The sequence below is a fragment of the Sphingopyxis sp. PET50 genome (assembly GCF_025244705.1).
Lineage (GTDB): Bacteria > Pseudomonadota > Alphaproteobacteria > Sphingomonadales > Sphingomonadaceae > Sphingopyxis.
This window is the reverse complement of the sequence record NZ_CP104207.1, coordinates 790,660-847,487: the sequence shown is the minus strand read 5'-3', so window position 1 is coordinate 847,487 and position 56,828 is coordinate 790,660. Positions and strand designations below refer to the sequence as shown.

General features: G+C 66.6%; 51 protein-coding genes and 5 pseudogenes (2 of these 56 only partly in view). 30 read left to right on the top strand and 26 right to left on the bottom strand.

Annotated elements, in window-relative coordinates; all coding sequences use genetic code 11:
* From N0A20_RS04400 to N0A20_RS04385, 4 genes and pseudogenes are all read left to right on the top strand, one after another.
* Positions 1–1,633, top strand: the 3' portion of a protein-coding gene (locus N0A20_RS04400) for a lytic transglycosylase domain-containing protein (RefSeq protein ID WP_260582777.1). Its footprint begins 119 nt before the window's first position; only the last 1,633 of its 1,752 coding nucleotides appear in the window; its start codon lies beyond the left edge, outside the window; it ends in the stop codon at positions 1,631–1,633.
* Positions 1,623–2,148: pseudogene (gene moaB / locus N0A20_RS04395) on the top strand (molybdenum cofactor biosynthesis protein B). The gene N0A20_RS04400 and the pseudogene moaB overlap by 11 nt, the downstream one beginning before the upstream one ends.
* An 81-nt stretch (positions 2,149–2,229) precedes the next feature.
* On the top strand, positions 2,230–3,315 hold the full coding sequence (locus N0A20_RS04390) for a PA0069 family radical SAM protein (RefSeq protein ID WP_409574725.1): 1,086 nt from the start codon (positions 2,230–2,232) through the stop codon (positions 3,313–3,315).
* A gap of 57 nt (positions 3,316–3,372) precedes the next feature.
* Complete coding sequence (locus N0A20_RS04385; protein WP_260582776.1) at positions 3,373–3,663, top strand: GIY-YIG nuclease family protein; 291 nt, start codon at positions 3,373–3,375, stop codon at positions 3,661–3,663.
* A 62-nt stretch (positions 3,664–3,725) separates the two neighbouring features.
* Here the strand turns inward: N0A20_RS04385 and N0A20_RS04380 are convergent, their stop codons facing one another.
* From N0A20_RS04380 to tpiA, 9 genes are all read right to left on the bottom strand, one after another.
* Positions 3,726–5,330: a long-chain fatty acid--CoA ligase gene (locus N0A20_RS04380; RefSeq protein ID WP_260582775.1), complete on the bottom strand. Its 1,605-nt coding sequence runs from the start codon at positions 5,328–5,330 to the stop codon at positions 3,726–3,728.
* Positions 5,331–5,512: 182 nt separating this feature from the next.
* Positions 5,513–9,004 (bottom strand): DNA polymerase III subunit alpha, encoded by a 3,492-nt coding sequence (gene dnaE, locus N0A20_RS04375; protein WP_260582774.1) that lies wholly within the window; start codon positions 9,002–9,004, stop codon positions 5,513–5,515.
* Between the two features lie 175 nt (positions 9,005–9,179).
* Complete coding sequence (locus N0A20_RS04370; protein ID WP_260582773.1) at positions 9,180–9,656, bottom strand: glutathione peroxidase; 477 nt, start codon at positions 9,654–9,656, stop codon at positions 9,180–9,182.
* A 132-nt stretch (positions 9,657–9,788) separates the two neighbouring features.
* The gene (locus N0A20_RS04365; RefSeq protein WP_260582772.1) at positions 9,789–10,463 is read right to left on the bottom strand and encodes an ABC transporter ATP-binding protein; all 675 of its coding nucleotides are present in this window, start codon (positions 10,461–10,463) and stop codon (positions 9,789–9,791) included.
* Positions 10,456–11,706, bottom strand: coding sequence for a lipoprotein-releasing ABC transporter permease subunit (locus N0A20_RS04360; RefSeq protein WP_260582771.1), 1,251 nt, complete (start codon positions 11,704–11,706; stop codon positions 10,456–10,458). The genes N0A20_RS04365 and N0A20_RS04360 overlap by 8 nt, the downstream gene beginning before the upstream one ends.
* 382 nt (positions 11,707–12,088) lie before the next feature.
* Positions 12,089–12,772 carry a Crp/Fnr family transcriptional regulator gene (locus N0A20_RS04355; protein WP_260582770.1) on the bottom strand — a complete coding sequence of 228 codons (684 nt, stop codon included), beginning with the start codon at positions 12,770–12,772 and terminating at the stop codon, positions 12,089–12,091.
* Positions 12,773–12,789: 17 nt separating this feature from the next.
* On the bottom strand, positions 12,790–14,421 hold the full coding sequence (locus N0A20_RS04350) for a CTP synthase (RefSeq protein ID WP_260582769.1): 1,632 nt from the start codon (positions 14,419–14,421) through the stop codon (positions 12,790–12,792).
* 110 nt (positions 14,422–14,531) lie between these two features.
* The gene (gene secG / locus N0A20_RS04345) at positions 14,532–14,978 is read right to left on the bottom strand and encodes a preprotein translocase subunit SecG (protein ID WP_260582768.1); all 447 of its coding nucleotides are present in this window, start codon (positions 14,976–14,978) and stop codon (positions 14,532–14,534) included.
* 176 nt (positions 14,979–15,154) lie between these two features.
* Entirely contained in the window at positions 15,155–15,904 is a 750-nt protein-coding gene (tpiA, locus tag N0A20_RS04340; protein ID WP_260582767.1) for a triose-phosphate isomerase, read from the bottom strand.
* Positions 15,905–16,065: 161 nt separating this feature from the next.
* Between tpiA and N0A20_RS04335 the strand changes: the two genes are divergently transcribed.
* The 15 genes and pseudogenes from N0A20_RS04335 (at position 16,066) to ychF (ending at position 30,682) form a co-directional block, all read left to right on the top strand.
* Positions 16,066–17,595, top strand: coding sequence for a SurA N-terminal domain-containing protein (locus N0A20_RS04335; RefSeq protein ID WP_260582766.1), 1,530 nt, complete (start codon positions 16,066–16,068; stop codon positions 17,593–17,595).
* Between the two features lie 147 nt (positions 17,596–17,742).
* Positions 17,743–18,012, top strand: a complete 270-nt coding sequence (locus tag N0A20_RS04330) for a hypothetical protein (protein WP_260582765.1) — start codon at positions 17,743–17,745, stop codon at positions 18,010–18,012.
* Positions 18,009–19,526 carry an anthranilate synthase component I family protein gene (locus tag N0A20_RS04325; RefSeq protein WP_260582764.1) on the top strand — a complete coding sequence of 506 codons (1,518 nt, stop codon included), beginning with the start codon at positions 18,009–18,011 and terminating at the stop codon, positions 19,524–19,526. The genes N0A20_RS04330 and N0A20_RS04325 overlap by 4 nt, the downstream gene beginning before the upstream one ends.
* Positions 19,527–20,010: 484 nt before the next feature.
* Positions 20,011–21,078 (top strand): alpha/beta fold hydrolase, encoded by a 1,068-nt coding sequence (locus N0A20_RS04320; RefSeq protein ID WP_260582763.1) that lies wholly within the window; start codon positions 20,011–20,013, stop codon positions 21,076–21,078.
* Positions 21,024–21,356: pseudogene (locus N0A20_RS20530) on the top strand (alcohol dehydrogenase catalytic domain-containing protein); the annotation flags it as partial. The gene N0A20_RS04320 and the pseudogene N0A20_RS20530, both read left to right, overlap by 55 nt.
* Entirely contained in the window at positions 21,316–22,083 is a 768-nt protein-coding gene (locus tag N0A20_RS04315) for an NADP-dependent oxidoreductase (RefSeq protein WP_260582762.1), read from the top strand. The pseudogene N0A20_RS20530 and the gene N0A20_RS04315, both read left to right, overlap by 41 nt.
* A gap of 113 nt (positions 22,084–22,196) precedes the next feature.
* On the top strand, positions 22,197–22,787 hold the full coding sequence (locus N0A20_RS04310; RefSeq protein ID WP_260582761.1) for an anthranilate synthase component II: 591 nt from the start codon (positions 22,197–22,199) through the stop codon (positions 22,785–22,787).
* Entirely contained in the window at positions 22,784–23,782 is a 999-nt protein-coding gene (gene trpD, locus N0A20_RS04305) for an anthranilate phosphoribosyltransferase (protein WP_260582760.1), read from the top strand. Before N0A20_RS04310 ends, trpD begins: the two co-directional genes overlap by 4 nt.
* Positions 23,779–24,565: pseudogene (gene trpC / locus N0A20_RS04300) on the top strand (indole-3-glycerol phosphate synthase TrpC). Before trpD ends, trpC begins: the two are co-directional and overlap by 4 nt.
* Positions 24,566–24,744: 179 nt before the next feature.
* Positions 24,745–25,371 (top strand): 50S ribosomal protein L25/general stress protein Ctc, encoded by a 627-nt coding sequence (locus N0A20_RS04295; RefSeq protein WP_260582759.1) that lies wholly within the window; start codon positions 24,745–24,747, stop codon positions 25,369–25,371.
* Positions 25,372–25,519: 148 nt separating this feature from the next.
* On the top strand, positions 25,520–26,089 hold the full coding sequence (gene pth / locus N0A20_RS04290; protein WP_260582758.1) for an aminoacyl-tRNA hydrolase: 570 nt from the start codon (positions 25,520–25,522) through the stop codon (positions 26,087–26,089).
* A gap of 248 nt (positions 26,090–26,337) precedes the next feature.
* Positions 26,338–27,333, top strand: coding sequence for an SDR family oxidoreductase (locus N0A20_RS04285; RefSeq protein WP_260582757.1), 996 nt, complete (start codon positions 26,338–26,340; stop codon positions 27,331–27,333).
* Positions 27,334–27,493: 160 nt separating this feature from the next.
* Complete coding sequence (locus N0A20_RS04280) at positions 27,494–28,816, top strand: alkaline phosphatase PhoX (protein WP_260582756.1); 1,323 nt, start codon at positions 27,494–27,496, stop codon at positions 28,814–28,816.
* On the top strand, positions 28,776–29,372 hold the full coding sequence (locus N0A20_RS20525; protein ID WP_260582755.1) for an alkaline phosphatase PhoX: 597 nt from the start codon (positions 28,776–28,778) through the stop codon (positions 29,370–29,372). Before N0A20_RS04280 ends, N0A20_RS20525 begins: the two co-directional genes overlap by 41 nt.
* Positions 29,373–29,584: 212 nt before the next feature.
* Positions 29,585–30,682, top strand: a complete 1,098-nt coding sequence (ychF, locus tag N0A20_RS04270) for a redox-regulated ATPase YchF (RefSeq protein WP_260582754.1) — start codon at positions 29,585–29,587, stop codon at positions 30,680–30,682.
* Between the two features lie 451 nt (positions 30,683–31,133).
* Here ychF and N0A20_RS04265 read toward each other — a convergent pair whose 3' ends face one another.
* A complete protein-coding gene (locus N0A20_RS04265; RefSeq protein ID WP_260582753.1) occupies positions 31,134–31,535 on the bottom strand; it encodes a MerR family transcriptional regulator in 402 nt (133 codons plus the stop codon).
* Between the two features lie 96 nt (positions 31,536–31,631).
* On the opposite strand from N0A20_RS04265, the gene N0A20_RS04260 reads away from it, so the two are divergent.
* A complete protein-coding gene (locus N0A20_RS04260) occupies positions 31,632–32,342 on the top strand; it encodes a glutaredoxin family protein (RefSeq protein ID WP_260582752.1) in 711 nt (236 codons plus the stop codon).
* A gap of 37 nt (positions 32,343–32,379) precedes the next feature.
* Here N0A20_RS04260 and N0A20_RS04255 read toward each other — a convergent pair whose 3' ends face one another.
* On the bottom strand, positions 32,380–33,396 hold the full coding sequence (locus N0A20_RS04255) for a DUF2167 domain-containing protein (protein ID WP_260582751.1): 1,017 nt from the start codon (positions 33,394–33,396) through the stop codon (positions 32,380–32,382).
* 169 nt (positions 33,397–33,565) lie between these two features.
* Here N0A20_RS04255 and N0A20_RS04250 point away from each other — a divergent pair, with 169 nt between their 5' ends.
* The 3 genes and pseudogenes from N0A20_RS04250 to N0A20_RS04240 all read left to right on the top strand — a co-directional run bounded on the left by N0A20_RS04250 (position 33,566) and on the right by N0A20_RS04240 (position 36,334).
* Positions 33,566–35,131, top strand: coding sequence for an alkaline phosphatase D family protein (locus N0A20_RS04250; protein WP_260582750.1), 1,566 nt, complete (start codon positions 33,566–33,568; stop codon positions 35,129–35,131).
* Positions 35,128–35,397: pseudogene (locus N0A20_RS04245) on the top strand (alkaline phosphatase family protein); the annotation flags it as partial. The gene N0A20_RS04250 and the pseudogene N0A20_RS04245, both read left to right, overlap by 4 nt.
* 37 nt (positions 35,398–35,434) lie before the next feature.
* A complete protein-coding gene (locus N0A20_RS04240) occupies positions 35,435–36,334 on the top strand; it encodes a nucleotide pyrophosphatase/phosphodiesterase family protein (RefSeq protein ID WP_260582749.1) in 900 nt (299 codons plus the stop codon).
* Here N0A20_RS04240 and N0A20_RS04235 read toward each other — a convergent pair whose 3' ends face one another.
* A complete protein-coding gene (locus N0A20_RS04235; protein WP_260582748.1) occupies positions 36,335–36,688 on the bottom strand; it encodes a homogentisate 1,2-dioxygenase in 354 nt (117 codons plus the stop codon).
* A 186-nt stretch (positions 36,689–36,874) separates the two neighbouring features.
* Positions 36,875–37,228 carry a winged helix-turn-helix transcriptional regulator gene (locus N0A20_RS04230; protein WP_260582747.1) on the bottom strand — a complete coding sequence of 118 codons (354 nt, stop codon included), beginning with the start codon at positions 37,226–37,228 and terminating at the stop codon, positions 36,875–36,877.
* 86 nt (positions 37,229–37,314) lie between these two features.
* Here N0A20_RS04230 and N0A20_RS04225 point away from each other — a divergent pair, with 86 nt between their 5' ends.
* Positions 37,315–37,641 (top strand): nuclear transport factor 2 family protein, encoded by a 327-nt coding sequence (locus tag N0A20_RS04225; protein WP_260582746.1) that lies wholly within the window; start codon positions 37,315–37,317, stop codon positions 37,639–37,641.
* 3 nt (positions 37,642–37,644) lie between these two features.
* On the opposite strand, the pseudogene mutL reads toward N0A20_RS04225, so the two are convergent.
* Positions 37,645–39,465 (bottom strand): annotated as a pseudogene (mutL, locus tag N0A20_RS04220) (DNA mismatch repair endonuclease MutL).
* 188 nt (positions 39,466–39,653) lie between these two features.
* Here mutL and N0A20_RS04215 point away from each other — a divergent pair.
* A complete protein-coding gene (locus tag N0A20_RS04215; protein ID WP_260582745.1) occupies positions 39,654–40,700 on the top strand; it encodes a rod shape-determining protein in 1,047 nt (348 codons plus the stop codon).
* Positions 40,701–40,782: 82 nt separating this feature from the next.
* Here the strand turns inward: N0A20_RS04215 and N0A20_RS04210 are convergent, their stop codons facing one another.
* Positions 40,783–40,941, bottom strand: a complete 159-nt coding sequence (locus N0A20_RS04210) for a hypothetical protein (protein ID WP_260582744.1) — start codon at positions 40,939–40,941, stop codon at positions 40,783–40,785.
* A gap of 20 nt (positions 40,942–40,961) precedes the next feature.
* On the opposite strand from N0A20_RS04210, the gene mreC reads away from it, so the two are divergent.
* The 4 genes from mreC to rodA are packed head-to-tail and all read left to right on the top strand — an operon-like array spanning position 40,962 to position 45,156.
* A complete protein-coding gene (gene mreC / locus N0A20_RS04205) occupies positions 40,962–41,606 on the top strand; it encodes a rod shape-determining protein MreC (RefSeq protein WP_260582743.1) in 645 nt (214 codons plus the stop codon).
* Positions 41,603–42,127, top strand: coding sequence for a rod shape-determining protein MreD (locus N0A20_RS04200; protein WP_260582742.1), 525 nt, complete (start codon positions 41,603–41,605; stop codon positions 42,125–42,127). The genes mreC and N0A20_RS04200 overlap by 4 nt, the downstream gene beginning before the upstream one ends.
* A gap of 15 nt (positions 42,128–42,142) precedes the next feature.
* Entirely contained in the window at positions 42,143–44,053 is a 1,911-nt protein-coding gene (mrdA, locus tag N0A20_RS04195; protein WP_260582741.1) for a penicillin-binding protein 2, read from the top strand.
* Entirely contained in the window at positions 44,050–45,156 is a 1,107-nt protein-coding gene (gene rodA, locus N0A20_RS04190; protein ID WP_260582740.1) for a rod shape-determining protein RodA, read from the top strand. The genes mrdA and rodA overlap by 4 nt, the downstream gene beginning before the upstream one ends.
* A 158-nt stretch (positions 45,157–45,314) precedes the next feature.
* Here rodA and N0A20_RS04185 read toward each other — a convergent pair whose 3' ends face one another.
* From N0A20_RS04185 to N0A20_RS04150, 8 genes are all read right to left on the bottom strand, one after another.
* Positions 45,315–46,748, bottom strand: a complete 1,434-nt coding sequence (locus N0A20_RS04185; protein WP_260582739.1) for an aldehyde dehydrogenase family protein — start codon at positions 46,746–46,748, stop codon at positions 45,315–45,317.
* A gap of 128 nt (positions 46,749–46,876) precedes the next feature.
* Positions 46,877–47,989, bottom strand: a complete 1,113-nt coding sequence (locus N0A20_RS04180; protein WP_260582738.1) for an NAD(P)-dependent alcohol dehydrogenase — start codon at positions 47,987–47,989, stop codon at positions 46,877–46,879.
* 11 nt (positions 47,990–48,000) lie between these two features.
* Positions 48,001–48,885 carry a helix-turn-helix domain-containing protein gene (locus tag N0A20_RS04175; protein WP_260582737.1) on the bottom strand — a complete coding sequence of 295 codons (885 nt, stop codon included), beginning with the start codon at positions 48,883–48,885 and terminating at the stop codon, positions 48,001–48,003.
* Positions 48,882–50,108 (bottom strand): cytochrome P450, encoded by a 1,227-nt coding sequence (locus N0A20_RS04170; protein WP_260582736.1) that lies wholly within the window; start codon positions 50,106–50,108, stop codon positions 48,882–48,884. Before N0A20_RS04170 ends, N0A20_RS04175 begins: the two co-directional genes overlap by 4 nt.
* Positions 50,109–50,110: 2 nt before the next feature.
* On the bottom strand, positions 50,111–50,326 hold the full coding sequence (locus N0A20_RS04165) for a hypothetical protein (protein WP_409574724.1): 216 nt from the start codon (positions 50,324–50,326) through the stop codon (positions 50,111–50,113).
* 49 nt (positions 50,327–50,375) lie between these two features.
* Positions 50,376–51,530 (bottom strand): TonB-dependent receptor, encoded by a 1,155-nt coding sequence (locus N0A20_RS04160; RefSeq protein ID WP_260582734.1) that lies wholly within the window; start codon positions 51,528–51,530, stop codon positions 50,376–50,378.
* On the bottom strand, positions 51,430–52,332 hold the full coding sequence (locus N0A20_RS04155; protein ID WP_260582733.1) for a TonB-dependent receptor: 903 nt from the start codon (positions 52,330–52,332) through the stop codon (positions 51,430–51,432). Before N0A20_RS04155 ends, N0A20_RS04160 begins: the two co-directional genes overlap by 101 nt.
* 50 nt (positions 52,333–52,382) lie before the next feature.
* On the bottom strand, positions 52,383–53,246 hold the full coding sequence (locus tag N0A20_RS04150) for a PEP-CTERM sorting domain-containing protein (RefSeq protein ID WP_312846598.1): 864 nt from the start codon (positions 53,244–53,246) through the stop codon (positions 52,383–52,385).
* On the opposite strand from N0A20_RS04150, the gene N0A20_RS04145 reads away from it, so the two are divergent.
* A complete protein-coding gene (locus N0A20_RS04145) occupies positions 53,239–53,412 on the top strand; it encodes a hypothetical protein (protein ID WP_260582732.1) in 174 nt (57 codons plus the stop codon). The two genes, N0A20_RS04150 and N0A20_RS04145, sit on opposite strands and share 8 nt — an antisense overlap.
* Here the strand turns inward: N0A20_RS04145 and N0A20_RS04140 are convergent.
* The 3 genes from N0A20_RS04140 to N0A20_RS04130 form a co-directional block, all read right to left on the bottom strand.
* Entirely contained in the window at positions 53,396–55,480 is a 2,085-nt protein-coding gene (locus N0A20_RS04140) for a TonB-dependent receptor domain-containing protein (protein WP_260582731.1), read from the bottom strand. The two genes, N0A20_RS04145 and N0A20_RS04140, sit on opposite strands and share 17 nt — an antisense overlap.
* Before the next feature lie 105 nt (positions 55,481–55,585).
* On the bottom strand, positions 55,586–56,446 hold the full coding sequence (locus N0A20_RS04135) for a TonB-dependent receptor plug domain-containing protein (RefSeq protein WP_260582730.1): 861 nt from the start codon (positions 56,444–56,446) through the stop codon (positions 55,586–55,588).
* A gap of 60 nt (positions 56,447–56,506) precedes the next feature.
* Positions 56,507–56,828, bottom strand: the final stretch of a protein-coding gene (locus N0A20_RS04130; RefSeq protein ID WP_260583818.1) for a dicarboxylate/amino acid:cation symporter. 1,010 nt of this gene lie beyond the right edge of the window; 322 of the gene's 1,332 nt are visible here — the last part of the coding sequence; its start codon lies beyond the right edge, outside the window; the stop codon is at positions 56,507–56,509.

Here is a 56,828-nt window from a genome sequence, read left to right as displayed (position 1 = left end):
GTCGGGCAAGCAGAAACAGCTTTATACGCAAGTCGTGTCCGCCATCCGCGGCCAGCGCTGGACCGAAGCCAAGGCGCTGCTCGACAGCGCGGACAACGGCCCGCTCACCGATTTCCTGCGCGCCGAACTGCTCGTCGCGCCGAACAGCCCCAGGGCCGAAGTCGCCGACATCATGCCGATCCTGTCGCGCTCGCCGCAATTGCCGCAGGCCGAACAGCTCGGCCGCCTCGCCGCCAAGCGCGGCGCGACCGATCTGCCGACGCTTCCCTATCAGACGCGCCTGTCATGGGCCGGCAGCGCGCCGCGCCGCCTTGGCGCTGACAGCGTCAGCGATCCCTTTGCGAGCGGCCTCGCCCGCAGCATCCCCGACCGCATCAAGAATGACGATCCGGCGGGCGCGGAAGCGCTGCTCAACGCGGTCATCGACAAGCTCAGCCCCGACGCGCGCGCCGAATGGCAGCAAAAGGTCGCCTGGTCCTATTATATCGAAAACGACGATGCGAATGCGCTCCGTCTCGCGCTCGCCTGCGTCGCCAACGGCGGCGCCTGGGCGACGCAAGGCGCCTGGACGCAGGGCCTCGCCGCATGGCGCCTCCGCGACTATCGCACCGCCCTCGCCGCCTTCGACCGCGTCGCCAGGGAAGCCCCCGACAGCGAATTGCGCGCGGCCGCCTATTACTGGTCCGCACGCGCCGCGATGGCTGCCGGCGAGCCCGCCGCGGTCCAGCCGCGCCTGCGCGCCGCCGCCGCGAACGAGGAAACCTTCTATGGCCTGCTCGCCGCCGAAACGCTCGGCCAGCCGACCGTTCACCAGCAACAGAATGTCCGCGCCGACCGCAGCGCCTGGCGCGCGCTCGAGGAGCAGCCGAACGTCCGCGCCGCGATCGCGATCGCCGAAATCGGCGAGGACAAATATGCCGACGAACTGCTCCGCCATCAGGCGCGCATCGGCAAGGCCGACCAGCATGAGCAGCTGATCGGGATCGCCAACGCGCTCAGCCTGCCCGAAACCCAGCTTTATCTCGCGCACAACACGCCGCAGGGTCGCAAGCTCGCCGCATCGACGCGCTATCCGCAGCCGAAATGGGAACCCAATGGCGGCTGGCGGGTCGATCCCGCGCTGGTCTTTGCCCATACGCTGCAGGAATCGCGCTTCCAGCGGACCGCTGTCAGCGGCGCGGGCGCGATGGGGCTGATGCAGGTACGCCCCGGTACCGCGCGCGACCTTGCCCGCTGGAACGGCGATCCGACCGGCCCCGGCGACCTCAAGACCCCCGCGGTCAATATGGATTTCGGGCAGCGCTACCTCGAATATCTTAGCCGCGACGGCTCGACCGGCGGCCAGCTGCCCAAGGTCATCGCCGCCTATAATGCCGGCCCCGCGCCGATCGCGCGCTGGCAGACCGAGGTGCGCGACGGCGGCGATCCTTTGCTCTACATCGAATCGATCCCCTATTGGGAAACGCGCGGTTATGTTGGCATCGTGCTGCGCAATTACTGGATGTACGAAGCGCAGCAGGGCAAGCCCTCGGTCAGTCGCTCCGCGCTGGCGCAGGGGCAATGGCCGCGCTTTCCCGATACCAAGGACCGCACCCGGCTGACCTATGCCGGCGGGCTGACGAATGCCGATTGACGAAAGTCTCAACTTCAAACCGGTCCGCATCGCGGTCCTGACCATTTCGGACAGCCGCAGCGCGACCGACGACAGATCGGGCGACACGCTCGTCGACCTGCTCACCGGCGCTGGCCATATCCTCGCCGACCGCGCAATCATCCGCGACGAAAAGTCGCTGATCGTTTCGCGCCTCCACAACTGGATCGACGATCCCGAAGTCGATGTCGTCATCACCACCGGCGGCACCGGCGTCACCGGCCGCGACGTCACGCCCGAGGCGCTGCACGCGCTCGACGGCAAGGACATTCCCGGCTTCGGCGAACTGTTCCGCTGGCTGAGCTATCAGAGCATCGGCACCTCGACGATCCAGTCGCGCGCCTGCGCCGTGGTGGCGCGCGGGACGTATATCTTCGCACTTCCGGGTTCCACCGGGGCGGTCAAGGATGCGTGGAACGGCATTCTTTCGACCCAGCTCGACAGCCGGCGACAAGCCCTGCAACTTCGTCGACCTGATTCCGCGACTGACGGAATAGCGAAATCCGTCGCCCCCGCGCAGGCGGGGGTTACGGCAATTTGTTCTTCCTTTGTTCTATCCAGCGCTATATCCTCGCCCGGTGGAATCAAAATCCCTCCCCCCGATCCCCGGTCGCGGCGCACCAACCAACCTTCGCCCAACCCGTACCGGCTCGCTGGCACGCGAAGCCGACGGTGACTGGCTCGACGAAGCCGAAACCATCGACGGCGCGGCACCCCGCCTGCGCACCACCGTCACCATCGAGCATCCCAAAACGATCATCGCCCGCAACACGTCCCCCGACATCGGCTTCGACCGTTCGATCAATCCCTATCGCGGCTGCGAGCATGGCTGCGTCTATTGCTTCGCGCGCCCGACGCACGCCTTCCACGACCTGTCGCCCGGCCTCGACTTCGAAAGCCGCCTCTTCGCCAAGCCCGACGCAGCAAAGCTGCTGCGCGCCGAACTCGCCAAACGCAATTACAAGGTCGCGCCGCTCGCGATCGGCACCAACACCGACGGGTATCAGCCGATCGAACGCGAATGGGGCATCACCCGCTCGGTCGTCGAAGTGCTGGCCGAGACCCGGCATCCCCTCATCATCACCACCAAGTCGGATCGCCTGCTTCGCGACATCGACCTGTTGGCCCGAATGGCGAAGGACGATCTGATCGGGGTCGCCGTCTCGGTCACCAGCCTCGACCCCGCCCTCGCCCGCACGCTCGAGCCCCGCGCCCCGCACCCGCGCCGCCGCCTCGCCGCGATCCGCAGACTCATCGACGCGGGCGTGCCGACGCAGGTCAATATCTCGCCGATCATACCCGCGATCACTGACCATGAGATCGAAGCGATCATGAAAGCCGCGTCGGAGGCGGGTGCGATCCGCGCCTCCTATATCCTCGTCCGCCTGCCGCACGAGGTCGCGCCCCTGTTCCGTGCCTGGCTCGCCGCGCATTATCCCGACCGCGCCGCCAAGGTGATGCACATGATCCAGGACATACGTGGCGGACGCGACAACGATCCCCATTTCGGTACCCGCATGCGGGGTCAGGGCATCTGGCCCGACCTCATCCGCGCCCGCGTCAAGCGCGCCGCCCGCGAATATGGGATGGACCGGCGGTTTCCGCCGCTGCGCTGCGACCTGTTCCGCCCACCCGAACGCGACGGGCAAATGGAGTTGTTCTGAAAGCATAGCGTCGCCCCCGCGAAGGCGGGGGCCGCTGGCGTCATGGAGCGCGGACCGATGAGAAATGCCTATGTCTACATCATGACGAACAAGCCGATGGGCATTCTCTACATTGGTGTGACAGCCGATCTACCGGCTCGAATCTTCGCCCACCGATCTGGCCAAGGTTCGGATTTCTGCAAGAAATGGCAGCTGAGGCGATTGGTCTATGCCGAACCTTTCGATCGGATCGACGAAGCTATCGTCCGGGAAAAAGCGATGAAGAAATGGAAGCGGGTCTGGAAACTTCGGCTCATTTCCGAAGCCAATCCCGAATGGGTCGATCTTTTTGACCGCCTCAACGGCTGAGCGATGCCGCCAGCGGCCCCCGCCTTCGCGGGGGCGACGATCCGGCTTTCTCTCCGTCCGCCTCACGCCTCCGCCAATGACCTCAACCGATAATCCTTATAATCGTCGCGCAGCTGACGCTTGAGCAGCTTGCCGGTCGCGGTGTGCGGCAGCTCGTCGACGAAGATCACCTCGTCGGGTAGCCACCATTTCGCGACCTTGTCGCCCAGATAGGAAATCACCGCGCTCTCGCTGACCTCCGCCCCCGGCTTCTTCACCACCAGCAGCACCGGCCGCTCGTCCCACTTGGGGTGATAGACGCCCACTGCCGCGGCCTCCTGCACCCCCGGCGCGCCGAGCGCGGCATTTTCGAGCTCGATCGACGAAATCCATTCGCCGCCCGACTTGATGACGTCCTTGGCGCGGTCGGTGATCTGCATCGTGCCGTCGGGGTGCAGTACCGCGACGTCGCCCGTGTCGAACCAGCCGTCCTCGTCGGCGGCATCCTCGTCGGCGCGGTAATAGCGTTTGATGATCCACGGCCCGCGGATCTGCAGCCGCCCGCTCGTCTCGCCGTCGCGCGGCAGAACGCGATCCTCGTCGTCGACGACGCGCAGTTCGACCCCGAAGGGCGGACAGCCCTGCTTGGCGATATTGTCGACCCTTTCCTCGAAGCTCATGTCGTCCCAGTTCCAGGGCCTTTTGCCCATGGTGCCGATCGGGCTCGTCTCGGTCATGCCCCAGGCGTGCGCGACCTCGATATCGTCCCTCATGAACCGCTCGATCATTGCGCGCGGGCACGCCGAGCCGCCGATGATGACGCGCGCGAGCTTGCCATAGCCGATGCCGGTCTTGTCCATATGCGCGAACATCGCGATCCACACCGTCGGCACGCCGGCGCTGTGCGTCACTCCTTCCTCGTGCATCAGGTCGCACAAGACCTGCGCGTCGTTGGTCGCCGAAAACACCAGCTTCGCCCCCACCGTCGCCGCCGCGAAGGGCACGCCCCAGCTGTTGGCATGGAACATCGGCACGATCGGCAGCACGACGCTGCGGTTCGACAGGTCGAACACGTCGGGCTGAATCTCGGTGATCGCGTGGATGACGTTCGAGCGATGCTCATAGAGCACGCCCTTGGGATTGCCCGTCGTGCCGCTGGTATAGCAAAGCCCGACCGGGTCGCGCTCGTCGAGCTCGACCCACTGGAAACTGTCGTCCTCAGCCTCGATCAGGTCGCGATAGCTTTTATAGTCGCCCTGCGCCGGCGCGTCGAACAGGATGAAATGCTCGACGGTCTTGAGCTCGGGGCGCAGCCGCTCGACGATCGGCAGGAACATCGCGTCGAACAGCAGCACGCGGTCCGCCGCATGGTTGACGATATAGACAAGCTGTTCGTCGAACAGCCGCGGGTTCACCGTATGCAGAACCCCGCCCAGCCCGGCGCTGCCGTACCAACTCACGAGATGGTGGCCGTGGTTCATCGCCAGCGTCGCGATGCGGTCACCCTTGGTGACACCGAGCCTCGCCATCGCCGCGGCGAACCGCCGCGCGTCCCTGCCGACCTCGCCCCAGGTCGATCGCGTCATGCTGCCGTCGGCCCAGCGCGACACGATCTCGCGCGACGCATGCTCGCGCGCGGCATGATCGATCAGGCTGGTGACGAGTAACGGCTGGCCCTGCATTCCCATATCGCATCCTCTTTGTCGTTTCGCCTTGGATAAGGCGGGGAATGCGTTGGGCGCAACTACAATATCCCTCCCCTTCGGGGGAGGGCAGCGAGACTTGCGAACTTGTTCGTTAGCCGCAGCGGGTGGGGTTGTCCTACGCCTAAAGACCCCGCCCCAACCCCCTCCCCTGAAGGGGAGGGGCTTTAGGAACGCACCCGGAAATCGCGCGGCGCGACGAGCGACAGCCTGGGTTCGATCACCCCCGCGACCATTTCCAGCCGCGCGACCAGGTCGGGGTCGAGCGCGAAGCGGCGGCCGAGGTTGACGCGAATGTCCAGCCCGGTGTCGGGATCGGGCGTGGTGACGACGATCGTGCCGCGCGCGTCCTCGCGCCGCTCGGCAAGGCGCGCGAGGTCGGCGATCGCGCTCGCCGCCTCGATCCGGCATTCGAGCTGCAATGCCGCGGTGGCCGCGATGTCGGCGAGCGGCTGCGCCCCGCGCACGGTGACGCGCGGCGTCTCCTCGCCCTCGAGCAGGTCGAGTTCGACCGACAGCATCGCGCAGCCGCCGTCGGCCGCCAAAGCTTCCAGCACCTTGCCCGCGCCCTCGTCGAAACAGCTCGACTGGAACTGGCCACTACGGTCGGACAGCGTTAGGTTGAGGAAGCGGTTGCCGCGCTGCGACACGCGCGGGCGGGCGCTTTCGACCATCGCCGCCATCGTCATCGGGATGCGCGTCCCCGGCGTCATCGCGACATTGGCGCAGATATCGCCATAGCTGCGCGCGCCGCGCGCCGCGACGATCGCCTCATATTGCTCGACCGGGTGGGCGGAGAAATAGAAGCCGAACGCCTCCTTCTCGCGCGTCATCCGCTCGGCAAGCGTCCAGGGTTCGGCGGCGGGCAGTTGCAGCACCGGCGCGATCGCGATGTCACCGCCGAACAGCCCGCCCTGCCCCGTCGAACGTTCGTGCGCCGAGCTGTTGGCGCAGGCGAGCAGCGCCTCGGCGCCCGCATAGGCGCGCGGCCGTTCGGGCTCGATCGGGTCGAACGCCCCGCCCGCCGCCAGCGCCTCGATCTGCCGCCGGTTGAGCAGTTTGGGGTCGATCCGTCCGGCGAAATCGTCGAGGCTGGCGAAATCGCCGTGCGCCCGGCGCTCGGCGACCAGTGCCTCCATTGCCTTTTCGCCGACTCCCTTGAGCGCGCCGAGCGCATAGCGCACCGCCAGCCCCTCGTCGGTCTGCCCGACCGAGAAATCGGCCTCGCTGTCGTTGATCGACGGCGGCGCGATGCCGACGCCCAGCCGCCGCATATCGTCGATGAACACCGACAATTTGTCGGTCTGATGGCTGTCGAACGACATCGACGCCGCAAAGAATTCGTGCGGATGATGCGCCTTCAGCCAGGCGGTCTGGTACGACAGCAGCGCGTAAGCCGCGGCATGGCTCTTGTTGAAGCCGTAGCCCGCGAATTTGTCGATCAAGTCGAACAGCTCGTTCGCCGCCCTGGGGTCGATGCCGTTGTGCTCGCCGCAGCCCTTGACGAATGTGTCGCGCTGCGCGTCCATCTCAGCCTGCACCTTCTTGCCCATCGCGCGGCGCAGCAGGTCGGCGCCGCCGAGGCTGTAGCCGGCGAGGATCTGCGCCGCCTGCATCACCTGTTCCTGATAGACGAAGATGCCGTAGGTTTCGGCAAGGATGCCCTCGAGCAGCGGGTGCGGATAGGCGATCTTCTCGCGCCCGTTCTTGCGCGCGCCGAACAGCGGGATATTGTCCATCGGGCCGGGACGGTACAGCGCGACGAGCGCGATGATATCGCCGAAGTTGGTCGGCTTCACCGCCGACAGGGTGCGCCGCATTCCTTCGGATTCGAGCTGGAACACCCCGACCGTGTCGCCGCGCTGGAGCAGTTCATAGACCGCCGGATCGTCCCAGCCGAGCGCGTCGAGATCGACGTCGATGCCCCTGAGCGCGAGCAGCCGCCGCGCCTCCTTGAGCACCGACAGCGTCTTGAGGCCCAGAAAGTCGAATTTCACCAGCCCCGCGCTTTCGACATATTTCATGTCGAACTGCGTCACCGGCATGTCCGAGCGCGGGTCGCGATAGAGCGGGACGAGCTGGTCGAGCGGCCGGTCGCCGATAACCACCCCCGCCGCGTGGGTCGAACTGTGCCGCGGCAGGCCTTCCAATTGGCGCGCCATGTCGAACAGGCGGCGCACGCCGCCATCTTGCTTGTACTCGGTCATCAGTTCACTGACGCCGTTGAGCGCACGTTCGAGCGTCCAGGGATCGGTCGGATGATTGGGCACCAGCTTCGCGAGCCGGTCGACCTGGCCATAGCTCATCTGGAGCACGCGGCCGGTGTCCTTGAGCACCGCCCGCGCCTTCAGCTTACCGAAGGTGATGATCTGCGCGACGGTGTCGCGGCCGTATTTCTCCTGCACATAGCGGATCACCTCGCCGCGCCGCGTTTCGCAGAAGTCGATGTCGAAGTCGGGCATCGACACGCGCTCGGGGTTGAGGAAGCGTTCGAACAGCAGCCCGAGCTTCAGCGGATCGAGGTCGGTGATCGTCAGCGCCCAGGCGACGACGCTGCCCGCGCCCGACCCGCGCCCCGGCCCCACCGGAATATCGTGCGCCTTCGCCCATTTGATGAAGTCGGCAACGATCAGGAAATATCCCGGAAAGCCCATCTGGGTGATGACGTCGACCTCGAAGTCGAGGCGCTTCACATAGGCCTCGCGATCCGCGTCGCCGAGATCGGGATAGTGTGTGAGCCGGGCGGCGAGCCCGGCATGCGCGTCGGCCTTGAGCTGCGCCGCCTCGCCCTCGCGGTCGCCCGCGAGGCTCGGCAGGATCGGCTTGCGCTTCGGCGCCATATAGGCGCAGCGCTGCGCAACGACGAGCGTGTTGCGAATCGCCTCGGGCAGGTCGGAGAAGGCATCCTCCATCGCCTCGGCCGGTTTCAGCCAGGCTTCGGGGCTTGAAACGCGCCGGTCCTCGCTCTCGACATAGGCCGATTGCGCGATGCACAGCATCGCGTCGTGCGCGGCGTGGAACTGCGGCTCGACGAAGGACGCGGGGTTGGTCGCGACGAGCGGCAGCGCGCGCGCATAGGCCATGTCGATCAGCGCCTTTTCGGCGGCCTTCTCCGCCGCGTCGCCGCGCCGCGAGAGTTCGATATAGAGCCGCCCGTCGAACAGGGCTTCGAGCTGTTCGACATAATCCTCCGCCGCGGTCTGCTGCTCGCCCGCGAGCAGCCGCGCCAGCGCGCCCTCGCCGCCGCCGGTCAGGCAGATCAGTCCGTCGGTCTTGCCCGTAAGCGATGACAGGGTGACATGCGGGTCCTGCTCGACGGGGCGCCCGAGGTGCGCCGCCGAAACGAGCGCGCAGAGATTATTATACCCCGTCTCGTCCTGCGCAAAGAGCGCCAGCCAGTCGATCTGCGGCGCGCCGTTCGCAAGCCGCGGTCCCGGCCGCGCAATGCTCAGGAAGACGCCGACGATCGGCTGGACACCCGCCGCCTTGCACGCCTCGCCGAACGCCATCGCGCCATAGAGGCCGTTGCGGTCGGCTATCGCGATCGCCGGGAAACCGCGGTCACGCGCGGCTTTCGCAATGGCTTTCGGATCGATCGCCCCTTCGAGCATGGTGTAGCTGGAAAAGACGCGCAGGGGGACGAAGGGGCTGTAGGCCATTTGGTGACGCTAGGCATATGTGACGATTCGGGGAAGCGTCAGTATGCAAATTATGCACATCCGCTGCATACCAACTCCGTTTGTGCTGAGCTTGTCGAAGCACCGCACTTTTCTTCACCGTGGCAAGTGAAGGACGGCCCTTCGACAAGCTCAGGGCGAACGGATTTTAGAGCAGCTACCCCAGCAATTCCTCTATCTCTTTCCTCAGCTGCTCGGGCGTCGTCGCCGGCGCGTGGCGCGACGCCACCTTGCCGTCGCGCCCGACGAGGAATTTGGTGAAATTCCATTTGATCCGGCCTCCCAGCAGCCCGGTCTTTTCCTTCTTCAGATATCGGAAGATCGGATCGGCTCCGTCGCCGTTGACCTCGATCTTCGCCATCAGCGGGAAGGACACGTCATAGGTCAGCGAACAGAAATTGGCGATCTCCGCCGCGTCTCCCGGCTCCTGCCCGAGGAACTGGTTGCACGGAAAGGCCAGTATCTCGAACCCGCGGTCCCGATAGTCGCGGTACAGCGCCTCCAGCCCCTCATATTGCGGGGTGAAGCCGCATTTCGATGCGGTGTTGACGATCAGCAGCACCTTGCCCTTGTAGTCGGCCAGCGACTGCTCGCCGCCACCGGGCAGCTTTGCCGAAAGATCGTAAAGACCCATAGTCCGTTCCTCCATAGCAAATCCGTTCGTGTCGAGCGAAGTCGAGACACCCGTCGGCTTGGCACTCGTCGAGGGGCATCTCGACTTCGCTCGATGCGAACGGGTAATGGACTTATGATCAAGACAGCGAACCTACGCCTCGACCCGCCCTTCGTGCAAGCGCAGCACGCGGTCCATCCGCGCCGCGAGCCGTTCGTTGTGCGTCGCGACCAGCGCCGCCGATCCATTGTCGCGCACCAGCGCCACGAACTGGTCGAATACCTTGTCCGCCGTCGCCTCGTCGAGATTGCCCGTGGGCTCGTCGGCGAGCACCAGCAGCGGCCGGTTCGCCAGCGCGCGTGCCACCGCGACGCGCTGCTGCTCGCCGCCCGACAGCTTGCTCGGCTTGTGATGCAACCGCTCGGAAAGGCCCAGCCGCCCCAGCAATTCCTCGGCGCGCGCCTCGGCCTCGGCCTGCCCGGTACCGCGGATCAGCTGCGGCAGCACGACATTCTCGATCGCGTTGAAATCGGGCAGCAGGTGATGGAACTGATAGACGAATCCAATCTTCTCGCGCCGCGCGCGCGTGCGCTCGCCCTGCCCCAGGCGCGTGACGTCCTCGCCGTCGATCACGATCTTGCCGCCGAAGCCGCCTTCGAGCAGGCCAACCGCCTGCAGCAGGGTCGACTTGCCCGACCCCGACGGGCCGAGCAGCGCGACGATCTCGCCCGAACGCAGTCCCGCGTCGATCCCGCGCAGCACGTCGATCCGCGCCCCGCCCTGTTCGAAATGGCGCGTCAGCTGAACGAGCTGCAGGACGTCATTCATAGCGCAGCACCTGCACCGGATCGGTATTCGCCGCCTTGAAGGCCGGATAGAGCGTCGCCAGGAAGCTGAAGAGGATCGTCATCACCACCACGACGCCGATCTCGACCGGGTTGGGTTTCGAGGGCAGTTCAGTCAGGAAACGCACCGAAGGATCCCACAGATTCTGGCCCGACAGATACCCGATGCCGTTCAATATGCCCTTGCGGAAATAGAGCGCCACGAAACCCAGGATCAGGCCGACGAGCGTTCCCCCGACCCCGATCGCGACCCCGATCGCGACGAAGATGCGCAGCACCGAATCGCGCGGCGCGCCCATGGTGCGCATGATCGCGATGTCTCGCGTTTTGGCGCGCACCAGCATGATCAGCGACGACACGATGTTGAACGCCGCGACCAGGATGATCAGCGACAGGATGACGAACAGCGCCACCCGCTCGACCGACAGCGCCTCGAACAGGCTGTTGTTCATCGACCGCCAGTCGGCGATCACCGCCCGCGACGACAGTTTCTGCGCCAGCGGTCGCAATATCTCGCCGACGCGGTCGGCATCCTCGGTCTGCACCTTGATGATGCCGATCTGGTCGCCGGTCAGCAGCAGCAACTGGGCATCGGCCATCGGCATGATGATATAGGTCTTGTCGAAATCATAGACGCCGATCGAAAAGATCGCGCCGACGCGGTAGCTGATCTCGCGCGGCACCGTGCCGAAGGGCGTCGACCGCCCCGCGGGGTTGATGATCGTGATCTGCGATCCGACGGTCGCTCCCAGATTGTTCGCCAGTTCGGACCCCAGCGCGACCGTGCCCGATCCGTCGGTCAGGCTGTCGAGATGGCCCTGCTTCACCTCGCCCTTCAGCACGTCGTTGTTGCGGATGTCGGAAACCAGCATGCCGCGCACCGCCACCCCCTCGACCCGGCCGTTGAAGGTGGTGAGCAGGGGCTGTTCGATGATCGGCGTCGCCGAGGTGACCCCCGGCGTCGCACGTACTTCCTTCAGCACGTCGCGCCAGCCGTCGATGCGCCCGCCGAAGCCCTGCACCACCGCATGGCCATTGAGGCCGACGATCTTGTCGAACAGCTCGGCGCGCACCCCGTTCACGACGCTCATCACGATGACGAGCGACGCGACGCCGATCATCACCGCGATGAAGCTGAACGCCGCGGCGACGAAGATGAATCCCTCGCCGCGCTGCGGCAGCAGGTAACGCTTGAAGATGGTACGTTCGTAGGGACGCAGGATCATGAGCGGAACGGTCCCTCGAACGCGCGGGAAATGGCGGACATGGCGCCGCTTTAGGGGGCGTGCCGGGCGCTGGCAATGGGCGCTTTGGCGCGGCATGAATTGCGAGCGATTCGCAAAATATGTTGCCCATCGGCCACAGCGGGCGGCAAAAGCATCGCGATTCAACCACCAGAGGGTGACAAGCGGCGCCGGGCGGCCTAGCCCAGCGACTTCTGGATCACGCGGCTAAAGGCCCGGTTTCAGGGAGTGTGAACCTTTCGCCTGGTTCACGCAAAGGGGGATGGCGGTAGTTCGTCACAGGCGCCCGGGTCTCGGCAGAGGCCCGGGCGTTGTGATTCACACCTACCCGAATCCTCCCCTTCAGCGGAGGAGTTAGAAGAGATCACCCCTCGCTCTCGCTGATATCCTCGAGCATCCCGGCATCGAGTACCCGCACCCGCCCCTGTTCGAGCGAGATGACTCCCGATTCCTCCCAGCTCTTGAGCTGGCGGTTGATATGCTCGCGGCTCATGCCTGCGAAATTCCCGAGTTCGGTCTGCGACAGCTCGACGCGCTGCGCCGTCTCGATATCCTTGCGAATCAGCCGCTTCAGATAGCGCGCGAGCCGCGGGCCGGAGGCATAGGCGCGGTCGCTCTCGATGGTCTGGTCGGCTGTGCGCAGCCGCCGCGCGAGCTGCTGCATCAGCGACCAGGCGAAGTCGGGATGGCTCGCGGCGAAATCCCGCAGCGCGTTGCGCCCCAATTGCAATGCGCTGCCGGCGCTCGTCGCCGTGACCGATGCGGTGCGCTCGCCGCCGTCGAGCAGGGCGATCTCGCCCAGCACCGCGCCGGGTTCGGCATAGGCGAGCACGATCTCGCGTCCGTTCGGGGTCAGCATCGACACCCGCGCCGTGCCTTCGGTCAGGATCAACAGGCTGTCGCCCGCGTCGCCCTGGCTCAGCAACTCCTTGCCGCGGACGAAATTGATCTGGACCGCGCGCCCGGCGACATCGGCCCAGTCCTGCAGCGACAGGCCGGAAAATATGCTGTCGGGGCCCTGCAGTTCGGCGAGTTTCGCGTGATCCATAAGCCCCGTTTCCCTTGTTACACCAGCCGGCTGTGCCTCACCGCCGCTTCGATGAACCCGGCGAACAGCGGGTGCGGGTCGAAGGGCTTCGACTTGAGTTCGGGATGGAATTGCACCCCGATGAACCACGGATGGTCAGGCCGTTCGACGATTTCGGGCAACATGCCATCGGGCGACATGCCTGAAAAGACCAAACCGCCGCTTTCGAGGCGGTCGCGATAGGCGCCGTTGACCTCGTACCGGTGGCGGTGCCGCTCGCTGATCTCGTTCGCGCCATAGACCGCCGCGACATGGCTGTTCGGCGACAGTTTCGCCTCATAGGCGCCCAGCCGCATCGTCCCGCCGAGGTCGGTGTCTGTGCCGCGTTTCTGCAGCCCCTCGGCGCTCATCCATTCGGTGATCATGCCGACCACCGGCTCGTTCGTCTTGCCGAATTCGGTGCTCGACGCGTCGGCGATGCCGCTGGTGTTCCGCGCGCCCTCGATGCACGCCATCTGCATGCCGAGGCAGATGCCGAGGAACGGAACCCCCCGCTCTCGCGCGAATTTGACGCTCGAAATCTTGCCTTCGGACCCGCGCTCGCCGAAACCGCCGGGGACGAGAATGCCGTGCATCGGCTCGAGCTTGGCGGCGAGGTCGCCGTCCTGTTCGAACATCTCGGCGTCGAGCCAGCGGATGTTGACCTTGACCCGGTTCGCCATGCCGCCATGGACCAGCGCCTCGTTGAGCGACTTATAGGCGTCGGGCAGCGACACATATTTGCCGACGACACCGATCGTCACCTCGCCCTCGGGGTGCTGCTTGCGGTCCATGATGTCGTACCAGGCCGACAGGTCGGGCTCGGCCGCATCGTGGATGCCGAAGGCGCGCAGCACTTCGCTGTCCAGTCCCTCGCCATGATATTGGACCGGCACCGAATAGATCGAATCGGCGTCGAGCGCCGGGATCACCGCTTCCTTCCGCACGTTGCAGAATTGCGCGATCTTGGCGCGCTCGCCTTCGGGCAGCGGCTTTTCGCAGCGGCAGAGTAGGATATCGGGCTGGACGCCGAGCGAGGCGAGTTCGCGCACGCTATGCTGCGTCGGCTTGGTCTTCAACTCGCCCGCCGCCGCGATGTAAGGCACCAGAGTGACATGCACGGACAACGTCTTGTCGCGCCCCTCCTCGTTCCGAAGCTGGCGGATCGCCTCGATGAAGGGCAGCGATTCGATGTCGCCGACCGTGCCGCCGATTTCGCACAGCACGAAATCGAGGTCGTCGGTTTCGGCGCGCGCAAAGGCCTTGATCGCATCGGTAACATGCGGAACGACCTGCACCGTCGCGCCGAGATAATCGCCGCGGCGCTCCTTGGTGATGATCTGCTGATAGATGCGGCCGGAGGTGACATTGTCGCTCTGCCGCGCCGCTACACCGGTGAAGCGCTCGTAATGACCGAGGTCGAGGTCGGTCTCCGCCCCGTCGTCGGTCACATAGACCTCGCCGTGCTGATAGGGCGACATCGTGCCCGGATCGACGTTGAGATAGGGATCGAATTTCCGGATGCGGACGCGATAGCCACGCGCTTGCAGCAAGGCGGCGAGGCTAGCCGCCATCAGACCTTTGCCAAGCGAGGAGACCACGCCGCCGGTGATAAAAATGAACCGCGCCATGGGAGGAGAGACTTACTCAACGGGAGGGGGACGGCGCAAGCCGTCGAATCGCGCGCCGCGGAAATAATTCCGCCGCCGCTTGCGAAGGGTCGGGCGCCTGGCGGCGCCGCTTATTTCTTGGCGGGAGCCGGCTGCTCGGCCGGTGGCGCCGCAGCCGCGGCGGCGGCGGCCAGCGGATCGTCGCTCGGCAGCGTCTGCGCCGGGGCGCCCGTCGCGGGAGCGCCGGTCGCCGGGGCCGGGCCGGTCATGCTGCCGGGCACCGCGCCGCCGCTGGCGGGCTGCGCCGACTTCGACAGCGAGGTGTCGATCGTCGAACCGCCGGCGCCGTTCACCGACGCCATCGCGGCGAGCACGATCGAAAGGCCGACGAAGGCGGTCGCTAGGATCGTCGTCGCGCGCGTCATGAAATCCGCCGCGCCGCGCGCCGACAACAGGCCCGCGGGGCTGCCGCCGACGCCCAGCCCGCCGCCTTCCGACTTCTGCATCAGGATGACGCCGATCATCGCCGCGGCAACGATGGCCTGAACGACCAGCAGAAAGGTGAAGAGGTTCGACATCAATATTTCCCGGAAAAAGGCTGGGCCGCGCCACGGCCAATCTGGCGGTGCACATAGAGAGGGCGGGCGGTTTCTTCAACCCGCAAGCTGACCCGTCGCCCCCGCGAAGGCGGGGGCCGCCTTCGGCCTTGCGCCACCCCTCTTGCGGTCCCCGCCTTCGCGGGGACGACATCATTTCAGGGAAGCCCCGCCCCCGCCGCGACGATCGGCAGGAATTTCGCCGCCGTCAGGCTCGCGCCGCCCACCAGCGCCCCGTCGACATCGCCCGCGCCCAGCAGTTCGGCGGCATTGTCGCCATTGACCGACCCGCCATAGAGCAGCCGCAGCACCTGCGCGCCGGCGCCGATGCGCTCGGACAGCGCGGCGCGGATCGACCCGTGCATCGCGGCGACATCCTCGACGGTCGGGATCAGTCCGGTGCCGATCGCCCAGATCGGTTCATAGGCGATGGCCAGCCGGGTCGGATCGAAGGCATCCGGCAGCGACCCGCGTACCTGCACCAGCACATGGTCGATCGCGCCGCCCGATTCGCGAATCGCGCGCGGCTCGCCGACGCACAGGATCACCGACAGGCCGGCGGCCAGCGCCGCCTCGGCCTTCGCCTTCACATCGGCATCGCTCTCGCCGAAACCCTCGCGCCGCTCGCTGTGCCCGACGATCGTCAGCGTGGCGCCGGCATCGGCCAGCATCGGCGCCGACACCGACCCCGTATAGGCGCCCGACGGTGCGGCATGGCAATCCTGCCCGCCGACCGCCGACCCCGGCGCCGCGGCGACCAGCGCGCCGATCAGCGTGAAGGGCGGGCAGAGCGCGACATCGACCGCCGGATAATCCTTTGCTGCGCCGAATATCGCCCCGGCCTCGGCCACCGCATCGGACAGCCCGTTCATCTTCCAGTTGCCGACCACATATTTGCGCCGCGCCATGGCTTGCTCCCTTTCGCCTGCACACTCGTCGCCAAGGCCCCTAGCGGGGTGCGCCGCCGCTGCGCAAGTCGGCTTTCCCGCCTTGATGCCGCCGCCCGACCCGCCTAAAGCCGCTCCGACCAGCGCGGCCCCCGCGCCCGTACCGAAAGAATGCCCGTTCGATGATTACCGCGATCCGCAGCCTTTTCTCCTCCACGCTGGGCAAGGTCATCGCCCTCGCCTTCATCGGCCTGATCGGCCTGCTGTTCGCGCTCGGCGATGTCGGCAATCTGAGCCTGGGCGGCGGTGTGGGCGGCGTCAATGCGGCGCGCGTCGGCGACAAGGAAATCGGCATCGCCGAACTGCGCACGGCGGTCCGTCGCGCCTACGATCAGGCGCGCGAGCAACAGCCCGGCCTGACGATGGACGCCTTCATCCAGGGGGGCGGGCTGCAGCAGACGCTCGACCAGATGATCGACGGCCTCGCCTTCAGCCAATATGCGGCCGATCTGGGCTTCGGCGTCAACAAGCGCCTCGTCGACGGCCGTATCGCCGACATTCCGGTGTTCAAGGGCGTGTCGGGCAATTTCGACCAGGCCGTCTTCACGGCCTTCCTGCGCAACAACAATATCACCGAGGCGCAGCTCCGCGCCGACATCGAACAGAGCATCTACGCCGAACAGCTCGCCGCCCCGGTCGGGTCGATGCGGCGGATCGCAGCGTCGATGGCGCAACCCTATGCCGCGCTGCTGCTCGAGGAGCGCCGTGGGCAGGCGACCTATATCCCGTCGAGCAGCTTTGCCCCCTCGGCCGATCCCGGCGACTCCGTGCTGCAGAAACATCTGGCGCAGAACCGGTCGCGCTTCAGCATTCCCGAACGGCGCGTGCTGCAATATGCCGTGTTCGACCGCAGCAGCGCGCCGGTCGCGGCGGTCACGGACAAGGAAATCGCCGACATCTACAAGGCCAATGCCGCGCGCTTCGCCGCGAGCGAAACGCGCCGCTTCATGCAGGTGATCGCGCCCGACCAGGCGACCGCCAACGGCATCGCCGCCAAGGTCCGCGGCGGCACCCCGGTCGCCGCCGCCGCGCAGGCCGCCGGCCTCACCGCCGCCTCGTCGGGCGACGTCACCCAGACCGCCTATTCGGGCATGACGAGCACCGCTGCCGCGAAGGCGGCCTTTGCCGCCAAGCGCGGCGACGTGCTGGGCCCGACGCAGACCGGCCTCGGCTGGACCATCGCGCAGGTCGAAGCGATCACGACCATTCCCGCCAAGACACTCGCCATGGCAACCCCCGAAATCCGCGAACAGATCGCCAAGAACAAGGCGAACGAAGCGGTCATCAGCTATTACAACGCGGTTCAGGACGCGGTGAACAGCGGCGCGTCGATCGAGGAGATCGCCGAGGAGCGCAAGCTCGCGCTTACCGAAACCCCGGCGATCCTGCCCAGCGGCCGCGCGCCCTCGCAGCCAGCCTTTGCCATGGCCGCCGACCTCGCGCCGCTGGTCGCCCAGGCCTTCCAGGGCGGCGGCGAAGGCGAAACCCACCTCGCGACGTTGGTCGAGAATGAGAAATTCGCCGTCTATGCGGTGAAATCGGTCGTCGCCGCGGCCCCCCGCCCTTCGCGCAGATCCGCGCCGACCTGCTCGCCGACTGGAAACTCGCGCAGGGACAAAAGATCGCCCGCGACAAGGCGCGCGCGATCGTGAAGGCCGTCGAGGGCAAGCAGAGCTTCGCCGACGCCGTCCGCGCCGCCGGTCCCAATATCGGCAGCGTCCAGACCATCGGCGGCAAGCGCGGCGAACTCGGCGCCGCGCGGCCAGCGCGTACCCCCCGAACTCGCCCTGCTCTTCTCGATGGCGCCGGGCAGCGTCAAGACGCTCGAAATCCCCGGCAACCGCGGCTGGATGGTGATCGCGCTCGGCCAGGTCGACCGGCCCGACCCGAAGAAGATCGAGCCCGAGCGCGTCGCCGCGATCGCCGGCCCGCTCGGTCCCGCCTTCGGCAACGAACTGGTCGCGCAGATGATGCAGGACGCCCGCAAGCGCGTCGGCGTCGAAGTGAACCAGAAACTGATCGACCAGCTGCGTCAGGAACTGACCGGCAGCGCCCCGGTCGGCGAGTGAGCCTCGAAGGACGTGCTGCCGCCCTCGCCGCCCTCGCCCAGGGGCGCGGCGCGGTGGTCTGGCAGCGCCTGATCGCCGATGTCGAAACCCCTGTCTCGGCGGCGCTCAAGCTGATCGAGCCGGGACGCGGCGACTGGGTGCTCGAATCGGTCGAGAGCGGCGAGACGCGCGGGCGCTACAGCCTGCTCGGGCTCGACCCCGACCTGATGTTCGAGGTGCGCGGCGACGCGGCACGCATCAACCGCGACTGGCAGCGCGACCGCTCCGCCTTCGCGCCGCTCGCCGCCCCGGCATTGCAGGCGCTGCGCGATCTGGTCGCCGAATGCCGCTTCGACGTGCCCGACGCGCTGCCCAAGGCGCTCGCGACGCTCGTCGGCTTCTTCGCCTATGAAACCATCGGTCTCGTCGAGCGCATCCCGCGCGCGGCGGGCGCGGGGCTCGGCCTCCCCGACATGGTCTTCGTGCGCCCGACGGTGATCCTCGTCTTCGACCGCCTCGCCGACGAACTTTTCCTGATCGCTCCGATCTGGCCCGACGAGGACGCGCCGATCGACCGGGCGATCGAGAGCGCCGAAGAGAAACTCGATGCCATTGCCGCGCGCCTCGCGACCGGCAATCCGCACGGCACCCGCGCGATCACCCTCGCCGATCCGGCCGCCATCGCCGCCCATCCGGCCACCAGCCCCGCGCGCTTCGCCGAGATGGTCGCCACGGCAAAGGACTATATCGCCGCGGGCGACATCTTTCAGGTCGTGCTGTCGCAGCGTTTTTCGACCCCGTTCGGCCTGCCGCCCTTCGACCTCTACCGCGCGCTCCGCCGCATCAACCCCTCGCCCTTCCTCTATTTCCTCGACCTGCCCGGCTTCGCGCTGATCGGCTCCTCGCCCGAAATCCTCGTCCGGGTCAGGGATGGCGAAATCACGATCCGCCCGATCGCCGGCACCCGCCCGCGCGGCCGCACCAGCGCCGAGGATGTCGAGAATCGCGACAGCCTGCTCGCCGATCCCAAGGAGCGCGCCGAGCACCTGATGCTGCTCGACCTCGGCCGCAACGACGTCGGCCGCGCGGCGGTGGGCGGCAGCGTGACGGTAACCGACAGCTATACGGTCGAATATTACAGCCATGTCATGCACATCGTCTCGAACGTCATCGGCCGCATCGCGCCGGACAAGGACGCGATCGACGCGCTGTTCGCGGGCTTCCCCGCGGGCACGGTCAGCGGCGCGCCCAAGGTCCGCGCCTGTCAGATCATCGCCGAACTGGAGGCCGATGCGCGCGGGCCCTATGCCGGCGGCGTCGGCTATTTCGCCCCCGACGGAAACATGGACAGCTGCATCGTGCTGCGCACCGCAATCGTCAAGGACGGCGAAATGCACGTCCAGGCGGGCGCCGGCATCGTCGCCGACAGCGACCCCGCCTATGAACAGCGCGAGTGCGAGGCCAAGGCCGGCGCCCTCTTCGCCGCGGCGCGCGAGGCGGTGCGGCTGGCCGGAACGCCCGGATATGGGCAGTAAGCTGGCGACTCACCGATAGGATATCGACCGCTCCGGGGTGGAAGGCGGACGTTCGGATAAACGCCACGCCCTCCCCTTCAGGGGAGGGCAGCGAGACTTACGAACTTGTTCGTTAGTCGCAGCGGGTGGGGTCTATCGGCCTTGCGCAAGGCCGATGGACCCCACCCCAACCCCCTCCCCTGAAGGGGAGGGGCTTTACTTCCGCCACCGCCCGCTAACTGCCATTGAACCGCCCGCGCCAGAAAAGGCTTTCCTAATAAATCCCGCCATGATCTACCCTTGCGGATGTCTGCCTCGCTTGCTCAGATCACCTCTCCGGCATCTCGCGCGCATCCCTGGCTTAAAGCGACAAAGGAGACATTCCGGACGTGTCCGTCCGTATCTTTTGTCTCCTTACGCCCAACACCCGCCATTCCCCTTCGCCCCCCACGACTACCGGCAAAGGAGGCTTATCGCGCGCCGTTAGACAGGCTAACGTTCACCCATGCGCAAAATCCTAGCCCCCCTCGCCCTGCTGCTCGCAGCCGCCACCCCCGCCCATGCCCAGGTCGAAGGCGCCACCGAAGCCGACGCGATCCTCCAGGATTTCACCTTCGCCACCGGCGAAAAACTGCCCGAACTGAAGCTCCACTATACCACCCTCGGCACGCCGCAGCGCGACGAGGCAGGCAACATCACCAATGCCGTGATGATCCTCCACGGCACCGGCGGCACCGGCAAGCAATTCTTCCAGCCGCAGTTCGCGACCGAGCTTTTCGGCCTCGGCCAGCCGCTCGACACCGCGAAATATTATGTCATCCTGCCCGACAATATCGGCCATGGCGGCTCGGCGAAGCCCAGCGACGGGCTGCGCATGAAATTCCCGCGCTACGACTATGCCGACATGGTCGCCGCGCAGCACCGGCTGCTCACCGAAAAGCTCGGCGTGAAGAGGCTGAAGCTCATCCTCGGCACCTCGATGGGCTGCATGCACGCCTTCGTCTGGGGCGAAACATATCCGGGCTTCGCCGAACGCCTTGCCCCCTTCGCCTGCCTGCCGGTCGAGATCGCGGGGGAGAACCGGCTGTGGCGCACGTTGTCGATCGACGCGATCAAGGCCGATCCCTTGTGGCAGGACGGCAATTACAGCGAACCGCCCGCGGCGGGCCTGCGCACCGCCGCGTCGCTCAGCATGATCGCGGGCGCCAACCCCTATGCGCTGCAGGCGCAATATCCGACGCGCGAGGCGGCCGAAAAATACAAGGACGAAGCCTTCGCGCGCACCTCCGGCCGCAACGACGCCAACGACACCATCTACCAGCTCGAAAGCTCGCGCACCTATAACCCCTGGGCGGACCTCGAGAAGATCACTGTCCCCGTGCTCTGGATCAACAGCGCCGACGATTTCATCAACCCGCCGCTCTACGGCATCACCGAAAAGGCGGCGCCGCGCATGAAGCGCGCCCGATTCATCCTCATCCCGGCGACCCCCGAGACCAAGGGCCACAGCACCCACACATGGGCGAAATTCTGGAAGGACGATCTCGCGAAGCTGATGGCGGAACATCCATGAAAGCCTTCGTCCTCAACCGCTACGGCGGCCCCGAAACCAGCGAACTCCGGGAAGTCCCGGCGCCCGTCCCCGGCCCCGGAGGCCTGCTCGTCCGCGTCCATGCCGCAGGGCTCAACCCCGTCGATTTCAAGACGCGCGAGGGCATGCTCAAACCCGTGCAGAGCTATAAAATGCCCGTCATCATGGGCAACGAGCTCGCCGGCGTGGTCGAGGCGTGCGGAGCGAACGTCACGGGTTTTGCGCCCGGCGACCGCATCTTCGCGCGCGTGCCCAAGGACCGCTTGGGCGCCTTCGCCGAATTCGCGGTCATCCCCGCCGATCACGCCGCGCACCTGCCCGCCAGGCTCGATTTCACGACCGCCGCGGGCGTTCCGCTCGCTCGGCCTCACCGCGCTGCAGGCGCTGCGCGACGAACTCGGGCTCAAACCCGGCGGCCGCGTCTTCATCCCCGGCGGCGCGGGCGGGGTCGGCACCTTCGCGATCCAGCTCGCCAAATGGCTCGGCGCCGAAGTCACGACGACCGCCTCGCCGCGCGGACGCGACCTCGTCGAACGCCTCGGGGCCGACCGCGTCATCGACTACACGGCGCAGGATTTCGCCAATGAAGTCCGCGACATGGACGGCGCCTTCGACCTGATCGGCGGCGACACGCTCGCAAAATGCTTCGCCGTCGTCAAACCCGGCGCGACCGTCGTGTCGGTCGCGGGCATGCCCGAACCGCTCACCGCGACGAAGGATCTCGGCCGCGGCCCGCTCCTCGCCGCGCTCTTCTGGTTTGCGAGCTTCGGCATCCGCGCGAAGGCGCGCAGGCATGGCGTCACCTACCGCTATCTCTTCATGCACCCCAGCGGCGCCGAACTCGCCGAACTGGCGGCATTAATCGAACAGAAGCGGCTCGTACCGGTGATCGACCGCGTCTTCCCCTTCGCCGCCATCGCCGAGGCGATGGCCTATCTCGAATCGGGCCACGCCAAGGGCAAGGTCGTCGTGCAGATGGTTGATTGACAACGGCTCCCCGGTGAATGCCGGGATGGCGGAACGAGGGAATAGCCCGGCTTGCGCGCTGGCAAGCTTCTATCCCTTTCCCCAATCCCGCAAAATCGCTACCGCGGCTCCCCATGATCCTCGTCATCGACAATTACGACAGCTTCACCTTCAACCTCGTTCATTATCTGATCGAGCTGGGCGCCGAGGTGCGCGTCGAACGCAACGATGCGCTGACCGCGGCGCAGGCGCTCGCCACGGGCGCCGAGGCGATGCTCATTTCGCCCGGCCCCTGCACGCCGAACGAAGCCGGGATCAGCCTCGACCTCGTCGCCGCCTGCGCCGACGCCGCGCGGCCGCTGCTCGGCGTGTGCCTCGGCCATCAGGCGATCGGGCAGCATTTCGGCGGCACGGTCCAGCGCGGCCATCTGATGCACGGCAAGACCTCGCCGGTCTGCCACGACGGCAGCGGGCTGTTCGCCGGTCTGCCCTCGCCGCTCACAGCGACGCGCTACCACAGCCTCGAGGTCGTCGACATTCCCGATAGCCTTATCATCAACGCGACCAGCGACGACGGCGCGGTGATGGGTTTCCGACACACCGAGCTGCCGATCCACGGGGTGCAGTTCCACCCCGAAAGCATCGCCACCGAACACGGTCATGCGATGCTCGCCAATTTCATGGCCGCCGCGGGCCTGCCGGTGCGCGAGCGCAAGGCCGCATGAGCCGTTTCGGTCCGCTCCCCGACCCGGCGCATCTGCTGGGTCATGACGAGGCGGCGCAGGCCTTCGCCGACATCCTCGACGCGCGCACCAGCGAGGAGGAGATCGCCGAATTTCTGACCGCGCTGTCGGATCGCGGCGAGACGATGGTCGAGATCGCCGCCGCGGCGCAGGCGCTGCGCGACCGGCTGATCCCGATCGACGCGCCCGCGGGCGCGATCGACGTCTGCGGTACCGGCGGCGACGGCCACCACACGCTCAACGTCTCGACCGCCGTCGCGATCGTCGTGGCGGCGTGCGAGGTTCCGGTCGCAAAGCATGGAAATCGTGCAGCTTCTTCTAAATCCGGCGCGGCGGATACATTGGAAGCGCTCGGCCTCGACATGGAGCGCGCCGGCCGCCTCGCCGAAGCGACGCTTGCCGACCTCGGCATCTGCTTCCTTTTCGCCGCCAACCATCATCCGGCGATGAAGCGTATCCAGCCGATCCGCACCCGGCTCGCCCGCCGCACCATCTTCAACCTGATGGGTCCGCTCGCCAATCCCGCGCATGTCACGCGCCAGCTCATCGGCATCGCCCGCCCCGCCTATGTCCCCGTCTATGCCGAGGCGCTGCACCGGCTCGGCACCGAGCATTCGCGCGTGGTCTCGGGCGACGAGGGCATCGACGAACTGTCGCTGGCGGGCGGCAACGAGGTCGCGGTGGTCAATGAAGAGGGCGTGTTCATGCAGCGCAGCCAGGCGAGCGACGCCGGCCTGCCGACGCACCCGATCTCGGCGATCCGTGGCGGCGACGCGGTCGACAATGCCAAGGCCCTGCGCGCGCTGCTTCAGGGTGCGCCGGGCGCCTATCGCGACGCGGTCCTCTACAACGCCGCCGAGGCGCTGGTCATCGCGGGCGCGGTCGACACGCTGACCGACGGGGTCGAGGAAGCCGCCGAAGCGATCGACAAGGGCCTCGCCAACGCGCTGCTCGACTGCTGGATCGCCTATAAATGAACAAGCTCACACAGATCCTCGCGACCAAGGCCGATGAGGTCGCCGAACGCCGCCAGTCGCGCTCGATCGCCGACCTCGACGCCATCGACGCCGAGCCCGGTACGCGGCTTCGCCGCGGCGCTGCAGGCCACGATCGACGCCGGTCGCTTCGCGCTGATCGCCGAAATCAAGAAAGCTTCGCCTTCCAAGGGATTGATTCGCGAAGATTTCAATCCCGCCGATCACGCCCGCGCCTATGAAGCGGGTGGCGCGGCCTGCCTCTCGGTCCTGACCGATGCGCCTTATTTTCAGGGCCATGAGGAATTTCTCATCGCCGCGCGCACGGCGTGCAGCCTTCCCGTGCTGCGCAAGGATTTCATGGTCGATCCCTGGCAGGTCGCCGAGGCGCGCTCGATCGGCGCCGACGCGGTCCTCATCATCGTTGCGGCGCTCGACGACGGCGCGATGCGCGAGATCGAGGCCGCGGCGCTCGAACGCGGCATGGACGTGCTCGTCGAGGTCCATGACGAAACCGAACTCGATCGCGCGCTGACGCGGCTCCGCTCGCGGCTGATCGGGGTCAACAACCGCGACCTGCGGACCTTCGAGACCGACCTCGCGGTCACCGAACGCCTCGCGAAGCTCGTGCCCGCCGGTACGCTGCTGGTGGGCGAAAGCGGCATCGCCACCCACGCCGACTGCCGGCGTCTCGCGGCAAGCGGCGTGAACGGCTTCCTCATCGGCGAAAGCCTGATGCGGCAGGCGGATGTGACGGCAGCGACGAAAGCGTTACTGGAGGGATAACGCCCGCTTCGGAGCGGGGAGCAGCCGTTGTTTCAAACCGTCGCCCGAAACCCGCCACCCGGCCTTCGACAAGCCAACCCTTGCCTTTCCGCCGCTCACCCGCTATGCGCCCGCGCTTCCGTCCATGGTCATCCCTGGAGGCGTGGCGGAACTGTGTAACCGAATCTCGGAGAATATATATGAGCGATCAGCTGACGCTGACGGCCGAGACGCGCGAACGCGGAGGCAAGGGAGCCTCGCGTGACCTGCGTCGCAATGGCCGCGTCCCCGCCGTTGTCTATGGCGGCAAAGAAGAACCCCTGATGATCCATGTCGAAGAGAAGCTGCTGATCAAGCAGTTGATGACGGGTCACTTCATGAACTCGGTCGTGATGATCGAGGTCGATGGCAAGAGCATCCGCACCCTGCCGAAGGACGTTGCTTTCCACCCGGTCAAGGATCGCCCGATCCACGCCGACTTCCTGCGCATCGCCAAGGATGCCAAGGTCCATGTCGCGGTGCCGGTGCAGTTCGTCAACGAGGAAAAGTCGCCCGGCCTGAAGCGCGGCGGCGTGCTGAACATCGTGCGTCACGAGCTGGAACTGGTCTGCGACGCGGCCAGCATCCCCGACGACATTTCGATCGACGTCACCGGCTTCGACGTCGGCGATTCGATCCACATCAGCCACGTGGCCCTGCCCAAGGGCAGCGAGAGCGCGATCACCGACCGCGATTTCACCATCGCGACGATCGTCGCTCCGTCGGCGCTGAAGTCCAGCGACGGCGACACGACCAAGGACGACGGCGAAGCCGCCGCCGAAGCCTGAGATACCAAGCTCTAGCCCCTCCCCTTCAGGGGAGGGGTTGGGGTGGGGCTTGCAACGTGGCGCAAGGCCGAATGGCCCACCCCGCTGCGACTGGCGAACAAGTTCGCAAGTCTCGCTGCCCCTCCCCTGAAGGGGAGGGGAGTTTTTTATGCAGCTCTGGGTCGGCCTCGGCAATCCCGGGCCCCAATATGCGATGCATCGCCACAATGTCGGCTTCATGGCCGCCGACGTCATCGCCGACGTGCACGGTTTTCCGGCCCCGGCGAAGAAATTTCAGGGCTGGCTGCAGGACGGCCGCATCGGGCGGCACCGCGTCCTGATCCTGAAACCCGGCACCTTCATGAACGAAAGCGGGCGCAGCGTGCGCGCCGCGCTCGATTTCTACAAACTCGCGCCGCAGGACGTCACCGTCTTCTACGACGAGCTCGACCTCGCGCCGATGAAGATCAAGGTCAAGCAGGGCGGCGGCGCGGCGGGGCACAACGGCATCCGCAGCATGATCCAGCATATCGGCGACGATTTCCGCCGCGTGCGCATCGGTATCGGCCATCCGGGGCACAAGGACCGGGTGACCGGCCATGTGCTCGGCAATTATCACAAGAGCGAAATGGAACCGCTGGCCGATCTGCTCGGCGCGATCGCGGCCGAGGCGGCGTGGCTGGCGGACGGGGACGATGCGCGGTTCGTGAGCGACGTGGCCCTGCGGCTGCAGGGGTAGTTCGGGCGCATAACCGCTTTCGGGCGGGAGCGGACGCTCGTTCTCCCCTCCCTGCAAGGGAGGGGCTGGGGGTGGGTGGCCGCCGAAGGCGGCGCTCTTCCTCTTGCTCGCTACGCTCGCTACCCACCCCTAATCCCTCCCTAAAAGGGAGGGGAATGTCTTATATCCACCCCTAAGCGGCCAGTTCATACCGGATTTGGCGCTCGCACCGCTTTCATGCATGATGGCCTCCGAAAGGAGCCGCCCTCATGCCCCAACCCGCTTCCCCCAATCGCCGCCAGTTGCTCGCCGGCGCCGCCGCGCTGACCGCCGCCGCCCCTGCCCTGCTCCGCGCCGCCGAGCCGCTGGCACCCGATGCGCTGAAAGGGCGCACGGTGCTGATCACCGGCACATCGAGCGGCTTCGGGCGGATCGGCGCGCTGCTTTACGCGAAGCATGGCGCGAAGGTGATCGCGACGATGCGCAACGTGCCGCGCCCCGAGGCCGAATCGCTCGCGGCGGAAGCGAAGAAGGACAAGCTCGACCTGCATATCGTCGAGATCGACGTCACCGACGACGCCTCGGTCGCGCGCGGCACCGCCGAGGCGCTGACGATCGCGAACGGACGCATCGACACGCTGGTGAACAATGCCGGCATCGGCATCACCGGCCCGGTCGAGGTGCAGGACATGGAGGCGACGAAGGCGATCTTCGAGACCAACATCCTCGGCATCCAGCGCATGCTGCGCGCGCTGCTGCCGCAGATGCGCGCCGCGAAGGCGGGGCAGATCTTTAACATCTCGTCGCAACTGGGGCGCGTGATCGTGCCGGGCGGCGGCCATTATTCGGCGACAAAGTTCGCCGTGGAGGCGCTGTCCGAACAGCTTGCCTATGAGCTGGTGCCGCACGGGATCGACGTCACCATCATCCAGCCCGGCGGCTATCCGACCAGGGTGTGGGTCAACCGCAACACTTATACCGGCGCGCTGAAGGCGCGCAGCGATGCGGAACTGCTCAAGGCCTATGAGCCCTTCACGCGCGGCATGGGGACCGAGGACGGCAGCGGGCGCAGCGCCGACCCCGCCGACGTGCCGCGCGCGATCGCCGAGATCATGGCGATGCCCGCGGGCACACGACCCTTGCGCCGCGCGGTGCATCCGGGCGCCAAGCCGCAGGAGGCGATCAACAAGGTGTCGGCGGAGGTGCAACTCGCCTGGCTGGGCGACAGTGCGCTCGGTCCGCTGATCAGGGCGGTGCACGACTGACGCATTTCCGCGCGGCCCGCCCCGCCTGTCAAAACTTTGTAATATAACTCCTTTCTCCATGTCATGGGGACGCCATGCGGCTGACATGCCGCTCTGCAATCGGGAGCCACCTGATCGGGACCGACGAGTCCCGGGGCCAACCGAGAACAGGGGATACTGCATGTCACATCTTACCGACGAAGCCCGCGCGCCCTATCGCGGCGAGACCGAAGTCGATTACGCGCCCGACAGCCTGGAGGCGATCGTCGCCAAGAACCCGTCGCGCCGTTCGCTGCTGCGCGGCGGCCTGTTCGGCCTGTCGATCATCCCCGCCGCGGTGCTCGCGGGCTGCGACGACGACGATGGCGCGCCGCCGGTCACCGTGACGCCCACCCCGACGCCGACTCCCACGCCGACGCCCACTCCGCCGCCGAGCTTTGCCGTGAATTTCACCTCGGTCGCGGCGAACCAGAACGACACGGTCACCGTGCCCTCGGGCTACACCGTCGACGTGCTGCTGAAGGCCGGCGACTCGGTCGAGGTCGGCACGCCCTATTCGGGCAGCTTTCCGTCGAGCGCGGCGGTCGCCGACAAATGGGTCGGCGGCAACCATGACGGCATGGAATATTTCACCCTGGCGGGTGTCGATCCCAATGTCGGCGGGCTGCTGGCGATGAATTACGAATATCCCGATTTCAACATCCTGATGGCGACCGTCCCCGACATCGCGACCGCGAGCCCCGAGCAGAAGGCGCTCGCGCTGTCGGCGGTCGGCGTCGGCGTCGTCGAGATCGCCAAGGGCAGCGACGGCAAATGGGCGGTCAAGGCCGGATCGGCGTTCAACAAGCGCTACACCGGCAACAGCAGCTATCGCGCCGGCGGCCCTGCCGCAGGCCTGCTGTCGGGCACGATCAAGGGCATGCTGAACAATTGTTCGAGCGGCCGCACGCCGTGGGGCACCTACCTCACCTGCGAAGAGACGATGGACAATTATTTCGACCCCGCGCAGCCCGCGACCAACTATGGCTGGGTGGTCGAAATCGACCCGCTGAACGAACTCGCGCCGCCGACCAAGCGCACCGCGATGGGCCGCTTCAACCACGAAAACGTCGCCTTCATGACGAACAGCGACCGCCGCGTCGCCTTCTACATGGGTGACGACAACACGCCGGGCTGCATCTATAAATTCATCCCCGACCGCGCCTTCAGCGCCAGCAACCGCGCCGCGAATACCGATCTGCTCGACTATGGCACGCTCTATGTCGCGCGCTTCGACGGCGACGGCAACGGCCAGTGGCGCGCGCTGGTCGTCGGCCAGAACGGCCTGACCGCCGCCGCCTCCGACCCCGGCAACGTCAGCCAGAGCACGACGCCGTCGGCGCCGACGCCTGCGGTCTTCAACAATCAGGCCGATGTGCTGATCAAATGCCAGTCGGCGGCGCGCGTCGTGCGGCGGCACGGTGATGGACCGCCCCGAATGGATCACGGTGGCGCCCGACAATAAGGCGATTTTCGTCACGCTGACCAACAACAGCGGCCGCCGCGTGACCGACGCCGCCAACCCGCGTGTGAGCAACCTGCACGGCCACATCATCAAGATGCGCGAAACCGGCGACAGTCCGCTCGCGACGAGCTTCACCTGGGAACTTTTCCTGCAGGCGGGCGACCCCTCGCTGTCGTCGGGCGGCGCTAACCTCGTCGGCAACATCAACGGCGATACCTTCTCCAGCCCGGATGGCCTCCGCATCGACCCGCAGGGCCGCATGTGGGTGCAGACCGACCACAGCGTCCCCGGCAGCTCGGGCGTCCCGGGCACGACGATCGACCAGGCGTTCGGCCACAATGCGATGTTCTATCTCGATCAGGGCAGCAAGCAGTCGAAGCGTTTCCTGGTCGGCCCGGTCGGCTGCGAGATCACGGGCCTCGCCTATACCCCCGACCTGACGACCTTCTTCGTCAACATCCAGCATCCGACGGGCGACTGGCCGGTCGCCGACCAGGAGCCGCGCTCGTCGACCATTGTCGTGCGCCGCACCGACAACCAGCCGGTCGGCAACTGATCGCGCCTCGCCCGCTCCCGCACCCGGCGGGAGCGGGCGGACGCTCGCACCGCCGCCCGCCGGATCGGGAACCGCAACGCCGTCCGGCTCGAAGCCGCGCCCCAAATCTTCCGTTATCGCCTCGGCGGCGCCCGCATAAGGGTGGCGCCCGAACCCACTTGGCGCTAGGGGCGCGTGCGACCCCGGCCACCCGCCGGGCTGACGGAGTTTCTATGGGTTTCAAATGCGGCATCGTCGGACTGCCCAATGTCGGCAAGTCCACCCTGTTCAACGCGCTGACCGAAACGCAGGCGGCGCAGGCGGCGAACTATCCCTTTTGCACGATCGAGCCGAACATCGGCAATGTCGCGGTGCCCGATCCGCGCCTCGACAAATTGGCGGCCGCGGCGGGCAGCCAGAAGATCATCCCGACCCAGCTCGCCTTCGTCGATATCGCGGGGCTGGTGCGCGGCGCGTCGAAGGGCGAAGGGCTGGGCAACCAGTTCCTCGGCAATATCCGCGAGGTCGATGCGATCGTCCATGTCCTGCGCTGTTTCGAGGATGACGACATCCAGCATGTCGAGAACCGGGTCGACCCCGTCGCCGATGCCGAGACGGTCGAGACCGAGCTGCTGCTCTCCGACCTCGAAAGCCTGGAGAAGCGGGTCCCCGCCTTTCAGAAAAAGGCGACGGGCGGCGACAAGGAGGCCAAGGCCGCCGTATCGGTGCTGGGCCAGGCGCTCGAATTGCTGCGCGCCGGCAAGCCCGCGCGGCTGACCGAGCCCAGGGATGTCGAGGAAGAGCGCATCCTGAAGCAGGCGCAGCTGCTGACCACCAAGCCCGTCCTCTATGTCTGCAACGTCGAGGAAGCGAATGCGGCCGCCGGCAATGCCCACAGCGAGGCGGTGTTCGTACGGGCGAAGGCCGAGGGCGCGCAGGCGGTGATCGTGTCGGCGGCGATCGAGAGCGAGCTGGTCGGCATGGATACCGACGAGCGCATGATGTTCCTCGAGGAGATGGGGCTGCACGAAACCGGCCTCGCCCGCGTGATCCGCGCCGGGTACGAACTGCTCCACCTGCTGACCTTCTTCACCGTCGGGCCGAAGGAGGCACGCGCCTGGACCGTGCACACGGGCGCCACCGCGCCCGAGGCCGCGGGCGAGATCCACAGCGATTTCCAGAAGGGCTTCATCCGCGCCGAGACGATCGCCTATGACGATTATGTCGCGCTGGGCGGCGAAGCCAGGGCGCGCGAAGCCGGCAAGCTGCGCGCCGAAGGCAAGGCCTATGTCGTGCAGGACGGCGACGTGATGCATTTCCTGCATAGCTGAGCCGGCTTGCCGGCGGGTCGGTGCTTGTCGGTGCTTAAACTCACAAAAGTCCCGCACGCGCGCCTCCGGAATGTGTCTTTTGTGGCCCTAAGGCGACAAAGGATACGGATGCGTTTGTCGAAACTGTCTCCTTTGTCGCCTCAAGAAGCGGTTTGCGGAGGCTGGCGATTTCAAAGAGCCGGAACCGACGCTGGCACAGCGCGATAATGTAGGACAGCGCTTTTTTTTCGGTGGTCGTGTCGGCTTCGAGGTGGGGAGCGGACATAAAGCCCCTCCCCTTCAGGGGAGGGGTTGGGGTGGGGGCCATCGGCCTTGCGCAAGGCCGATGGCCCCCACCCGCTGCGACTAACGAACAAGTTCGTAAGTCTCGCTGCCCTCCCCTGAAGGGGAGGGCCTGATCTATTCCAATGTCCGCTCCCGCCCGAAAGCGGCCTTCGCCGGGACCGGCTTGCTACGGCTCAAACGCCGCCAATATCGGGCACGGCCCCTTGTCGTTTGCCGCGCATTGGTCGGCGAGGCGCGCGAGCGCGGCGCGGGTTTCGGTCATTTGGGCGATCCTGGCGTCGAGCGCTTCGATGCGCCGGCGCGCGAGGCGGCGCACCTGCACGCGGTCGTCGCCTGCTTCCAGCGCGAGCAATTCGCCGATCTCTTCCAGCGTGAAGCCGGCCCCCTGCGCGGCGCGGATGAATTTCAGACGGCGAACATCCTCCGCGTCATAGCGGCGAATGCCGGCGCCCCAGCCATCTCCGCCACTGCGCGCGGGCGTGCCCATCAGGCCGCGGCGCTGATAATAGCGGATCGTCTCCACTCCGACGCCGCCCGCGGCGGCCAATTTTCCGACGGTGAGCTGCATCGCTTGACTCCGTACCATGGTACGGATGCCATATGGGGGCCATGACACAGGACACAAGCACAATCGCTCAGCCACCCGACGGCTATTCTCCACCGCATGGTCATGCCGGGCCACACCTGTCCTTATGGCCTGAAGGCGCGGCACCTGCTGAAGCGCAAGGGTTTTACGGTCGACGACCGCTGGCTGACGACGCGCGAGGAGGTCGACGCGTTCAAGGCCGAGCATGGCGTCGGGACGACGCCGCAGACCTTCATCGGCGGCGTTCGCATTGGCGGCTACGACGATCTGCGCCGCCATTTCAGGCTGAAGGTCGCGGACCCCGACGCCGTCAGCTACCGGCCGGTGATCGCGCTGTTCGCGATGACCGCGCTGATGGCGCTCGCGTCGAGCCATGCAGCGTTCGGCAGCCCCTTCACCCTGCGCACCGCCGAATGGTTCGTCTCGTTCAGCATGGTCGTGCTCGCGCTGCTGAAATTGCAGGACGTGGACAAATTCGCGACGATGTTCCTCAACTACGACCTGCTCGCGCGCCGCTGGGTACCCTATGCGAGCCTTTATCCCTTTGCCGAGGGGCTGGTAGGCGTGCTGATGACCGCGCACGCCCTGCCCTGGCTGTCGATCCCGCTCGCGCTGTTCATCGCGACCATCGGCGCAGTATCGGTGTTCAAGGCGGTCTATATCGACCGGCGCGACCTCAAATGCGCCTGCGTCGGCGGCAGCAGCAGGGTGCCGCTGGGCTTCGTCTCGCTGACCGAAAATCTGATGATGATCGGCATGGCGCTGTGGATGCTCGCGATGCTTCGCTGACCTTTTGAGGGCTCAGCTTCCAGAGGGTTTGACCGGATCATCGTCCGCATCGACGACGGAAGGCGCGGCGGCATGGCTCTCGTCCTGCCATTCGGCGGCGTCGAGCGCGGGCTTGCGGCCGAACAACCCGCCGATCGCGTTGCGGAACGCCGCGAACAGCGCGACGATGCCGATCAGGATGAACTTGCCGAACTTGGCGATCACCGCGAAAAGCCCGACCTTCTTCGCCACCGCCGCGGCGCCGCCTAGCCGCGACCAGTCCCGCGAGGCCATATTCGGCCTTTTTGTCGGTCGACGGATTATAATCGGCGTAGCGGGCGCCGGTGCGGAAGCTGCCGACATTGGCGAAGGTCTTGGCGGCCTCGTGCACTTCGCCCAGCTGGCTCATGCCCGCGAGGATGTTCATGCTGAGCACGCCCGAACGGCCGAGCAGGCGGATATCGTAGTTGAGCGTGTCCTCGGTCGAGCCGTCGAACTTGATGTCGCGCGCCCAGACCAGCGAATGATTCTGCGCGTCATAGGTCGGTGCCTGCGCCCAGCGCTGCAATATGCCCGCCGGATAGCCTTCGGCGCGGGTGATCGGCGCCTGTTCCTCGTCGGCGGCCTTCATGTTCGCCAGCATCTCGTTGTAGTCGATGGTCTTGGCATCCTTGTCGGACACATAGCCCGTGTCCTCGAAGGTGATCACCGCCGACCAGGTGTCGTCGACGAAACTCTTGCCCTTGGGAAAGACCATGCCGAGCACGCCGGTCGCGGAACCCGGCGGGTTGCGCCAGACATCGACCAGGATCGTGCGCGCATCCTCCGGCCCGACGAAATAATAGGCGTCGCCCAAATTGAGGTCGGCGTTGGCCGAGGCGATATGCACCGTCCCCGTCTGGCGCTTCATCGACGTCATCAGCCGCTCTGCCGCCGCGCGCCGCGCCTCGATCGCAACCTGGTCGGCGGCGGCGCTCGGCGCGGTGGTGGCGGCGGCCGCCATCGGCGTCAGCGCGGCGAGCGCCGCAGCCCCCGCAACGGCGAGCGCGGCACGAAAATTCGGCAACAGGATCATGATCTTTCCCCCCGGATAGATACATGCTGTGTTTCAGAAAGACGGGCGCGCCGCAAGCCCGATCGCGCGCCGCGCTGCAACCCTGTTGTCACGATCCCCGCACATTGGGATTCGCACCTTGCTGGGCTATGCCCCGTGGACAACGAATCATCAGATAATGGGAACTGCCATGTTTAACCGCCGCTCGTTTCTGGCCGGTGCGACGCTCGCCGGGCTGGCCGCACCCGCGATCGTCCGCGCTCAGGGCCTGCTTCGCGACTTTCCGTTCAAGCTCGGCGTCGCGGCGGGCGATCCGGCGAGCGACGGCTTCGTCATCTGGACGCGTCTCGCCCCGGAACCGATGGAACGGCACGGCGGCATGCCGCTGGCCAATGTGCCGGTCGACTGGGAAGTCGCGAGCGACACGGGATTCCGCGACGTCGTCGCCAAGGGGACCGAACTGGCGCGGCCCGAGCTCGGGCACAGCGTCCATGTCGAGATCGCCGGGCTGCAGCCCGACCGCCCCTATTATTACCGCTTTACCGCAGCGGGCGAGCGCAGCCTGCGCGGCCGCGCGCGCACCCTGCCCGCGCCGGGCGCCAAGGTCGAGGCGCTGAAATTCGGGGTCGCCGGATGCCAGCATTATGAGTCGGGCTTTTACGGCGCCTACCGCCATCTCGCCCGCGAGGAACTCGCCTTCGTCTATCATTATGGCGACTTCATCTATGAATATCAGCAGGACTATCTGTACGACAGCGGCCTGCCGATCCGCCCGGTGCGCCGCTATGCGCAGCGCGCGCTGATCGACCTCGACGATTTCCGGAACGCCTATGCCCAGACGCTGCTCGACATCGACCAGCAGGCGGTGCGGTCGGTGCATGCTCACCTGTCGAGCTTCGACGATCACGAGATCCGCAACGACTGGGTGTCCGACATCGACAATTGGAAGATGGGGCTCGACGGCAACGATCCCGACGCGGCGCCGCCCGAGGTCTTCATGCTCAAGAAGCAGGCGGCGATGCAGGCCTGGTACGAGCATATGCCGGTGCGCAAGGCGCTGCTCCCGCGCGGCGGCATGGTAGCCGCGCACCGCGAGTTCCGATATGGCGACCTGATGGCGATGCAGCTGCTCGACACGCGGCAATATCGCAGCGATCAGCCGTGCGGCGACGGCTTCAAACCCGCCTGCGCCGAAGTCTCCGGCAAGGACGCGCAGGTGCTCGGCAAGGCGCAGGAGGATTGGCTAGCGCGCAACCTTGCCAGGGGCGGAGCGACGTGGAACACGATCGCGCAGCAGGTGACGATGATGTCGCTCGATCGCCGCCGCAAGCCCGACGAACCCGCGAAGATCCTGAACCTCGACAGCTGGGCGGGGTACGAGGCGCCGCGCGAGCGCATCCTGTCGCGCTTCGCGGGCCTCAAGAATTGCGTGGTGCTGACCGGCGACGAGCATCAGAATTTCTGCGGCGACCTGGTGCTGAAGGACAAGGTGGTCGGCGCCGAATTCGTCGCGACCTCGATCTCGTCGGGCGGCGACGGCAGCGACAAACGACAGGGCACCGACGACTGGCTCCAGCTCAATCCCGAACTGAAATTCGCGAACGATCTGCGCGGCTATCTGGTCTGCGAGGTGGGGCGCGAGGCGTGGCAGACGCATTTCATGGTCGTCGACAAGGTCACCACGCCCGTCAACACGCTGTCGAAACGCGCGACGGGCGTGGTCGAGAATGGCGTCGCCGGGATCAGGATGGCATGACCCGCGTCCTCGGTCTCCTGATCGCGTTTCTGCTGGGCGGCGCCGGGCCCGCGCGCGCCGGCGAAAGCGGCCCACGGGCACCGGTCACGATCCTGATCTCGATCGACGGATTCCGCGCCGACTATCTCGGTCGCGGCATCACACCCCATCTGTCGAAGCTGGCCGCGGAAGGGGCTTATGGCAAGCTGCGTCCTTCCTTTCCGACCAAGACCTTTCCCAATCATTATGCGCTGGTCACCGGCAAGCGGCCCGACAGCAACGGCATCGTCGGCAATGCGATGATCGACCCGCGCCTAGCCCGGCGTGAAGTTCAGCCTCGGCGATCCGAAACAATCGCTCGATCCCTTCTGGTGGGACGAGGCCGAGCCGACCTGGGTGACGGCGGGCAAGGCGGGGGTGCGCAGCGCGACGATGTTCTGGCCGGGCAGCGAGGTGTCGATCCACGCGTCGCGCCCACCCGACTGGCTGCGCTACGACGAGCATGTCAGCTATACCCAGCGCATCAACACCATCCTCGACTGGATACGCCGCCCCGCCGATATCCGCCCCGCCTTCGTGACCCTTTATTTCGAGGCGGTCGACAATGCGGGGCATGAATTCGGTCCCGACAGCACCGAGGTGAACGCCGCCATCGCCGACGTGGATGCCCGGATCGGCGATCTGGTCGCGGGACTCGCCGCGATGGACCAGCCCGCGCGCCTCATCGTCGTCGCCGACCATGGCATGCGCGCGACCGACGAGAGCCGCGTGATCCAGCTCGCCGACCTGATCGACCTGCCCAGCATCATCGCGGTCGAAACCGGTCCCTATGCCGCGATCGAGCCCGCCGCCGCGACCGACAACCGGGTCCACGACGCGCTGCTGAAACCGCACGAGCATATGAACTGCGCGCGCCGGGAGGAACTGCCCGAGCGGCTGCACTATGGCCGCAACCCGCGCGTCGCGGCGATCATCTGCATCGCCGAGCCGGGCTGGACGATCCTTGCCGGGCCGCCCGCCTGGCCCGTCACCGGCGGCGCGCACGGCTATGACAATCAGGACCCCGAGATGCTGGCGCTGTTCGTCGCCAGCGGCACCGGGCTGACGGGCGACGTCGGGATCGTCGACAATATCGAGGTCTATCCGCTGTTGATGGCGCTGATCGGCGTCGCGCCGCTGGCGAGCGATGCGACCGGCGTCCTTGTGAAACGCCTGCCGCGCTGATCAATCGCGCATAACCGCCATCGCGCGGATCGACGACTCCGGCGCGTTCGAAATCTGCAGCAGATAGCGGCCGGGCGTCACCTCATATTCGACCATCTTGCGGATTCCCGAACAGGCGGGACCATGGCCGTGCGCCGCAGACGGGACGATAGTCCCGTCGCGAACGAGATCGAGCCATGCTCCGCGGTCGAGCGCAACGATCAGCCGCCCTTCCCGCTCGACCGAGACCGGTACCATCCCGCCATATTTTCCCGCATCGGCCGCCCGTTCGGGCGGCGTCCAATATGTCAGCCGTTCTGCCTTGTGCAGCGACAATCCGGTCCGCCGGTCGTCCAGCGGCGGCCAATCGGCCATCGGTCCGGCCCGGTATCGCGACATCGTCTTGTTCGAACCGCCCTTCGCCCAACCTGCGAGCCCCTCCGGCAGCACGGGCTCGGCGGGACAGGCGGGGGCGGACTTACCTTCGGGCTCGGCGGCCGCGGTCGCGCCGAGCCAACAGCAAGCCGGCAGCGGCCACCGCCCCGATCCACAGCCCGTTCTTCATACCCGTGCCTCCGCCGTTTTGGTTCCGGGCCGCTGCTCCGCCCACGTCAATATCGCATCGAGCGCCGGGCACAGTGCCTGCCCCCAGTCGGTCACGCCATATTCGACCTTCGGCGGCACCTGCTGGTGGACGATCCGGCGCACGATGCCGTCGCTTTCCATCTGGCGCAACTGCTGGATCAGCATCTTTTGCGAGATGCCCGGAATCGCGCGCTCCAGTTCGGAAAAGCGCTTCAGCCCGCCACCGAAAAGATGGAACAGGATCACCAGCTTCCACCGCCCTTCGAGCATCCCGAACGCCTGTTCCACCCCGTTGGCGGCGGTCATCGCCGTATATGCGAGCTTACTCATGGGTAAGTACCTGACTTTTTCGTGCGTTCTTGCGCTTTTGCCAGTGTAAAATCATCTGGGCGGCCAAGCAATCGAGGAGTCGCCCCATGTCCATCACCCTGCCGCCGCCGATCGCCGCCTATTTCGCTGCCGACCGATCCGACGACGCCGCCGTTGCGGCCTGCTTCACCGACGATGCCGTGGTGAAGGACGAAGGACGCACGCACCGCGGCAAGGCCGAAATCGGCGCATGGAAAGCCGGAACGTCGAGCAAATACAGCTACACCAGCACACCCGTCGCGCTCACCGAGGCGGATGGCAAGACGGTCGTCACTTGCCATCTTGTCGGCGATTTTCCGGGCGGCGAAATCGACCTGCGGCATATCTTCATCGTCGAAAGCGACAAGATCGCCTTTCTCGAAATCATCGTCTGACGATCATTTCCGCCCGAACAGCCGTTCCACATCGTCCATGGCCAGCTTCACCCAGGTCGGGCGACCGTGGTTGCACTGGCCCGAGTGCGGCGTGATCTCCATCTGCCGCAGCAGGGCGTTCATTTCGGCGACATTCAGCGTGCGTCCGGCGCGGACCGAGCCGTGGCAGGCCATGGTCGCGGCGACCAGTTCGAGTTTTTCGTTGAGGCCGAGCGCGGCATCATAACCCGCGAGATCGTCGGCGATGTCGGTGACCAGCTTGTGGCAGTCGATATTGCCGAGCATCGCGGGGTCGCGCGCACCATCACCGCGGCGGGGCCGAAGCGTTCGAGTTCGACGCCGAGCACGGCAAGTTCGCCAGCCGCCGCCTCGAGCCGGTCGCAGGCGGGTTCGTCGAGTTCGACGACCTCGGGCAGCAGCAGGCCCTGCGACGGCACCGCCCTGCCCGCCATTCCCTGGCGCAATTGTTCAAGCACGAGGCGTTCGTGCGCGGCATGCTGGTCGACGATCACCAGCCCGTCCTCAGCCTCCGCGACGATATAGGTCCTGGCGATCTGGCCCCGCGCGATGCCGAGCGGATGCGCCTCGCCCTGCGGGACCGGCGCATCCGCGACCTCGGCGCGGCCCGCGAGCGGCGCGGGCGACTGGGTGAAGGGCACGAGCCGGTCGTAGACACGCGCGATGTCGTCGGCGGCGGGCACCGTGTCGGCGCCGAACAGATGCACGGCGGGTTCGCGGCGCGGCGCACTGCCGAACAGGAAGCCGGTCAGCCGGCGCGGGGGCGACCGGTTCCTGCTGCCAGGCGGCCAGCGCCGCCTCGGCAGGGCGCTGCACGCTGCGAAAGCCATGCTCGTCGAGCGCGCGGCGGAGGCCGCCGACGATCATGCCGCGAACGAGTTGCGGGTCACGAAAGCGAACCTCGGTCTTCGCCGGGTGGACGTTCACGTCGACCTCAGTCGCCGGCACGTCGAGGAAGAGCGCGACGACCGGGTGGCGATCGCGCGCGAGCAGGTCGGCATAGGCACCGCGCAATGCGCCGACGAGCAGCCGGTCCTTCACCGGACGGCCGTTGACGAACAGATATTGATGGTCCGACACGCCGCGATTGTAGGTCGGCAGGCTGATCACGCCGCCAAGATGCACCTCGCCGCGGTCGAGATCGACTCCGATGCTGTTCGCGGCGAGATCGCGGCTGGTCAGCGCCGCGACGCGCGCCAGACGGTCCTGCGCGCCCTGCACGTCGAGGACGCGGCGCCCGTCATGCTCCATGGAGAAGCCGATGTCCGGGTTCGCCATCGCGAGGCGCTTCACGGCATCGAGGCACGCGGCATATTCGCTGCGTGGGCTGCGCAGGAATTTGCGGCGCGCGGGGAGGCGCGCGAACAGATCCTCGACGAGGACGCGGGTCCCTTTCGCCAGCGCAGCGGGCCCTTCGGCAACAAGCGCGCCATTGTCGACGATGCGTTTCCAGCCGTCGCCGCCGGGCATCCGGCTTTCGAGCGTCAGCCGGGCGACGCTAGCGATCGAGGGCAGCGCCTCGCCGCGGAAACCGAGCGTGGTGACGCGCTCGATCGCGTCGCCCGGCAGCTTCGAGGTGGCATGCCGTTCGAGCGCCAGTTCCATGTCGGCGGGGGTCATTCCCGACCCGTCGTCCTCGACCTCGATTCGCGCGATTCCGCCATCGGCGATTCGCACCGAAATGCGCGTCGAACCGGCGTCGATCGCGTTTTCAACCAGTTCTTTGAGCGCCGCAGCCGGTCTTTCAACCACTTCACCGGCTGCGATCCGATTTACGAGGGTTTCGGGCAGGCGGCGTATTGACATAATTGCTCTCCTAGCGCAGTCGGACGCAAATCGCGACCCACCCGCACAGCCCGATCTTTCCATCCAGCCCGCCGCCCTCCCGGCAGAGCCGGAATCTCCCCCAGATTTGGTCCTGCCCGCGGACGGGAAAGCGCCTTTCATCCGGCGGCGGGGCGGCCCGTTCGCGCGCAGTACAGGAATGACCATCAATGTCCTTTTTCTCGCGTTGGCTTAAGTTCAATTCCCAAGACATGGCGATCGACCTCGGCACCGCCAACACGGTCGTCTATGTGCGCGGCAAGGGCATCGTGCTGAACGAACCTTCGGTCGTCGCGGTCGAGACGATCAACGGGGTGAAGCGGGTCAAGGCGGTCGGGGACGACGCCAAGCTGATGATGGGCAAGACCCCCGACAGCATCGAGGCGATCCGCCCGCTGCGCGACGGCGTGATCGCCGACATCGACGTCGCCGAACAGATGATCAAGCATTTCATCACCAAGGTGCATGGCGGCAAGCCCAACGCCTTCCGCAGCCCCGAAATCGTGATCTGCGTTCCCTCGGGCTCGACCAGCGTCGAGCGCCGCGCGATCCGCGACGCCGCCTCGAACGCGGGCGCCAGCGAAGTGTGGCTGATCGAGGAGCCGATGGCCGCGGCGATCGGCGCCGACATGCCGGTGACCGAACCCATCGGGTCGATGGTCGTCGATATCGGCGGCGGCACCACCGAAGTCGCGGTGCTCAGCTTGCGCGGCCTCGCCTACACCACCTCGGTCCGCGCCGGGGGCGACAAGATGGACGAAGCAATCGTTTCCTATGTCCGCCGCCACCACAACCTGCTGATCGGCGAAACCACCGCCGAGCGGATCAAGAAGGATTTCGGCATCGCGCGCATCCCCGCCGACGGCACCGGCCTGACGATCCACATCAAGGGCCGCGACCTCGTCAACGGCGTGCCCAAGGAAATCTCGATCAACCAGGCGCAGATCGCCGAGGCGCTGTCCGAACCGATCGGCACGATCGTCGAGGGCGTGCGCATCGCGCTCGAGAACACCGCCCCCGAACTCGCCGCCGACATCGTCGATCAGGGCATCGTCCTGACCGGCGGCGGCGCGCTGATCGCCGAGCTCGACGAATTGCTGAAGGATGCGACCGGCCTGCCGGTGACGGTGGCCGACGACCCGCTGACCTGCGTCGCGATCGGCACCGGCCGCGCGATGGAGGACCCCGCCTTCCGCGGCGTGCTCCAGCAAGCCTGATCGGATAGCATCGCGCCATGGTCCGCCCGGCAGCTCGGCGTCCGGGGCAATCCCGAAAGGCCCAGACGAGCCTGTTCGTCGCCTATGTCATCGCGGTGACCGGGGCGGTGGCGGGGCTGTTGCTGGCGATCCTGTCGGTTGCCGACCCCGTGGGCTTCGCGGCGCTGCGCGTCGCGAGCCACGAGGTCACCGCGCCCGTCGCGCGCGGCAGCCGATCGGTCATCGGGTCGATCTCGGGCATCGACGACGCGGTGTCGGCCTATGTGGGCGCCGGATCGCAGAATCGCCCAGCTGCGCAAGGAACTCGCCGAGACGCGGCGGCAACTGGTGGCGACGAGCGCGTTGCAGGAAGAGAATCGCCAGCTCAAGGCCCTGCTGAAGCTGCAGGAGACCGACAAGGCCGCCTTTGCCAACGGCTATCTGCTCACCTCGACCTCGACGAGCAGCAAGCGCATCGCGTTGCTCAGCATCGGCCGCAACCTCGGCGTCTCGGCAGGCCAGCCGGTGCGCGGCGCCGACGGGCTGATCGGGCGCGTGCTGTCGAGCGGGCCGTCGGTGTCGCAGGTGCTGCTGCTCACCGACATCGACAATATCGTGCCGATCCGCCGCGCGCGCGACGGCTTGCCCGCGCTCGCCAACGGGCGCGGCAACGGCGACCTCGACATCCGCACGCTCAACATCGCCAACAACCCGTTCAAGCCGGGTGACATTCTCGTCACCTCGGGCACCGGCGGGCTCTATCCGCCCAATATCCCGGTCGCGATCGTCGTGCGGCGGACCGCCGACGGCGCCCTCGCCCGCCCGCTCGCTGACCCGGCCAAGGTCGATGCGGTCGCGGTGCTGCGCCCCTATACACCCGACAATATCGAGGCGCAGGCGGCGCCCGCCCCGGCATCCCGGCCATGAACCGCGCCGACACGCGCCGGCTCGGCGAACCCGCATCGCTGTGGCGGATGCGCGCCGTACCGGTGGCGAGCGTGATGATCGCGTCGGCGCTGCCGCTGATGCTGCCGATGGTCGCCAGTTCGCCGGTGCTGCCGCCCCTCGGCCTGCTGTTCTTCCTGTGCTGGCAGTTGCTGCGCATCGAGCTCTGGCCGGTGTGGATCGGCCTGCCGCTCGGACTGTGGGACGACCTGTTCAGCGGCGCGCCGATCGGTTCGGCGATCGCGCTGTGGACCTTTGCCGGCATCGCGATCCAATATTTCGCGCAGCGCATCTATTGGCGCGGCTTCCTGCACGACTGGGCGATCGCCGCGTTGCTCGTCGCGCTGGTGCAGGGCTTCGCGGCGCTCATCGCGCATCCCGACGCCCACCCGGGCAAGGTGCTGGGACTCGTCGCGCCGCAGATCGTCGTGTCGGCGCTGCTCGTGCCCCTTTTCATGCGTTTGACGGGAATGCTGGACAATTTCCGCCTGAAACGCCGATAGATCGAATCCGCCCCGATGCCGCGCAAGAAGAGTCCGCCGATCACCGAAGCCTGGAGGGGCATGACCTTCACGCGCCGCGCGCTGCTGGTCGGCGGCGGCCAGATGGTCATCGGCGCGGCGCTGGCGGCGCGCATGGCCTATATTTCGATCATCGACAACGACCGCTATGTGCTCGAATCCGAAAGCAACCGGGTCAATCTGACGCTGATTCCGCCGCGGCGCGGCTGGATCGTCGACCGGAACGGCAAGGCGCTGGCGAACAACCGCGTATCGCTGCGCATCGACATCATCCCCGACCGGCTGCACAACAAGGAATTCGTGCTTGGGCAGTTGCGCACGCTGCTACGGCTCGACGGCGACGCGATGGAACGGATCAACCGCGACCTCCAGGCGGCCTCGGGTTTCCAGCCGGTGGCGGTCGCCGAAAATCTGTCGGAAGGCGATTATGCGTCGATTCTCGTCCGCCTGCCCGACCTGCCCGGCGTCGCGCCGCAGCGCGGCTTTGCGCGCAACTACCCGACCGGCGCCGCGGTCGGCCATCTGATCGGCTATGTCGGCGCGCCCAATGCGGAGGAATATCAGAAGGACAAGGACCCGCTGTACATCACGCCGGGGTACAGGATCGGCAAGGACGGGCTGGAGAAATATTTCCAGCCGCTGCTGAAGGGCCAGCCCGGTGCGAAGCGCGTCGAGGTCACCGCGCGCGGCAAGGTCGTGCGCGACCTCGACACCAAGTCCGACATCCAGGGCAAGACCGTCCATCTGACGATCGACGCCGATCTGCAGGAATATGTCGCGCGGCGGATGGGGCGCGAGTCGGGCGCGGCGGTCGTCATCGACTGCGAGAATGGCGACATATTGTCCTTCGTCTCGATGCCCAGCTTCGATCCGAACAGTTTCTCGGACGGGATCAGCAACAGCGAATACGCCTGGCTGCGCGCCGACGATCACCAGCCGCTGATCAACAAGGCGACGCGCGGTCTCTATCCGCCCGGATCGACGCTGAAACCGATGGCGGCGATCGCGGCGATCGAGCATGGCGTTGACCCCAGCGAGCGCCACACCTGCATCGGCGGCTACCGGCTCGGCAGCCGCTTCTTCCGCTGCCTCGGCACGCACGGAAGCGTCGACATGCCGACCGCGATCATGAAGAGCTGCAACAGCTATTTCTACTGGCTGGCGCACCGGCTGGGCTATGACGCGATCGCGCCGACCGCGCGGCTCTTGGGGCTGGGCGAGGAATTCCAGCTCGCGGGCAGCAACCAGCGATACGGCACCATCCCCGACAGCGCGTGGAAGATGAAGAAATACGACCAGCCCTGGTCGGCGTCGGACTCGCTCAACGCGGTGATCGGGCAGGGCTATGTCAGCGTCAATCCGCTCCAGCTCGCGGTGATGGCGGCGCGCATCGCCTCGGGCCGCCGGCTCTATCCGCGCCTCGTCAGGCGCGAGTTCAAGAACGAAGCCCTGCCCTTCTCGCCCGATGCCATGGCCGTAGCGCGGCACGGCATGGACCTTGTCGTCAACGGTCCCGGCGGGACCGCCGGGCGCAGCCGCCTGCCGCTCGACGGCATCGCGATGGCGGGCAAGACCGGTACCGCGCAGGTGCGCGGACTCAACACCGGAAACGGCAAGGGCGGGTCGTGGCGATTTCGCGATCACGGCTTGTTCATCTGCTTCGCGCCGGTCGACAAACCCAAATATGCGGCGGGCATCGTCATCGAGCATGGCATGGGGGGCAGCCGCGCCGCGGCGCCGGTCGCCAAGGATTTCATGACCTTCCTCTACGACCGCGACAAGGCGATGGAGGCGCTCGAGACGTTCGAGGCCGGCTGGGGCGGCACGATCAAGGAACGCATGGACCGCGACTATGCGGCGTGGAGATCGGGCGCGTCGAGCGACCCCGACCCGGGAGTGCCGCAATGATTCCCGTCCCGCCCGCCATCCAGCGCATTCCCTGGAAACTGATCGCGATTCTGTCCGGCATCACCGGTTTCGGCCTGCTCGTCCTCTATTCGGCGGCGGGCGGCAGCTGGTCGCCTTGGGCGTGGCAACAGGGCGTGCGCTTCCTCGTCTTCCTCGGCGTCGCGCTCGTCATCGGCCGCTTTCCGATCCGGATATTCGAGGATTTCGCCTATCTCGGCTATATTGGCGTGCTGATCCTGCTGGTCGCGGTCGAATTGCTCGGCTTCGTCGGTGGAGGCAGCCAGCGCTGGCTCAACCTCGGCTTCATGAACCTCCAGCCCTCGGAGTTGATGAAGGTCGCGATCGTGCTCGCGCTCGCACGCTTCTATTCCCAGTTGCCGCCCGGCAGCACCAGAACATGGACCGCCTTGTGGCCCGCGCTGATGCTGATCGGCCTGCCCGCGGCCCTCGTGATGCTCCAGCCCGACCTCGGCACCGCACTCGCGATCTGTGTCGGCGGGGTGATCGTTATGTTCGTGTCGGGCCTGCCCTTCTGGTGGTTCGGCAGCGCCGCCGCCGCGGGCGCCGCCGCGCTGCCCGTGCTTTTTTCGCTGCTCCACGACTATCAGCAAAAGCGCGTGCTGATCTTCCTCGACCCGGAGAGCGATCCGCTCGGCGCCGGCTATCATATCAGCCAGTCGAAGATCGCGATCGGGTCGGGCGGCATCGGCGGCAAGGGCTTCCTCAACGGCTCGCAAAGCCACCTCGACTATCTGCCCGAGGGACACACCGACTTCATCTTCGCGACAATGGCCGAGGAATGGGGGCTGATCGGCGGGCTTGGACTGCTGCTCGGTTTTTTCCTGCTGCTCCGCTGGTCGACGCGCGTCGCACTGAATGCACGGACGCGCTTCGGCCAGCTGACCGCGACCGGGCTGACGATGACGATCTTCTTCTACATCGCGATCAACCTGATGATGGTGATGGGCCTTGCCCCTGTCGTGGGCATCCCGTTGCCGCTCTTTTCCTATGGCGGGTCGTCGATGCTGACGATCATGACCTGCGTCGGCATCGTGCTGGCAATCGAGAATGACGCCAAAAAGGGCAGCCGCCGCCTGCAATGACGAAAAATACAGCGGCCATCGCCGTCGCGGCTTGGGCGTGATGGCGGGCCGCCCGCCTTGCCGCAAAGCGCCGGCCGCAGCGGGGACCGGTCGTTTTTCGCGGCCTGTTTGCGCATTCCGACAAGCCGGCGGCGCGGAAACAAGCGGAAATACGTGGTTCAGACCTTGGCGTGAGGCTTTTTCCTGCGAACGATGGTTTGGGCGCTGGTATATTCCAACAGGCCTTCGACGCCTCCCTCCACGCCGACGCCCGACTGCTTCATGCCTCCAAAGGCCGCGGTGGGGGAGAGGTGCTGGGTTTCATTGACCCACACCGTCCCGCTCGCGATGCGCTGCGCAATGTCAAAGGCCCTATCCTCGTCCGCGCCCCAGACCGATCCGCCAAGACCATATTCGGTGGCGTTGGCGCGCGCGACGACATCGTCATAATCGTCGAACTTGATCAGCGGCAGCACCGGCCCGAACTGCTCCTCCTGGACGATCCGGCTGTCTTCGGGCGGGTTGTCGAGGATGGTGACGGGGACGAAATAACCCGGCACGCCGGCTGCTTCGCCGCCGACGAGGAATTTGTAGCCCTTGTCCTTGGCGTCCTGAATGAGGTCGAGCACACGGCGGTACTGCGGCTCATTGTTGATCGGGCCGATCTGCGTTCCCTGTTGCGCCCCGTCGCCGACCTTCACCGTCTTTGCATAGGCGACAAGCGCATCCCTGAGTTCTTCGTAGATGTCCTTGTGCACATACATGCGCTTGGTCGCGATGCAGATCTGGCCGTTGTTGCGGAACGCCGCCCAGAACAGATCCTCTGCGACCTTTTCGACATCGACGTCGGGCATGACGATCGCGGCGTCGTTGCCGCCGAGTTCGAGCGTCACACGCTTGAGCGTCGGCGCCGCCGACTCCATCACGCGCCGCCCGGTCGCGGTTGAGCCGGTGAAGCTGATCTTGTCGAAGCCCTTGTGGCCCGTCATCCACGGTCCCAGCGCATCGCCGCCGGTCACGATATTGAGCACGCCCGGCGGGAGCATGTCCTTGACCAGCTCGCCAAACTTCAGCGTCGTGAGCGGGGTGAAGGGCGAGGGTTTGAGCACCATCGCATTGCCCGCAAGCAGCGCCGGACCGACCTTGAACATCGCGAGCAGCAGCGGGAAGTTCCACGGCGAAATCGCGCCGACGACGCCGAGCGGGACGCGGCGCGTCTCGCTATACCGCTCGTCGCTGTCCTCGTTGACCGTCACCGGCAAATCGAGGCTCGCTGCGCCCATCAGCCAGTAACCCGCGCCGATGACTTCGCCCTCCGCCTCGCTATGCGGCTTGCCCTGTTCGGCGGTGAGCAGGCGCTTGAAGGCGTCGGCGTTGGCGAGCACCGCCTGCCCCATCGCGTTCAGCGCCGCCTTGCGATCGGCGATCGGTGTCGCAGCCCAGCCGGGGAAAGCGGCACGCGCAGCTGCGATGGCGCGGTCGAGATCGTCGGGCGTCGCGTCGGGAGCAGTGCCGATCACGCCTTCGGTCGCGGGGTTGAGCACGTCGAAGCGGCCGCCGCCGCCGTCGAGCTTGCCGCCGATCAGCATCGCATAGTCGCGGTCGAAATCCATCGTCTCTCTCCTTACCCAAACCCGTTCGTGCTGAGCTTGTCGAAGCACCGTTCTTTTCTTCGCCCTCCGCAAAGAAAAACGGCCCTTCGACAAGCTCAGGGCAAACGGAGGAATTGGCGCGCCTGCCTTTAAGGTATCAGCACGACCTTGATGCACTCGCCGCGTGCCTGTGCGGCCAACGCTTCGTTGATCTCGGCCAGCGGAAAGGTCTTGATCAGCCTGTCGAACGGAAAGCGGCCCGCCGCATGGTGCGCGATCAGTTCGGGGATGAAGGTCTGCGGATCGCTGTCGCCCTCGATGATCCCGACGATACGGTGGCCGGGGGTCATCAGCGCCGCGATATTGACGCTGATCGCGGCGTCGGCCTTCGCCGGTACGCCGACCAGGCCGATCGCGCCATGGCTGCCGAGCGCCGCGAGCCCCGCTTCGATCACCGGCACCACGCCGCTGGTATCGAAGGCGAAGTCGAGCCCGGCGGGGACGATCGCGCGCAGGGCTTCGGCAAGGTCGCCGGCTTCGGCGGGGTCGATGACATGCGTCGCGCCCAGTTCCAGGCCGGTCTCGCGCCGCGCGGCGACGGGCTCGACCAGGATGATCGTATCACAGCCCTGAATCCGCGCGCCCATCACCGCCGCCAGCCCCACCGGGCCGCCGCCGAAGATCGCGATGCTCGAGCCCGCGGGACAGGCGAGCGAGTTCATCACCCCGCCCGCGCCGGTCTGGAAGCCGCATCCGAGCGGCCCGAGCAGTTCGAGCGCGATTTTCGACGTATCGACCTTCACCACGTTGCGCGCGCGGGTGACGGTCAGCGCCGAAAAGGAAGATTGGCCGAAGAAGTGCGAGGTGACGCGCTCGCTATCCCTGGCATAGGCCGTCGATCCGTCATCGAGCCGCATTCCCGCATAGTTCAGCGGCACGAAGCTCTGGCAGTAGCTCGGCAGATGCTCGTCGCATCGCGGGCAGGCACCGCAGCTTGAAAAGCCAATGACGACTGCATCACCCACGGCAAGCCCTTCGACGCCCTCACCCACCGCCTCGATCACCCCGGCGCCTTCATGGCCGAGGACGCCGGGCAGCGCAAAGGGTGCGAACTGGTCGCGGAAGATGAGGTCGGTGTGGCACAGTCCCACCCCTGCGATCCGCACCCGCACCTCGCCCGCGCGCGGTGCTTCGACCTCGATCGTCTCGATGGTGAAATCGCCGCCGGGCTGGCGCACCAAGGCCGCCTTCGCTTCTGTCATGTCCGTCTCCGTCAATGCAGCCCGCGCCGTTCCTGCTGGCGATAATCGCTCGGCGCCATGCCGAACCAGGCGCGGAAGGCGCGGCTGAAATGGCTCTGGCTGGTGAAGCCCGTCGCCTCCGACAACGCCGCGAGGGTGAGATCGGTCTGGACCAGCATCTGCTGCGCCCGGTCGAGCCTTGCCTTCATCACATATTGGTGCGGCGAGATGCCCGTCGCCTTCTTGAATAGGCGGCAGAAATGCGACGGCGTCACCCCCGCAACCGCCGCCATCGCTTCGAGGCTATGCTCGTCCGCCGGGTTCGCAAGGACGGCGTTCATGATCTTGTGCAGCCGGTAGGCCGAAAAATCGGACACCGGAATTTCGACCGGATTGCCGTGCGCGGGCGGACCCGACAGGATATGCGCCTTCAGCGCATTCACCATCGCCGCGACATAGGCGGTGCGCTCCTGGGCCTGCGGGGCATAGAGCTCGGCGAGGATCTGGCGCGTCAGCGCCACGCCGAGCGGATCGGCGAAGGCGAAGCGCATCTTGTTGAACTGGTCGGCGTGCGGTTGCCCCGCAAGCACGTCCGACGACATCGACAGCGTCACGACGTCGAGCTCGCCGTCGACAAGCCAGCCGGTCGGCATGCCTGCGGGCACGATCGTCGCGCAGCCGGGGATCGAGCTGGTTTCGGTCCAGCCGTCGCGGTCCCACGTCTTGACCTGCGGCTTGCCCGCGACATGGACGGTGAAGATCGGCTGCGGCAGCGCGGGCAGCGTGTAACTGCCGACGAACTGCCGCCAGCGGCACAGCGACCAGCCGTCGCCGATCGACCCCATCTCGACGTCGGGCACGCGACCGAGGACGTCGCAGATGATCTCCTTGTTGTCCCAGACGCCGTCCTGTTTCACGCTGTCAGCCTGACGTCGAGCCGCTTGAAGCCGTTGATGAAGTTCGACCGCACACGGACCGGCTCTCCCAAAATCTCTATCCGCCGAACATGACGCGCCATTTCGGCAAAGGCGAGTCGCAATTGCATCTCGGCGAGGCGCGATCCGACGCAGACATGCGTGCCGGTCCCGAAAGCCAGATGCTGACGGATCGGGCGCGCGATGTCGAAGGCGTCGGGATCGGCGAAGACCGACGGGTCGCGGTTGCCGGCGGGATAGAAGACGACGACCTTGTCGCCCTTGCGGATCGCCTGCCCGCCGAGTTCGGTATCGCGCGTCGCGGTGCGGCGCATATGGATCACGGGGCTGGCGTGGCGCACCATTTCCTTGACCGCGTTCGGCAGCAGGCCGGGGTCGGCGCGGATCGCGTCCCATTGATCCGGGCTGTTCGAAAAGGCGATCAGGCTGTGGTTGATCGAGTTGCGCGTCGTCTCGTTGCCGCCGACGAGCGCGAGGATCAGATTGCCCACGAAATCGCCCAGCGGAACGGGCTGCCCGTGGATTCCGGCATTGGCGAGCAGCGAGGCGATGTCGGGGCCGGGGTTGGCGCGGCGCTCGTCGAACAAGGCCGAAGCGAACCCCATGAACTCGCCGAGCACCGCCTGCATCGCCTCCGGCGACTGGCGGAAATCGGGATCGTCCTCGCCCACGAAGGCGTCGGTCCAGCGGTGGAGGTCGCGCCACATCTCGGCGGGGACGCCGAGCAGCTCGGCGAGCGTCAGCAGCGGCAGCGGGACGGTTAGCAGCGGCAATATGTCGACCGTCTCGTTCAGCGGCACCTCGGCGAACAGGCGTTCGACACGTTCGGCGATGCGCGCCTCGATCCCCTCCAGTCGCGCGGGCGACAGCGCGGGCATCACGAATTTGCGATATTGCGTGTGCGTCGGCGGATCGCGCGAGATGAAGGGAATGCCGATCGCGGCCTCCCCCGCCCCGGTCAGCCCGACCTCATTCTCGTTGAAGATGCGGTGCCCGCCATTTTCGTGCGCCGAGGAAAAAAGGTCGGCCTGCCGCGACACCGCGACGATATCGTCGAACCCCAGCACCGCCCAGAAGCCCGCGCCCTCCTCCTCGGGGTTCCAATGGACCGAACCCGCGGCGCGCAAGGCCGCGAGTTCGGCATAGGGCATGCCGCCGACATAGAGGTCGGGGTCCCTTAGATCGACGGTCCCGAGGTCGGTCATCGTCAGAAGCTGTAGCGCAGGCTGACGCCATAGGTACGCGGCGCCGACGGCACGAGGAAGTTGTACGGAAAGCCCGCGCCGCGCAGATCGAGCCCATAGCCATAGGTCTTGCGGTCGAAGAGGTTGTTCGCAAAAGCGCGCACCGTCAGCGCGTCATTGCTCCAGCTCAGCGAGGCGTTGACCTTGGCATTGGCGCCCTGCTGCAACTCGCTGTTCACCTGCGGTGAGCCCGGCGCGTTGATCGCGTTGAACGGCGAGAAATATTGCTTAGCTCGAATAGGCCATGTTCGGCGCGAAGGTGATCGTGCCGCCACCAACCTCCACGACATCCCATTCGAAGCCAAACTGCGCGGTGAGCTTCGGCGCGAAGGGCAGCGAGTTGCCCGACAGGTCGGCACCCTGAAGCGTCAGTTCCTTATATTTCGAGTGCAGCCAGCCCAGCGACGCGTCGATCCGCAAACCATCGACCGGCCGCAGCGTCGTTTCGACTTCGAGGCCATAGACTTCGGACGACGGCGCATTGACGAGGAAGGACACCGGTCCGGCGCGCGTGTCCTGAAGCTGCTGGTTCGAATAGTCGTAATAGAAGGCCGAGGCGGCATAGGTGAACAGGCGTCCGCCCGCGCGGCCCTTGATCCCGATTTCATAGGCGTTGACGCGCTCGGGCTCGATATAGCCGATACCCGACGACGACGTGTAACCGCCACCGTTGACCGCACCCGCGCGATAGCCGCGGTTGTAGCTCGCATAGACGAGCGGGCCGTCGTCGAAGCTGTAGCTGAGCGCGATCCGCCCGGTCAGCGCATTGTTGGTGTCGGCGAGCGCGAAGCGGGCGGCGGGATCATAGGGACAGGTGCCCGCCACCCCCGCGCATGGCACCGTCGTCGCGATCGGCGTGTCGGGTGCGCCCACCTCGCCAACGAACAGATAGGCGAAGGCGTCGTCGTAGCGCGACTTGTCCTTGGTATAGCGCGCTCCCAGCGTCAGCACGAGCCGGTCGGCGAGGTCGATGTCGGCCTGCCCGAACACCGCATAGCTTTTGCGGACCTGCCGGTAATGCTGGAAGAAACCCCCGGCAGGCGGCAGCGGCAGGTTGAACCGGTTGTCGGTGATATTGCGGTCCCAGCCATAAAAGAGCCCGCCGACGAAGGTGATGCCGTCGCCGTCGTAATTGGCGCGCAGTTCCTGACTGAACTGGCGGTAGCGCGAGCGCCAGTTGATATCGAGCAGGTCGAGCGGCGACCCGTCGGCGGCCTGCTGAAGATTCTGCTTGCCGCCGTCGTAGCTGGTGATCGAGGTCAGGCTGAGCCTGTCGCCGAGTTCAAGGCCGATGTTGGCGAGAGAATCCCCATGCGTCGGTGCGGTTCTCGCCGATGCGATTCTCGTTGGTCTCGAAGAAATCGAGGCCGGCGCGGAAAGCATCGAGTCCGTGCACCGCCGCCTGCGTGCCGCGGTCGCGCCCGGCGTAGGCGCGGAGCACCACGTCGAGCGTCTCGGTCGGTTTGACGCGCAGCGAGGCGCGGCCCTGCAGGGTGTCGATCGAATTGGCGTCGCGCCCGCCGGGAAATATATTTTCGATCTGCCCGTCGCCCTTGGCATAGTTGACCGCGAGCCGGAGCCCCGCGACATCCTCGGCGAGCGTCGCCTCGGCGGCGCCCTGCGCGGTGAAAGTGTCGAAATTGGCGTAGCCGAGTTGGACGTAGCCGTTGGTGCCCGACAGATCGGGTTTCTTCGTGATGAAGTTGATCGCGCCGCCGGTGGTGTTGCGGCCGAAAAGCGTTCCCTGCGGCCCGCGCAGCACCTCGATGCGGTCGAGGTCGAAGAGCCCCATGCCGTGGCTGGTGCGCGGCGCGAGATAGACGTCGTCGAGATAGACGCCGACCGGCGACGCCTGATTGCTGTTATATTCATTCGCGACCCCGATGCCGCGCAACGAGAAGTTGGGCTGGGTATTCCCGTAAGGGCTGTTGATCTGGAGGTTCGGCACCGCGTCGCCGAGCTGCGCCGAATTGGTGATCCCGCGTTCGGCAAGGCTGTCGCCGCCGAGCGCGGTGACCGCGAGCGGCACGTCGAGCAGCGACTGTTCGCGGCGCTGCGCTGTGACGACGATATCGCCGTCGCTGGTTCCATCGTCGGCCGGAGGCGCGTCTTGCGCGATCGCGATCGTCGATGTCGAAACCGCAAGCGCCGCGGCCAGGGCGCGTCCGAACGTCAAGCCTGCCATATCCTGTCTCCCTCTGCCCGGCCTTCTGCGAGCCCGGTTCGAAGGAAAATCTAGGCGGTCAGGCGCCGCATGGCTTTGGCGGGGCTTGCATCGAGTTTTGACATTTCTTGCGCGGGACCGGTTTCTATTGCGCCGTCCGGCCCAGTTCGGACTGAGCGATTTTCTGCAAGGCGACCGCCTGCGCATCGGACAACCCCAATTCGTCCGCAGCCTTTTCTCCCGGGCCAAGGCTGGCCGGATCGACGCCGGTGATCGCGCCGAAAGTCACGAGCGCCGACAGGTAATAGCTCGGCAACGCTCGCATGATAATGGTCATAGGCCCACAGATCGAGCTGGTCGAACGCGATGCCGTCATAGGGATTGGGATCGGCGACGCTTTCCGCGAAGGCCCGGTTCCATGCTTCGCCGACGGGCAATATCCCCGTGATGCCGGGGTGCGCGCGCCGGGCGCTGTCGGCGGCGGCGCGCAGGTCCAGCGCCATCGCGGAGACGGGCTTGCCATACCAGTGCCCCTTGGGCAGCCAGGTCTGGTCGGCACGGGTCCATGCGGCGACGAGACGGATATCGACCGCCGGATTGCGCGCGCGGAACAACGCGGCCAGCCGTCCGACATTCGCCAGATAGTCCGCCGGATCGCCCGGCCTCTTGCGATCGAGCGTGCTGAATTCCTGCAGCACGACGACGTCCCACGGCCGGTCGAACAACTGGCGCCGCTCGTCATAATGAAATCCGAGCGACTTGCCGCCCTGCGTTTCTAGGCTGACGTCATAGTCGAGCCCAGCCTGCTCGCAGAACAGCTTGAACATCGCGGGCACCCCGCCGTAGCCAGCCCGGTTGAGGTCGGTCACCGACCCCGCGCGCCAGTTTCGCGCCGCCGAATGCGCGCCCTGGGTGAAGCTGTTGCCGATGAACAAGATCGTCCGCGGCGCGGCCCTGGCTAGCGCAGCCGGAAGTGTCGCGCCGGCGGCGGTTGGCGCGGGCGCGCTCTCCTTTGCCGCGGCCGCGCGGCGCGACGGCGAGCGCGCAGCCGATGAAAAGCCAGATACCGCGCTTGCAGGTCATGTCAGAACTCCGTGGTGACCGAGGTGTACCAGTATCGGCCATAGGGGCTGTAAAGCGAGCCCAGATAGCCTTCCGAGGTGAGCGGCGGCTTCTTGTCCGCGATGTTGCGCACCCCGACGCGCCAGCGCATATTGCCGCCGAGACCGTCGCGGTCGCGAATGCGGACCTGGGCATAGAGGTTGGCGGTGAATTGCGACTTCACGCGCCACGGGTTGCCGTTCGCATCGACGAAGCCGAGTTCGTCGACCGCTCCGGTATAGCGTCCGAAAGCCCCGATCTGGAAATTGCCGAGCGACCAGGTGAGCGAGGCCGTGCCGCGCCACTTCGGCCGCCCGTTGGCCTCGATGAGATTCTCGGTCTCGGGCAGCGGGGTCGCGGCATTGATGTCGCCGGCCTCGCGCGCCGCGACGAGGGCGTCGACCGCTGGGCCGGGATCGCGCGAAAATTTGAGCAGGCGCGTCGCGTTGACGGCAAGATCGAACTTGCCGATGCCCGTCTTGGGCGACTCCCAATAGAATGCGAAGTCGAGTCCGCGCACCGTCTGCGGCTGGAGGTTGATGAACTGGTCGCGCACCGTGATGATCCGTCCGACGGGCGCGATCCCCGTGCCCGCGAAGGCCGCGATATCATCGGCATTGGCGGCGTCGCGGATGACGTTGGGGTTCGACGAACCCTGCAGGCGCAAGAGATAGTCGAGCGCGACCGCGGTGTCGTTGCCGAGAATGCCGACGATACCCTTTTGCCGGATCGACCAATAATCGACGGTGAAGGTCACACGCCCCAGGTCGCCCGACAGAAAGGCCGGCTCGAACACCGCGCCGAGATTATAGTTGGTGCTCTTTTCGGGCTTCAGGTCGGGGTTGCCCGACACGCGGCGCGAATAACCGACATTGTTGCCGCAGGCGGTGAAGTTCGCAATGCGACCGGCACGGAGGTCGACCTCGCAGCGCAGGAAGTCCTGGCTGGTCGCGAGGCGCGCATATTCGACCGCATTGACCTGTTCGAGGTTCGGCGCACGGAAACCCTGCGAAAAGGAGCCGCGCAGGCGCAGTCCGTCGAAGACATCCCACGCCGCCGCCACCTTGGGCCGCGCGACGCTGCCGAAATCGCTGTAATGTTCGTAGCGGCCCGCGAGCTGGATATCGAAGCGGCGGACGAGCGGGATGTTCATATCCTCCGACACCAGCGGCACCGCAAGCTCGGCATAGGCCGCCGCGACGGTGCGCTTGCCATAGGTGTCGGGGTTGTCGCTGACCGCCGCGGCGTCGCTGATCGTCACCGCGCCGGTGACCATATCGACGAAGGGGCTCGACCCGTCGACCGCGGAGTCGCGGTCGTCGCGCTGCGTCTCGCGCCGCACTTCGGCACCGAAGGCCACGCCGACGTCGCCGCCGGGCAGCGCGAACAGATCGGCGCGCGAGGCGCGGAAGTCGCCCATCGTCATCGTCGTTTTCGAGCGGCGCTTGAGCTCGAAGGTGATCGCGTCGATCGCCACCTGCGAACTCGGCGTGCAATCGCCGAAGCTCAACGTGTCGATGCAGCCGCCGTTGAACGGATTATAGGCATCGGGGGTCGCGAGCGCGAGGCTCTGCTGCAACGCCGAACTGCGCACCGCCACGCTGCTGTCGACCGCCGAGGCTTCGGAATAGACGAAGGCGCTGTCCCATTTGAAGCCCGCCGTCTCGCCGCGGATGCCGAGCAGGCCGCGCAACTGTTCGCCCTTGACGTTCACCGTCTGCGGCCCGGTATCGACGAAACGATAGGTGGTGAGCAGCACCGGCAGGCCTTCGTCGGGCACATTGGTCAATCCGGGGAGACGGTTCGGACTGCCGACCGGCCCGAAGGGATTGTAATAGTTGGTCGCCGGGATCCATATCTGGTTGAGATTGATCACCGGCGGCTGGATGCGGACCGTGTCCGAGCGATAATAGCCGAACTCACCGAAAAGGGTCAGATTGTCGGTGAGGTCGTAATGACCGTTGGCGAAGGCGTTGTAACGCTTCACGCTCGGCATCACCGTGGTGCCGACCGCAGTGTCGTAGCGCAGGTCGCGGAACGCGTTGTTGGTCGCAAGCGCGGTATTCACCAGACACAGCTCGTCGCTCAGCGCCAGCGTGCAACCGCCGAGCCGCGTCGGGCGGACCGTGAAAGCGCCCGCCGCGGTGGTGAGGTTGGTCGTACCGCGGCGCGGCTAGCCGCCGGTCACCGGGACCATCAGCGCCAGCCATGCTCCACGCGTCGCGCGTGCGTCGGGGGTCTGCGAGGCTGCGAAATCCGGGTAATCGGCGAAGAACGGCCGCAGATTGGCCGAAGCGGTGAAATCCTGATCCTCGGCGCGCAGCGCCGCGCGGTCGGTATATTCGAACGAGACGGTGATGTTGCCGCGGTCGAAGCTCTTGCCCGCAAGGATATTGCCCTGAAACTCGGTGAGGTGCGTACCTTCGGCACCGCCATATTGGGCCTGGAGCCGGAGGCCGTCATAATCGTCCTTGAGCACCGTGTTGACCACGCCGGCAACCGCGTCCGAGCCATACAGGGCCGCGGCCCCGTCGAGCAGCACCTCCAGACGCTGAAGACCGGTGGTCGGGATCGCATTCGAATTATAGCTCAGCACCGGCACGGTCCCGGTGTCGGACAGGCCCTGACTCGCGGGGTGCGTGACGACGCGGCGGCCGTTCAGGAGCACCAGCGTGTTGCCGACCCCGAGCGAGCGCAGGTTGACCGAGCCGACGTCGCCGCGCGCCGCATTGCTGGTCTGGGCGTTGTTGCCGGGGTTGAAGCTGACGTCGCCCATCTGCGGGATGTTGCGGATCAGTTCGTCGCCGCTGACCGCGCCGATCGCGTCGAGCCGGTCCTGGCCGACGACGATCACGGGCAGCGCTTCGGTTACGCGCGCGCCTTCGATGCGCGTGCCCACCACGACGATCTCGGGTGAGGTCGCTTCATCGGCCTGCCCTTCCCCGGTGGCGGCCGCGCCGCCCGGCGCGGCGGCATCGCTGTCCTGCGCCGCGGCGGGAACCGTTACGAACAGGCAGAACGCCGTACTCGCCAACAGCATTGCCGAATGACTACCCCTCATGATCCTTCTCCCGTTTCGCGGGCCTTTGCGGCCCTAGTCCATGTCCTGTTCGACCGGCGGTGCGGCGAGGCCGGTGGCGGGTTCGCCATCCAGCGCGGCGCGCAGCTGCTCGCGGTCGAGCGCCCTGTCCCAGCGCGCGACGACAATCGTCGCGACCGCGTTGCCGATGAAATTGGTGAGGCTGCGGCACTCGCTCATGAAGCGGTCGATGCCGAGGATCAGCGCCATGCCGGCGACCGGGACCGACGGCACGATCGAAAGCGTCGCGGCGAGCGTGATGAAGCCGGCGCCGGTCACTCCGGCGGCGCCCTTCGAACTGATCATCGCGACCAGCAGCAGCGCGATCTGATCGCCA

What these genes read in the sequence shown, in the direction of transcription:
- N0A20_RS20525 (WP_260582755.1), top strand. Translation starts at nt 28,776, where the DNA reads ATGGACCGCCCCGAATGGATCACGGTGGCGCCCGACAATAAGGCGATT.
- N0A20_RS04370 (WP_260582773.1), bottom strand. Translation starts at nt 9,656, where the DNA reads ATGGGTCTTTACGATCTTTCGGCAAAGCTGCCCGGTGGCGGCGAGCAG.
- trpD (WP_260582760.1), top strand. Translation starts at nt 22,784, where the DNA reads ATGAGCCGTTTCGGTCCGCTCCCCGACCCGGCGCATCTGCTGGGTCAT.
- N0A20_RS04185 (WP_260582739.1), bottom strand. Translation starts at nt 46,748, where the DNA reads ATGGATTTCGACCGCGACTATGCGATGCTGATCGGCGGCAAGCTCGAC.
- N0A20_RS04180 (WP_260582738.1), bottom strand. Translation starts at nt 47,989, where the DNA reads ATGACAGAAGCGAAGGCGGCCTTGGTGCGCCAGCCCGGCGGCGATTTC.
- mrdA (WP_260582741.1), top strand. Translation starts at nt 42,143, where the DNA reads ATGCCGCGCAAGAAGAGTCCGCCGATCACCGAAGCCTGGAGGGGCATG.
- N0A20_RS04335 (WP_260582766.1), top strand. Translation starts at nt 16,066, where the DNA reads ATGATTACCGCGATCCGCAGCCTTTTCTCCTCCACGCTGGGCAAGGTC.
- mreC (WP_260582743.1), top strand. Translation starts at nt 40,962, where the DNA reads ATGTGGGCGCCGGATCGCAGAATCGCCCAGCTGCGCAAGGAACTCGCC.
- N0A20_RS04360 (WP_260582771.1), bottom strand. Translation starts at nt 11,706, where the DNA reads ATGATCCTGCGTCCCTACGAACGTACCATCTTCAAGCGTTACCTGCTG.
- N0A20_RS04380 (WP_260582775.1), bottom strand. Translation starts at nt 5,330, where the DNA reads ATGGGAATGCAGGGCCAGCCGTTACTCGTCACCAGCCTGATCGATCAT.
- N0A20_RS04145 (WP_260582732.1), top strand. Translation starts at nt 53,239, where the DNA reads ATGAACAAGATCGTCCGCGGCGCGGCCCTGGCTAGCGCAGCCGGAAGT.
- N0A20_RS04310 (WP_260582761.1), top strand. Translation starts at nt 22,197, where the DNA reads ATGATCCTCGTCATCGACAATTACGACAGCTTCACCTTCAACCTCGTT.
- N0A20_RS04365 (WP_260582772.1), bottom strand. Translation starts at nt 10,463, where the DNA reads ATGAATGACGTCCTGCAGCTCGTTCAGCTGACGCGCCATTTCGAACAG.
- N0A20_RS04350 (WP_260582769.1), bottom strand. Translation starts at nt 14,421, where the DNA reads ATGGCGCGGTTCATTTTTATCACCGGCGGCGTGGTCTCCTCGCTTGGC.
- N0A20_RS04215 (WP_260582745.1), top strand. Translation starts at nt 39,654, where the DNA reads ATGTCCTTTTTCTCGCGTTGGCTTAAGTTCAATTCCCAAGACATGGCG.
- N0A20_RS04155 (WP_260582733.1), bottom strand. Translation starts at nt 52,332, where the DNA reads ATGGCAGGCTTGACGTTCGGACGCGCCCTGGCCGCGGCGCTTGCGGTT.
- secG (WP_260582768.1), bottom strand. Translation starts at nt 14,978, where the DNA reads ATGTCGAACCTCTTCACCTTTCTGCTGGTCGTTCAGGCCATCGTTGCC.
- ychF (WP_260582754.1), top strand. Translation starts at nt 29,585, where the DNA reads ATGGGTTTCAAATGCGGCATCGTCGGACTGCCCAATGTCGGCAAGTCC.
- N0A20_RS04265 (WP_260582753.1), bottom strand. Translation starts at nt 31,535, where the DNA reads ATGCAGCTCACCGTCGGAAAATTGGCCGCCGCGGGCGGCGTCGGAGTG.
- N0A20_RS04160 (WP_260582734.1), bottom strand. Translation starts at nt 51,530, where the DNA reads ATGCTTTCCGCGCCGGCCTCGATTTCTTCGAGACCAACGAGAATCGCA.
- N0A20_RS04280 (WP_260582756.1), top strand. Translation starts at nt 27,494, where the DNA reads ATGTCACATCTTACCGACGAAGCCCGCGCGCCCTATCGCGGCGAGACC.
- N0A20_RS04225 (WP_260582746.1), top strand. Translation starts at nt 37,315, where the DNA reads ATGTCCATCACCCTGCCGCCGCCGATCGCCGCCTATTTCGCTGCCGAC.
- N0A20_RS04320 (WP_260582763.1), top strand. Translation starts at nt 20,011, where the DNA reads ATGCGCAAAATCCTAGCCCCCCTCGCCCTGCTGCTCGCAGCCGCCACC.
- N0A20_RS04385 (WP_260582776.1), top strand. Translation starts at nt 3,373, where the DNA reads ATGAGAAATGCCTATGTCTACATCATGACGAACAAGCCGATGGGCATT.
- N0A20_RS04355 (WP_260582770.1), bottom strand. Translation starts at nt 12,772, where the DNA reads ATGGATCACGCGAAACTCGCCGAACTGCAGGGCCCCGACAGCATATTT.
- N0A20_RS04260 (WP_260582752.1), top strand. Translation starts at nt 31,632, where the DNA reads ATGGTCATGCCGGGCCACACCTGTCCTTATGGCCTGAAGGCGCGGCAC.
- N0A20_RS04210 (WP_260582744.1), bottom strand. Translation starts at nt 40,941, where the DNA reads ATGCCCGAGATCGACCCGATGACCGATCGGCTGCCGCGCGCGACGGGC.
- N0A20_RS04200 (WP_260582742.1), top strand. Translation starts at nt 41,603, where the DNA reads ATGAACCGCGCCGACACGCGCCGGCTCGGCGAACCCGCATCGCTGTGG.
- tpiA (WP_260582767.1), bottom strand. Translation starts at nt 15,904, where the DNA reads ATGGCGCGGCGCAAATATGTGGTCGGCAACTGGAAGATGAACGGGCTG.
- dnaE (WP_260582774.1), bottom strand. Translation starts at nt 9,004, where the DNA reads ATGGCCTACAGCCCCTTCGTCCCCCTGCGCGTCTTTTCCAGCTACACC.
- N0A20_RS04330 (WP_260582765.1), top strand. Translation starts at nt 17,743, where the DNA reads ATGGCGCCGGGCAGCGTCAAGACGCTCGAAATCCCCGGCAACCGCGGC.
- N0A20_RS04235 (WP_260582748.1), bottom strand. Translation starts at nt 36,688, where the DNA reads ATGGCCGATTGGCCGCCGCTGGACGACCGGCGGACCGGATTGTCGCTG.
- N0A20_RS04255 (WP_260582751.1), bottom strand. Translation starts at nt 33,396, where the DNA reads ATGATCCTGTTGCCGAATTTTCGTGCCGCGCTCGCCGTTGCGGGGGCT.
- N0A20_RS04250 (WP_260582750.1), top strand. Translation starts at nt 33,566, where the DNA reads ATGTTTAACCGCCGCTCGTTTCTGGCCGGTGCGACGCTCGCCGGGCTG.
- N0A20_RS04170 (WP_260582736.1), bottom strand. Translation starts at nt 50,108, where the DNA reads ATGACCGACCTCGGGACCGTCGATCTAAGGGACCCCGACCTCTATGTC.
- N0A20_RS04295 (WP_260582759.1), top strand. Translation starts at nt 24,745, where the DNA reads ATGAGCGATCAGCTGACGCTGACGGCCGAGACGCGCGAACGCGGAGGC.
- N0A20_RS04285 (WP_260582757.1), top strand. Translation starts at nt 26,338, where the DNA reads ATGCCCCAACCCGCTTCCCCCAATCGCCGCCAGTTGCTCGCCGGCGCC.
- N0A20_RS04230 (WP_260582747.1), bottom strand. Translation starts at nt 37,228, where the DNA reads ATGAGTAAGCTCGCATATACGGCGATGACCGCCGCCAACGGGGTGGAA.
- rodA (WP_260582740.1), top strand. Translation starts at nt 44,050, where the DNA reads ATGATTCCCGTCCCGCCCGCCATCCAGCGCATTCCCTGGAAACTGATC.
- pth (WP_260582758.1), top strand. Translation starts at nt 25,520, where the DNA reads ATGCAGCTCTGGGTCGGCCTCGGCAATCCCGGGCCCCAATATGCGATG.